At 66.3% G+C, this 52,878-nt stretch carries 43 protein-coding genes and 1 riboswitch (1 of these 44 running past the window's edge); of the genes, 12 read left to right on the top strand and 31 right to left on the bottom strand.

Annotated features, from left to right (window positions below):
* Window positions 1–329: 329 nt before the first annotated feature.
* Window positions 330–974 carry a DNA oxidative demethylase AlkB gene (gene alkB / locus V0R62_RS15700; protein ID WP_330104408.1) on the top strand — a complete coding sequence of 215 codons (645 nt, stop codon included), beginning with the start codon at window positions 330–332 and terminating at the stop codon, window positions 972–974.
* A gap of 9 nt (window positions 975–983) precedes the next feature.
* Here the strand turns inward: alkB and V0R62_RS15695 are convergent, their stop codons facing one another.
* The 13 genes from V0R62_RS15695 to V0R62_RS15635 form a co-directional block, all read right to left on the bottom strand.
* A complete protein-coding gene (locus V0R62_RS15695) occupies window positions 984–1,946 on the bottom strand; it encodes a LysR family transcriptional regulator (protein WP_330104407.1) in 963 nt (320 codons plus the stop codon).
* Window positions 1,947–2,003: 57 nt separating this feature from the next.
* Window positions 2,004–2,963, bottom strand: coding sequence for a peptidylprolyl isomerase (locus tag V0R62_RS15690; RefSeq protein WP_330104406.1), 960 nt, complete (start codon window positions 2,961–2,963; stop codon window positions 2,004–2,006).
* A complete protein-coding gene (locus V0R62_RS15685) occupies window positions 2,960–3,436 on the bottom strand; it encodes a YbjN domain-containing protein (protein ID WP_110739792.1) in 477 nt (158 codons plus the stop codon). The genes V0R62_RS15690 and V0R62_RS15685 overlap by 4 nt, the downstream gene beginning before the upstream one ends.
* Before the next feature lie 28 nt (window positions 3,437–3,464).
* Window positions 3,465–4,112: a DNA repair protein gene (locus tag V0R62_RS15680; protein ID WP_330104405.1), complete on the bottom strand. Its 648-nt coding sequence runs from the start codon at window positions 4,110–4,112 to the stop codon at window positions 3,465–3,467.
* A gap of 15 nt (window positions 4,113–4,127) precedes the next feature.
* Entirely contained in the window at window positions 4,128–5,828 is a 1,701-nt protein-coding gene (locus V0R62_RS15675; protein ID WP_330104404.1) for a putative porin, read from the bottom strand.
* 38 nt (window positions 5,829–5,866) lie between these two features.
* Window positions 5,867–6,541: an energy transducer TonB family protein gene (locus tag V0R62_RS15670; RefSeq protein WP_280081794.1), complete on the bottom strand. Its 675-nt coding sequence runs from the start codon at window positions 6,539–6,541 to the stop codon at window positions 5,867–5,869.
* Window positions 6,542–6,549: 8 nt separating this feature from the next.
* Window positions 6,550–6,975, bottom strand: coding sequence for an ExbD/TolR family protein (locus V0R62_RS15665; RefSeq protein WP_050707632.1), 426 nt, complete (start codon window positions 6,973–6,975; stop codon window positions 6,550–6,552).
* Between the two features lie 10 nt (window positions 6,976–6,985).
* Window positions 6,986–8,791 (bottom strand): DUF2341 domain-containing protein, encoded by a 1,806-nt coding sequence (locus V0R62_RS15660; protein ID WP_330104403.1) that lies wholly within the window; start codon window positions 8,789–8,791, stop codon window positions 6,986–6,988.
* A gap of 33 nt (window positions 8,792–8,824) precedes the next feature.
* Window positions 8,825–10,363, bottom strand: a complete 1,539-nt coding sequence (locus tag V0R62_RS15655) for a ShlB/FhaC/HecB family hemolysin secretion/activation protein (RefSeq protein WP_408005692.1) — start codon at window positions 10,361–10,363, stop codon at window positions 8,825–8,827.
* A gap of 77 nt (window positions 10,364–10,440) precedes the next feature.
* Window positions 10,441–11,049, bottom strand: a complete 609-nt coding sequence (locus tag V0R62_RS15650) for a transposase (RefSeq protein ID WP_028692171.1) — start codon at window positions 11,047–11,049, stop codon at window positions 10,441–10,443.
* Window positions 11,050–11,206: 157 nt separating this feature from the next.
* Entirely contained in the window at window positions 11,207–12,151 is a 945-nt protein-coding gene (locus tag V0R62_RS15645; protein WP_330104401.1) for an ABC transporter substrate-binding protein, read from the bottom strand.
* The gene (locus tag V0R62_RS15640) at window positions 12,144–12,872 is read right to left on the bottom strand and encodes a (2Fe-2S) ferredoxin domain-containing protein (protein ID WP_408005691.1); all 729 of its coding nucleotides are present in this window, start codon (window positions 12,870–12,872) and stop codon (window positions 12,144–12,146) included. Before V0R62_RS15640 ends, V0R62_RS15645 begins: the two co-directional genes overlap by 8 nt.
* An 11-nt stretch (window positions 12,873–12,883) precedes the next feature.
* Window positions 12,884–14,839 carry a TonB-dependent receptor plug domain-containing protein gene (locus V0R62_RS15635; protein WP_330104399.1) on the bottom strand — a complete coding sequence of 652 codons (1,956 nt, stop codon included), beginning with the start codon at window positions 14,837–14,839 and terminating at the stop codon, window positions 12,884–12,886.
* An 89-nt stretch (window positions 14,840–14,928) separates the two neighbouring features.
* Window positions 14,929–15,132: riboswitch (cobalamin riboswitch) on the bottom strand.
* 142 nt (window positions 15,133–15,274) lie between these two features.
* On the opposite strand from V0R62_RS15635, the gene V0R62_RS15630 reads away from it, so the two are divergent.
* From V0R62_RS15630 to V0R62_RS15620, 3 genes are all read left to right on the top strand, one after another.
* Window positions 15,275–15,664, top strand: a complete 390-nt coding sequence (locus V0R62_RS15630; protein ID WP_330104398.1) for a DUF2946 family protein — start codon at window positions 15,275–15,277, stop codon at window positions 15,662–15,664.
* Window positions 15,665–15,735: 71 nt separating this feature from the next.
* Window positions 15,736–17,889, top strand: a complete 2,154-nt coding sequence (locus V0R62_RS15625) for a TonB-dependent receptor (RefSeq protein WP_330104397.1) — start codon at window positions 15,736–15,738, stop codon at window positions 17,887–17,889.
* A 5-nt stretch (window positions 17,890–17,894) separates the two neighbouring features.
* Complete coding sequence (locus tag V0R62_RS15620; protein ID WP_330104409.1) at window positions 17,895–19,349, top strand: PepSY domain-containing protein; 1,455 nt, start codon at window positions 17,895–17,897, stop codon at window positions 19,347–19,349.
* Between the two features lie 42 nt (window positions 19,350–19,391).
* Here V0R62_RS15620 and ykgO read toward each other — a convergent pair whose 3' ends face one another.
* On the bottom strand, window positions 19,392–19,538 hold the full coding sequence (gene ykgO, locus V0R62_RS15615) for a type B 50S ribosomal protein L36 (RefSeq protein ID WP_023632134.1): 147 nt from the start codon (window positions 19,536–19,538) through the stop codon (window positions 19,392–19,394).
* 137 nt (window positions 19,539–19,675) lie between these two features.
* Here ykgO and V0R62_RS15610 point away from each other — a divergent pair, with 137 nt between their 5' ends.
* Window positions 19,676–21,766: a TonB-dependent siderophore receptor gene (locus V0R62_RS15610; RefSeq protein WP_330104396.1), complete on the top strand. Its 2,091-nt coding sequence runs from the start codon at window positions 19,676–19,678 to the stop codon at window positions 21,764–21,766.
* 7 nt (window positions 21,767–21,773) lie between these two features.
* Here the strand turns inward: V0R62_RS15610 and V0R62_RS15605 are convergent, their stop codons facing one another.
* From V0R62_RS15605 to V0R62_RS15560, 10 genes are all read right to left on the bottom strand, one after another.
* A complete protein-coding gene (locus tag V0R62_RS15605; protein WP_330104395.1) occupies window positions 21,774–22,616 on the bottom strand; it encodes a metal ABC transporter permease in 843 nt (280 codons plus the stop codon).
* Window positions 22,613–23,473 carry a metal ABC transporter permease gene (locus tag V0R62_RS15600; RefSeq protein ID WP_186732278.1) on the bottom strand — a complete coding sequence of 287 codons (861 nt, stop codon included), beginning with the start codon at window positions 23,471–23,473 and terminating at the stop codon, window positions 22,613–22,615. The genes V0R62_RS15605 and V0R62_RS15600 overlap by 4 nt, the downstream gene beginning before the upstream one ends.
* Window positions 23,470–24,351 carry a manganese/iron ABC transporter ATP-binding protein gene (locus V0R62_RS15595; RefSeq protein WP_330104394.1) on the bottom strand — a complete coding sequence of 294 codons (882 nt, stop codon included), beginning with the start codon at window positions 24,349–24,351 and terminating at the stop codon, window positions 23,470–23,472. Before V0R62_RS15595 ends, V0R62_RS15600 begins: the two co-directional genes overlap by 4 nt.
* Window positions 24,348–25,271: a metal ABC transporter substrate-binding protein gene (locus V0R62_RS15590; RefSeq protein WP_330104393.1), complete on the bottom strand. Its 924-nt coding sequence runs from the start codon at window positions 25,269–25,271 to the stop codon at window positions 24,348–24,350. The genes V0R62_RS15595 and V0R62_RS15590 overlap by 4 nt, the downstream gene beginning before the upstream one ends.
* Window positions 25,272–25,428: 157 nt before the next feature.
* The gene (locus tag V0R62_RS15585; RefSeq protein WP_330104392.1) at window positions 25,429–25,764 is read right to left on the bottom strand and encodes a DUF3325 domain-containing protein; all 336 of its coding nucleotides are present in this window, start codon (window positions 25,762–25,764) and stop codon (window positions 25,429–25,431) included.
* 1 nt (window position 25,765) lies between these two features.
* Entirely contained in the window at window positions 25,766–27,295 is a 1,530-nt protein-coding gene (locus V0R62_RS15580) for a PepSY-associated TM helix domain-containing protein (protein ID WP_330104391.1), read from the bottom strand.
* Window positions 27,292–27,579: an iron transporter gene (locus V0R62_RS15575; RefSeq protein ID WP_330104390.1), complete on the bottom strand. Its 288-nt coding sequence runs from the start codon at window positions 27,577–27,579 to the stop codon at window positions 27,292–27,294. Before V0R62_RS15575 ends, V0R62_RS15580 begins: the two co-directional genes overlap by 4 nt.
* Window positions 27,580–27,695: 116 nt before the next feature.
* A complete protein-coding gene (locus V0R62_RS15570) occupies window positions 27,696–29,915 on the bottom strand; it encodes a TonB-dependent siderophore receptor (protein WP_330104389.1) in 2,220 nt (739 codons plus the stop codon).
* A 137-nt stretch (window positions 29,916–30,052) separates the two neighbouring features.
* Window positions 30,053–31,390 carry a sensor histidine kinase gene (locus V0R62_RS15565; RefSeq protein ID WP_330104388.1) on the bottom strand — a complete coding sequence of 446 codons (1,338 nt, stop codon included), beginning with the start codon at window positions 31,388–31,390 and terminating at the stop codon, window positions 30,053–30,055.
* Entirely contained in the window at window positions 31,387–32,112 is a 726-nt protein-coding gene (locus tag V0R62_RS15560) for a response regulator transcription factor (RefSeq protein ID WP_330104387.1), read from the bottom strand. The genes V0R62_RS15565 and V0R62_RS15560 overlap by 4 nt, the downstream gene beginning before the upstream one ends.
* Window positions 32,113–32,356: 244 nt before the next feature.
* Between V0R62_RS15560 and mrdA the strand changes: the two genes are divergently transcribed.
* From mrdA to V0R62_RS15545, 3 genes are all read left to right on the top strand, one after another.
* A complete protein-coding gene (mrdA, locus tag V0R62_RS15555; RefSeq protein WP_330104386.1) occupies window positions 32,357–34,243 on the top strand; it encodes a penicillin-binding protein 2 in 1,887 nt (628 codons plus the stop codon).
* A gap of 146 nt (window positions 34,244–34,389) precedes the next feature.
* Window positions 34,390–36,717: a bifunctional diguanylate cyclase/phosphodiesterase gene (locus V0R62_RS15550; protein WP_330104385.1), complete on the top strand. Its 2,328-nt coding sequence runs from the start codon at window positions 34,390–34,392 to the stop codon at window positions 36,715–36,717.
* On the top strand, window positions 36,705–37,577 hold the full coding sequence (locus V0R62_RS15545) for a phosphate/phosphite/phosphonate ABC transporter substrate-binding protein (protein ID WP_330104384.1): 873 nt from the start codon (window positions 36,705–36,707) through the stop codon (window positions 37,575–37,577). Before V0R62_RS15550 ends, V0R62_RS15545 begins: the two co-directional genes overlap by 13 nt.
* Before the next feature lie 155 nt (window positions 37,578–37,732).
* Here the strand turns inward: V0R62_RS15545 and V0R62_RS15540 are convergent, their stop codons facing one another.
* From V0R62_RS15540 to V0R62_RS15530, 3 genes are all read right to left on the bottom strand, one after another.
* Window positions 37,733–38,872: a glycerate kinase gene (locus tag V0R62_RS15540; RefSeq protein ID WP_330104383.1), complete on the bottom strand. Its 1,140-nt coding sequence runs from the start codon at window positions 38,870–38,872 to the stop codon at window positions 37,733–37,735.
* Between the two features lie 313 nt (window positions 38,873–39,185).
* Window positions 39,186–40,049: an RHS repeat-associated core domain-containing protein gene (locus V0R62_RS15535; protein ID WP_330104382.1), complete on the bottom strand. Its 864-nt coding sequence runs from the start codon at window positions 40,047–40,049 to the stop codon at window positions 39,186–39,188.
* Window positions 40,050–40,142: 93 nt separating this feature from the next.
* Window positions 40,143–41,240: a sugar diacid recognition domain-containing protein gene (locus V0R62_RS15530; protein ID WP_330104381.1), complete on the bottom strand. Its 1,098-nt coding sequence runs from the start codon at window positions 41,238–41,240 to the stop codon at window positions 40,143–40,145.
* A gap of 154 nt (window positions 41,241–41,394) precedes the next feature.
* Between V0R62_RS15530 and V0R62_RS15525 the strand changes: the two genes are divergently transcribed.
* Window positions 41,395–42,726 carry an MFS transporter gene (locus tag V0R62_RS15525; protein ID WP_330104380.1) on the top strand — a complete coding sequence of 444 codons (1,332 nt, stop codon included), beginning with the start codon at window positions 41,395–41,397 and terminating at the stop codon, window positions 42,724–42,726.
* A 4-nt stretch (window positions 42,727–42,730) separates the two neighbouring features.
* On the opposite strand, the gene V0R62_RS15520 is transcribed toward V0R62_RS15525, so the two are convergent.
* Both V0R62_RS15520 and V0R62_RS15515 read right to left on the bottom strand, forming a co-directional pair.
* Window positions 42,731–43,546: a DNA-binding protein gene (locus V0R62_RS15520; RefSeq protein WP_330104379.1), complete on the bottom strand. Its 816-nt coding sequence runs from the start codon at window positions 43,544–43,546 to the stop codon at window positions 42,731–42,733.
* 95 nt (window positions 43,547–43,641) lie between these two features.
* A complete protein-coding gene (locus tag V0R62_RS15515) occupies window positions 43,642–44,580 on the bottom strand; it encodes a Dyp-type peroxidase (RefSeq protein WP_330104378.1) in 939 nt (312 codons plus the stop codon).
* Between the two features lie 265 nt (window positions 44,581–44,845).
* On the opposite strand from V0R62_RS15515, the gene V0R62_RS15510 reads away from it, so the two are divergent.
* Complete coding sequence (locus V0R62_RS15510; protein ID WP_330104377.1) at window positions 44,846–45,634, top strand: formate/nitrite transporter family protein; 789 nt, start codon at window positions 44,846–44,848, stop codon at window positions 45,632–45,634.
* Between the two features lie 6 nt (window positions 45,635–45,640).
* Here V0R62_RS15510 and pdxR read toward each other — a convergent pair whose 3' ends face one another.
* Window positions 45,641–47,131, bottom strand: a complete 1,491-nt coding sequence (pdxR, locus tag V0R62_RS15505) for a MocR-like pyridoxine biosynthesis transcription factor PdxR (protein WP_330104376.1) — start codon at window positions 47,129–47,131, stop codon at window positions 45,641–45,643.
* Here pdxR and V0R62_RS15500 point away from each other — a divergent pair, their 5' ends adjacent.
* Together V0R62_RS15500 and V0R62_RS15495 are read left to right on the top strand one after the other, a co-directional pair.
* Complete coding sequence (locus V0R62_RS15500; protein WP_330104375.1) at window positions 47,132–48,859, top strand: NAD(P)H dependent flavin oxidoreductase family protein; 1,728 nt, start codon at window positions 47,132–47,134, stop codon at window positions 48,857–48,859.
* Between the two features lie 123 nt (window positions 48,860–48,982).
* Window positions 48,983–51,229 carry a TonB-dependent receptor gene (locus tag V0R62_RS15495; RefSeq protein ID WP_330104374.1) on the top strand — a complete coding sequence of 749 codons (2,247 nt, stop codon included), beginning with the start codon at window positions 48,983–48,985 and terminating at the stop codon, window positions 51,227–51,229.
* A 2-nt stretch (window positions 51,230–51,231) separates the two neighbouring features.
* Here the strand turns inward: V0R62_RS15495 and V0R62_RS15490 are convergent, their stop codons facing one another.
* Window positions 51,232–52,878, bottom strand: partial view of a sulfatase-like hydrolase/transferase gene (locus tag V0R62_RS15490; protein ID WP_330104373.1) — the 3' portion only. It continues 63 nt past the right edge of the window; 1,647 of the gene's 1,710 nt are visible here — the last part of the coding sequence; its start codon lies beyond the right edge, outside the window; the stop codon is at window positions 51,232–51,234.

The following is a 52,878-nucleotide window of genomic DNA, read 5'->3' as shown; positions in this document are numbered from 1 at the left end:
GTGAGGGGACCCGGAGCGAAGCGGAGGGCCGGATGAATGGAGCGCAGCGGCTTTGGTTACTTTGGCCAAGACCAAAGTAACCCGCCGTAAGGGCGGAAAGGTGAATAAGCGTCGACATCGCAAATGAATGCGCATACAACTTCCAAACCCACCAAACCCACCAAACCCACCAAACAACAACAACAACAACAACAACAAAAACAACAACAACCCACACAACTCTAAACACAATACGCTACCAGAGTTAAAACACTCAAACCCATCCGAGATCCCCACACCCGCCAGCGCAAGCTACAATACCCCCACCCCAGGCCCCACCCAAGCCAACCATGATCCAGTCCAACCTCGACCTCTTCTCCCCCCACCCCCAGCGCCTGGCCCCCCAGACAACGCTGCTGCCCGGCTTCGCCCTGCCCGACCTCGAACCCCTGCTGGACGCCCTGCGCCCCGTGCTGCGCGCAGCACCCTTTCGCCATATGCGAACCCCCGGCGGCCTGCGCATGGCCGTGGCCCTGACCAACTGCGGCTCACTGGGCTGGGTCAGCGACGAAAACGGCTACCGCTACACCCCCACCGACCCCGTCAGCACAAAACCCTGGCCCGCCCTGCCCCAGATACTGAGTGACCTGGCCACCCGCGCCGCCGCGCAAGCAGGCTTCGACGGTTTCATGCCCGACGCCTGCCTGGTCAACCATTACCTGCCCGGTACCCGCCTGAGCCTGCACCAGGACCGCGACGAACAAGACTACGGACAACCGATCGTCTCGATCTCACTGGGTCTGCCAGCGGTATTCCTGTTCGGTGGCCTGCAGCGCTCGGACCGTCCCCAGCGCATCCCGCTGAATCACGGCGACGTGCTCGTATGGGGCGGCGAAGACCGCCTGCGCTTTCATGGCGTAATGCCGATCAAGCCAGGCGTGCACCCACGCATGGGCGATCGGCGCATCAACCTCACCCTGCGCAAGGCAGGATGAGTTCGGCACCTACAGGCTGGAGAACCACTCGCGCCGTTCGTCGAAGGCAGCCCGGATCGCCCCGACCATCACCTGCACCAGCGGGTCGGCCTCGGTCTGGCCGTTGACCGCCAGCCACACCCGCCGGCGCATCGGCTCGCGGAACAGCCCGGGCATCGCCAACAACCCACGATCCAGGTGCGTCGCATAGTGCGGCAGCAAGCCGACACTGGCACTGCACTTGATCAGCTGACAGTACATCTCGTAGTCCTGGATCTGCGTCACCCCGGTCGTACGGGTCCGCAGCAGCGCCTGCCAGGGCATCAGTGCCTGCACGCCCACTTCGCCCTGCCATTGCACCAGCATGTAGTCCTGCAGGTCCGCCAGGCTGGTCGGCCGGTTGGCCTCGCGGGCATAGCGTTTGGCGATATGCGGCAGGTACTCGAGGGTGGCCAGGGCCTCGGGGGCGGCACCGGCAAAGCTGCCAGCACGGGCGCCGTGGCTGGTATCGCCCAGCCACAGGGCGACATCGGCAACCTGCTCGGGCGCCTGGCGACCGTCGAGGGTGGCCACCTCCAGACGCATGCCGGCATGCTGGCGCACGAAGTTGATCAGGTTGCGGCCCAGCAGGTCCTGCAGCAGCGGCTCGGCCACGGCCAGGCGTACGCTGGCGCTTTGCTCCTGCGGTAACGGCACGACCGGCTCGCGCGCCTGGAGTATCTGCAGCAGACGCTCGCCCTGCTGGCTGAGCACCGGGTTGTTGTTACGGTTGACGAACAGGCTGTAGCCCAGGCGCGCCTCCAGCGCTGCCAGGCGTTTGCGCAGGGCCACCGGCTTGAGGTTGAGCCGCCGCGCCGCCTGCATGAAACAACCGCAGCGCGCGGTGACCAGAAAACAGTTCAGGGTCTGTTCGTCCAGGGCCAGCGGCACCTGGGGACGAACGACAGGCACGGCGGTATCCGGGGCTCGCCCCGGGGACAGATCGATCGGCATCCCTCGCCTCCCGCGGGCCCGCCTGGGCAGGCCCGGTTCTTCCATGGTTGTTGGCGACTAGCGGCTGCTGCTTTCCAGAACCTGGTTCAGCGCCGCGCCATCGATGCTCAGGGTGGCCGTGTCGAACATGCCCTCGACATAGGCCTTGGCCACCTGCTCCTGGCGCTGGGCACGTAGCAACTCGCGCAGACGTGGCGCCACCTCTTCGAAGGTCGCCGCCCGGGCGGGCTGCTGCTCGACCAGCTTGATGATGTGGTAGCCCGCCGCACTCTGCACCGGGTCGCTGACCGTACCCGCCTTGAGCTTGGGTACCACCCCGCGCACCTCCGGCAACAACTGCGCCAGGGCCTGCAAGCCAGTGTCGCCGCCATTGGCGGCCGTGCCGGCATCCTGGGAGTGTTCACGGGCCAGCGCGGCAAAGTCTGCATCCGCGGCCTGGGCCTGCTTGGCCAGTGCCTGGGCCTGCTTGCGCACGGCCTCGTCATCCCTGGGGTTCTCCACCCGCAGGAAAATCTGGCTCAGGCGGTAGCGCACCGGCAGTTGCAAGCCGGCCTTGCCCGCCTCGTACGCTTGCTTGAGCTCAGCCTCGCCGGGATAGTCGTCGGGCACCTTGCTCACCGAGTTCAGGTAGTCGCGCAGGACGATCTGCTCGGTGGCCGCGCGGGTCTGCACCTGGATTTCCGGGCGCTGCAACCAGCCCTGGGCCTCGGCCTGCTGGTACAGGGCCTTTTCCGCCAGGCGGGCGCGGATCCAGGCCTCCAGTGCCGGGCGGTCGCCGCGCAGGCTGGCCCGGGCTTCCTCGGGCAACTGGGCGAACAGCGCCTTGAGTTCGCCGCTGCCGACCTGCTGTTCACCCAGACGCGCCAACACCGGACCGTTGTCGGCGGCCACCAGGGCGGCAGGCGACGCCGGACGCGCCGCCGCCACCGGCTCGCCGCCCGGGCGCAAGGCCAGGGCGACCGCCACCGCGACAACGGCCAGCGCGCCAGCGCCGGCCCAAAGCGTACGCGCCGTCACGAGGCGCGCTCTTCGTCGCGGGCGACCTGGGCGTGCTGCTGGTCGGCCACATTACGGCTATAGTCGCGCAGATAGACGATCAGTTCCTGCAGCAGGCGGTCCCACAGCACCAGGCTGCCCAACAGGTGCTGCTGACTGACGCCATCGGCGACCACCACATCCTGCTCCATTACCAGGAACTCGCCCTGCACCGACAGGCGGGCGAAGCGGCGGCTGGCATTCCAGTGCTCGGCCAGGCCCGCCGGCAGCTCGCCCTGGATACGCAGGGCACAGCTGAAGGTGAAGTCGAGGAATTCGCCCTCCTTGCCCGCGGCCCGGTTGCCGAAACGAACGGCATAACCCACGCCCTGGCTGGCGCTGAGCAGCTGCACCACGGCATTCTGCTCGGTGCGGTTGACCCGGCAGCCGGCATCCTGCAGCAACTGGGTCAGGGAGTCGGCGCTAACGGTTTCGATCAGGGTGACTTCGGTCATGTGCTTACTTCCTTGCGTTGAGAAAACGTCACTGGGTGACGCCCTTGGGGGCGTCGAACTGGCTTTCGTAGAGCTTGTCGCCGTAAGCCTGGGCCAGTTCCTCGAACTTGACCCGGGCGCCACCCGCAAATGGTTGGCGCATCTTCATGACATCGGCGAGATCGACCTTCTCGTAGGCGGCCAGCATCTCCTTGGCCACCCCGTACATCTGCTGGTTGCGGGCCTGGCATTGCTGCACCTGGCCATCACGCTCGCCCAGCTGCGCCTGCAGGGTGACGCGCTCGCTGTCCTTGGCGCGCGCCATCGCCAGCAGCTCGTCATAGGCCTGCTTGTACTTGTGCAGTTGTTCGTTGCTGCTGGCCACCAGCGCCTGGGCTTGGCTGTGCACGGCCTGTTGCTGGCCGGCCAGTTGCTCGCTCTGGCCGCGGGCCTTGGCCAGTTGCGCGGTCAGTTCGCGGACCTGGCCCAAGGCCGCGTCGCGCTGCTGCTCGGCCGCCTGGCGGGCGGCGCTGGCCTGGGCCTGCTCGCTCTGCAGGGCCTGCAGCTGTTGCGTGGTGCTGCGCAGCTGGGCGCGCAGGCGTTCCTCGAGGGTTTCGGCCGACGCCGAGGCCGTCAGGCTTGCGCCCAGGGCCAGCATCAACCAGGCGCAGCGGTGGCGATAAGCTCCCTTGTTCATCCCCGTGCTCCTTCCCTAGAACCGCGTGTTGACTTCAAGTTGTAGCACATCGATGTCAAACGGCGCGCCGTAGACCGCCTCGCTGCTCAACCAACGGGCTGTAGCGTAGACGTTGTCGGCCAGACCGTAGTTGCCACCGAGGAAATAGCCCTTGGCGTTGGTACCGCCGAGGTGGAAGCTCGAGTCGTTGAAGCCGTCCGGCAACGCGTCGGGCTCGATGTGCTTGTAGCCGGCGAACAGGTTCCAATCGCCGGCCTTGCGCATGTCCAGGGCGTTGCCCAGGGTGAACTGGAACATCCAGGCGTCGCCGCCGCTCTTGAGGTTGCCGTTCTCGTCGACGTTATTGGCCAGTTGTCCGGCCGAACGCTTGCGTATGTCACCCTCGTCGTAAGCCAGGTTGTGGACGTAGTTGGCCTGGCTGCGCAGCTTGAAGTCATGGGGCAGGTCGGCGTCCCACACCAGGTTCAGGTCGAGCAGTTCGAACTCCGAGGCGATGCCGACAAACTGTGGCTGCGGCGTGGTCGCCGGATTGGCCGGGTTCGGTGTGATATCGCGCAGCAGGAACACGGTGTTGCCCTTCTGCATGAAGGTCGGCCGGCTTTCGTCGCTGTCGCAGGCCGGTTGGCCGTCCCACGGGGCGCAGGGGCTGGAGCGCTCGCCGGCGATGTCGTCGAAGCGGTAGTAGGCCATCGCGCCCTTGAGCCGGTTGTGGTCGTTGAGCGCCCATTTCGCGCCCAGCTGAGCGCCGTACAGCCACTTGTTGTCGCTGTCTTCCTTGTCCAGGCCGTTGCTGGTGGCGTTGTCATCGCTGTATTGCACAGGGAATGCACCGACAGTGCCGAACAGGCTGAGGTCGCGGCCCAGCGGATGGTCGAACAGTGCCGCCACGCCATCGAAGTTGAGGTCGTGGGAATACAGGATGTCGGTGGACATGAACGGGTTGGCGATCCGCCCGCCGGTCAGTGTCAGACGCTCGCTGGGGGTCCAGGTGACATAGCCCTGGTCGAGCCAGATGTCCTTCTTGCCAAAGCCGCCACCAAGGTTCTGAGTGGTCGAGACCGGATTGTTGTTGGAACCGGTGGCGACGCGGATGCCGGCCACCCAGTTTTCCGCCAGTTGCGCCTTGAGGCCGAAGCGCGCCCGCAGGCGCAGGAGGCTGTCGCGGTCCTCGCGGGTGTTGAGCAGTGGCGGCAGGCTCGAGCTGCTTCTGGGGTTGACGTCGTAGGGCCCCTTTTCATTGAGCCTGGCGAAATCGACGATCTCGTTGCTGTTGCTGTCGGCGTAGGAGCGCGACTCGTAGCGCAGGCGCAGGTCACCGTCGAAGCTGATGCGCGAGGCCCAGTCGGGGAAGGTGTTGGGCGCGGCCCAGTTTTCCTGCTTGGCGGTGTTCAGCACCTCGGCCTTGATCTCGTCGCGGATCTGCTGGCGAACGATGGCCGGCACGTACTGCACGCGCACCTCACCGTTGGCGGCCGGGGCCTGGGCGACGATCGGCGCGGCGCTGCTGGCGACCCGGGCCTGCTGGGCTTCGCGTTCGGCCTGGGCGATCAGCGCGTTGGCCTTGTCCTGCTTGAGCACGCCCTGCTCCACCAGCAGGCGGATCAGGTTGACGGTCGCGTTCTCCGACGGCGCGGCGTGGACGACGGTCGGACCGACCGCGGTGGCGGCGGCCAGCAGGCCGAGCGCCAGGGTCAATCGGTTGACTGGGCACTTCATGGGTTTGCAACTCCTGTGGGTCAGTCGTGCTTCGTTGTTCATGGCCGGCGCCCCTGCAGGGCGATCTTCACCGGCAAGGTCAGGTTGGCGGGCGGGCGCTGGTCGAGGGCACGGGCGCCGCGCAGGGCGGCGAGCACCTGGGCGTCCACCTCCGGCTCGCCGCTGCCGCGCAGCAGCTCGACACGAGTGATCTCGCCGGCGGCGCTGAGCCAGATCTCGGCCTGCAGGTTGAACACCAGGTTGCGCAGCTCGGGGTTGTCGCGCAGCAGGCGCTGGAAGGCGTAGGCCAGGTACTGGCTGTAGGTGCCGCTGCCCAGGCCCCCACCGCCGCCACCGGCCATGCCGCCACCCTTGCCGGCGCCGACGTTGAAGCTGTCGCCGCCCGCTTGCGCGTCGCCGTCCATCTGCATCGGATCGGCCAGGTCCTGGGCCGGGTCGGGTGCTTCCTCGGCGGGCTTGACCTCCTCGGCCTCGGGCACCGGCTGCGGCTCGACGATCTTCTCCTCGACCGGCGGCTCGGGCTCCTTGGGCGGCTCGGGCGGGGGCGGCGGCGGAGGTGGTGGCAGCGGGATGATCGCCGGCACCTTGGGCGCCTCGCGACGCACCCCGGCCATGTCGTTGGCCCACTGCCACAGCAGCCAGGCCAGGCCTGCGCCGGCAACGGCGAGCACGGCCCAGGTCAGCAGGCGGCGGGGGTTGGCTGTACGTTCCATGCCGGTGCTCATCCCTGGTTCGGCTTGCCGGTGACCAGCCCGACCTGGGCCAGTTCGAGACGGCGCAGCAGGTCAAGCACCTCGACCACCTTCTGGTACTGCACCCCCGCGTCACCGCGCACGATCAGCGGGAAGTCCGGGTTGCGCGCCTTTTCGCTGCGCAGGCGGTCCTCCAGCTCCTGCAATGTCACCGGGTAGGCATCGAGAAACACCTGGCCGGCGTCGTTGATCGAGATCGCCTTGGTCTTGGGCTGGGCCAGCGACACCGTGGCGCTGGCCTTGGGCAACTGCACCTGAATCCCGGAGACCTGCGCGGTGGCGGTGAGGATGAACATCACCAGCACCACCATCAGCACATCCACCAGCGGGGTGATGTTGATGCTGTCGACCGCGGCGTCGGCGTCGTCGTCATGGGCGTTGTTCACGGATGCCATGGCTGCGCCCTCACGCCGGAACCGATGGGTTGACGCCACGCCCAACCGGACGCTGCGCCGCCTCACCGGCCTGGCCCTCGCCGTGCAGCTCGGCCAGGCGGGTGATGAACTCGTCGACGAACACCCGCATGTCGGCGCTGACCTCGCGGTTGCGCGTGGTCAGGCGGTTGTAGCCGAACAACGCGGGGATGGCGACGAACAGGCCCATGGCGGTGGCCAGCAGCGCCGCGGCCATGCCCGGGGCGATGGCGTTGATGTTGACGTCGCCGGCCATGGCGGTGCCGAGGAACACCACCATGATCCCCAGCACCGTGCCCAGCAGGCCGATGTAGGGGCCGCCGGCGATGGCGTTGGACAGGGTCGACAGCTTCGACGACAACACCTGGTTCTCGCGGGTGCGCACGCCGTCCATGGAGCAGCGGATGGCCTCGATGGTGGCCGCGGACACTTCACGGGTGTCGGCGCCCTGGGCGCGGCGAGTGCGCAGCTCCTGCACGGCCACCAGGTACAGGCGCCACAGCGAGGAGTCGGTCAGCCGCGCATGCAAGTCCTGATCGTCGGCGAACTGCTCCAGGCGCGTGCCGACCGTGGCGAAGCGCTCGCGGAACCGGGTGTTGGCGGCAGTGACCCGATTGAGGCTGCGCTGCTTGCGCAGCATGATCACCCACGACTGCACCATCATCAGCACCAGGATGGCGATGATCACCCAGGCGTCCACCGGCACCGCCTTGAGCAGGAAGCCCAGACCGCCGAAGCCGAAGCCCGACTGTTCCTCATCGACGCCGTACGCCACCAGGCGCGACTCGGCGCCCTGGGCCAGCACGTCGGCCTGTAGGCCGGCCTGGCTGCGGGCCACGCGGGACAGGCGCAGTTCGTCCAGGGCGCCGACGAACGGCGCGAAGTGGCTGACCGCCTCGCCTTCGCCCGCCGGCAGGTCGCCGCCGATGCCCAGGGCACCGCTGAATGCCACCAGGCTGGCCGCCAGGCGCGCCACCGGCTGGCCTTCGAACAACAGGCTCAGGTTGCCGCCCTCGCCCACCAGGGCCAGGTGTTGCCACTGGCCGGCGCTCACGGCCTGGTTGGCGCTGGCGCGCTGGCCGTCGACCTCGATGAAAGGCACGCCCTGGGCCAGGCCCAGCAACAGGCTGTGGCCAGCCTCGCGACGGGCCAGCAGCAGTTGCTCGCCCACCGCCTGGTCCTGGCGCAGCCAGGTGCTGAAGGTGAACGCCGCGCCCGCCGGCAGTTGCAGCGAGGCGCTGGCCGGCAGTTGCAGAGGTTGGCCGCCAAGCTGAATGGCCCGGCCGATCACGCCATCGACGCTCACCGTCGGCCCTTGCAGCTGGTTGCCATAGGGACTGGCATCACGCGCCGTGGCACCGTCGAAGTGGTAGAGCGCGGTGTAGTCGGCGTCGAAGCTGGGCTGGCCGGCCGGTGCCTGGGCTTTCGGGTTGCCGTAGTACATCCACAGGTCCTGGCGCTGGCCCGCTTCTATGCGGGGTACGTCCACCCAGATCAGCGCCATGCCCATCAATGGATCGAACTGTTCGACATGGTGGTTGAGCACGGTCTTGTCATCGGCGCCGACGAAGCGGATGTCGGCACCGGTCTCGCTGACGCCGTCAAAGCTGAAGTTGCCGGTGTGCAGGCGCACCAGCAGCGCGGTGCGACCCAGCGCCTGGATCAGGCCGGCGCCCTGGGGCGTGGTGTCCACGGCAATCTGCTTGCGGTACATCCAGTCGTCCTGCCACCAGGCACTGGCGCTGCCCGGCAGGGCGAAGCCCAGGCACAGCAGCAAGGTCAATATCAGGCGTTGCATGAGAGGTCTCCAGGTCGATGCCGGTCAGTGAGTTCAGAAAGTCGCCTGCACGCTGAAGTGCACACGGGAAGCGTTCTTGTCGGTGTTGGGGCCATCCTTGAGCGGCACGGCCCAGTCGACGCTGCCGGACAGCCAGTCATTGAGCGTGGCGCGGGTGCCGATGCCGACACTGGCCAGGCTGTAGCTGTCGTCCTGCTCGGGCAGCGCGTCCTGCAGGCGCAGCTGGGCGCCTTCGGCGAACAGGTAGAAGCGCCAGTCGCTGATGTAGCTGCCGACGTAGCGCCCAATGGACGGGGTGCGCAGCTCCTGGGAGAACAACAGGCCGTCGTCCCCGGTGCGCTCGGCGGCCAGGTAACCGCGCACCGAGGTGGCGCCACCTGCGGCGAACTGCTCGTTCGACACCAGCGGCCCCGAGGCCAGCTGGAAGGCCAGCTTCGAGGCGCTCTGCCAGGAGCCTGCGAAGTCGAAGGTGTAGCTGCCGTCGCCCTTGAGCGCGGCAAAGCTGGAATCGGCGCGGTAGCGCTTGTAGTCGAACTCGGCGTCGTCGCTGCCGTAGCCCAGCAGGCTGCGGGTGCCGGCCACCAGGCTCAGGCCCAGGCTCAGCTGGGCCTGTTCGGTGAAGCGGTAGCCGGTGTAGCCCAGGGTGATCGGGGCGTACTTGAGCGGGACCTTGTCGCTGCTGCCGCCCAGGCCGACCTGCTCGTCGAAGTCCTTGAAGTCCACGCCGATCGACAGGGCGTTGGCCCAGGCGCCGACGCCGGGCAGGTTGTAGATCGCCGAAACACCGTAGGAATGGCCCTTGCCCAGGACGTTGGTGCCGCCCACCGTGGCAACGTTGCTGTCGGAGTGGTAGCCGGAGAACTGCACGGTCCAGCGCTCGCTCAGGGGCGCGGCGTAGGAGCCGGACCAGACCTCGGCGTTATCACGGTCCTGGGGCGCGGTGAACCAGGTCAGCGAAACGCTGTGGCCAGCCTGCCAGAGGTTGTTGTAGCCCAGGCTGACGACGCTGCGCAGCTTCTCGGTGTCGGCGCTGTGGTCGTTGTTCAGGCCCAGGCTCAGGTTCCAGGGCTGCTTGTCCTCGACCTGCAGGTCGACGTCCATGGTGCCCGGCCGCTGGCCTTCGCGCACCAGCGGCATGACCTGCCGGCCCGGGGTGCGGTTGAGCGTGGCCAGTTCGTCCTGCACCTGGGCGAAGTCGGGCACCTTGCCCTCCTCCAGCGCCGGGACCTGCTCACGAATCTCCAGCGGCGAGTAATGCTTGGCGCCCACCACCCGCACGCGGCCGACCTTGGTTTCGCTCACCTGCAGGTAGACCACGCCGCCCTCGACCTTCTGCTCGGGCAGCTCGACGAACACCGACTGGTAGCCACGAGCCTGGAAGCTTTTCTGCAGGGCCTCGCGGGCGCCTTCGAGGTCGGCCAGGGTCTTGTCCGGCCCCAGGTAGGGATAGACCGCCTCTTCGATGGCCTGGGCGTCGAGCACCGTATTGCCGCGCACCACGTATTCATTGATCTCGACCCGGCGCTGCGCCTCGTCCGCGACCACCTCGACCGCCAGCAGGCACGACAGCAGCCCTGCGCCGATGGCGCATCGCTTGAAGAAAAAATGCTCCACACCGCCCCCTTGAGCGCCAGGAATTCGTTGGGTTTCTAGTGGTTTGCGTCAGGCGCGGCCTGACCTTGGTGACGTGCCAGCCAGCTGTGCAGCAGGGCCAGGTTAAGGCTGAACTCGGGCATGGCCTGCAGGCTCGCGCCGAGCACCTCGTCGACCATGCGCTGCAGCAGCGACACGGCCATGGCGCTGCCCAGCAGCACGCCGAGGTCATGGCTGAACAGGCTGAAATTCCACACCCGCGATTTCAGTTCCAGGCCGGCGAACCAGCGGAACAGCAGGTTGTAGTTGAGTTGCTCGTAGAGCTGTTTCTCGCTGGGCACCGAATACAGCAGTTGCAGCAGCAGTACGTGCATCAGCGTGTGCGGGGCGATGATCATGCCCTGCTGCTCGGCCAGCAGCGCCAGCGCGGCCTGGTGCTCGTCCAGCAAGGCCTCGATGCGCGGCTTGAGCAGCGCCAGCGAATGCCCGGGCGGCACGCAGCTGGCCACCTCGCGCAGGGCGCCCTGCCAGTCTTCCTGGGAGACGATCCACACCCAGGGCGCGCCATAGCGGTAGACCGAGACCGGCTGCTTGCGCGCCGCCTCGACGATCTTCGCCAGGCGCTGGTCGAGCTCCTGCATTCCCACTTTCGTGTAGCGTTCCATAGTCCCCATCGCCCCGCTCCCAGGCCGTTCCCCAAGGCTCTACCGGCCTGATGGCCAGATGCCTTGTCGGTATCCATGGCTTTGACGGGGGGGGTGGTTTGCTACCGAAGTTTTGTCATGAAAGGTTCATCAGAGGGGCCAGATGTGCGCTGCAACGCTAACGTCGAACACCTTGAGTTTTCTGATCCGCCAGGCCGGCCAGTCGCTGCGCCAGCTCCAGGGCCACCCGTCCGCTGGCCGGCGTAGGTACCAGCTCGGTGAACGGGATATCGATCATGCGGTTTTCGCGCACCGCCCGTAGGGTCGAGAGCACCGGGTCGCGGGTCAGCAATCGACGCTTGCGACTGGCCGGCGACCACAGGGCGTCGGCTAGCAGGATCACATCGGGGTCGCTGCTCAGCAGCGCCTCGCGGCTGACCGTCACGCGGTATTGGTCGAGCCCGCCGAGCACATTGCGCGCCCCGGCGGCGGCCAGCAACGGCGTGACGAAACCTCGCCCGCCTTCGCTGTCCAATCCTCGGACCTCGCTGTCGAGGTAGAACACCGAGAGCGACCTGCCGGTCGGTGCGATCGCCCTGGCCCGCGCCAGATCCGCCTCCATTGCCTCGATCAATGCCTGCGCCCTCGCCTGCCTGCCCAGCAGCTCGCCAAGGAGAGTCAGGTCACGCCGGACATGGGCGTAGTAATCCAGCGAATGACCGGCACAGGCCGATTCGAGCAGGTAGGTGGCGATCCCGTTGCCGGCCAGCCGGGTTCGCGAGCTGACCCCGTCGCCAAAGGCTGTGGCGAATCCGCCGACCACCAGGTCCGGCCTTTGCGCATACAACACCTCGCTGGCCGGATACTCCCGGGCGATCACCGGCACATCCTGGTAGCGCCCCTGCTTGTACGCGGCGCCGTTGTCATCCAGGTAGGCCACCCCGACCATCGACGGCCCCGCGCCAAGGGCGAGCAGCAAGTCGGCCGCATGCTGATTGAGCGCCACGATGCGCGCAGGTACCGCAGCGGGCCGTTGCCAGTCCTGCCCGCAGTTACGATAGCTGTCGGCCACGGCCGGTGTACTACAGCCCAGGACCAGCGACAGCAACCAGGCTTTACGCATCGCACGCCCCTCCCTTGATCAGCAACTGTTCGGCGACCCTTCCGCCCTGCAGATGCGTCTCCACCAACTGCTCCACCTCCCGATTATCACGCACCCGGTACCAGCAGCCGTCCGGATGCACCGTCAGCACCGGCCCCAGGTTGCAGGGGAACTGACAACCGGTGCGGGTCAGCAGCACACCGCCCGGGGTCTCGATCAGGTCACGTTCCAGCAGCTGGCGGCGCAGGCGTTTCCACAACGGCAAGGCTCCGCGCCGCACGCAGCGCGGACCGGTACACAGGAACACCTGGCGGGCATGCTCGGGTACCCGCGACCAGTCCGGGTCGCTGGCCACCGCGTTGACCTGGTCGCATGGCAGGTGACGGGCATGCTCGCCGATGCTGGCACAAGCCGCCCGAGCATCCAGCCCCCGCCGGCCCAGGGCCTGGGCCGTGACCCAGATCCCGGCCCGGCCTTGTGCCAGGCGCCCCAGTTCATCACGCAGCCAGTCGAGGTAGGCGCTGTCCGAGGTGGGCTCCAGGTCCACCACCAGCAAGCGTTCAACCCCCTGGTCAAGGGCTTCGCGGATCACCGCCCACAGCCCGTCGAAGCCCTCCAGGGTATCGACGATATCCCGGCCTGAATCGTGGCCACGCAGGTCGCGAACCTCGGCGCCAAAGGCCTCCGCCGCCGAGCCGCCGCCCAGGCCAGGGCCGACGAACAACACGCGCTGGTAATACATGCTCACGCCCCTCAGAAGGTGTAGGTGTACCGCAGTTCGCTGGTGAACGGTCGCCCAAGGTTGTCGACGTTGCTCGCCCGGCTGGTGACATAGTCGCGGTCAAACAGGTTCTCCACCAGCAGGCTCAGGCGGTGCTGGCGGGCGCCGTCCAGGTAGCGGTAGGCATCGGCGTCGACCACCGAGTAATGGCCGTAGTCGACGCCCTTGGAGCTGACCACATCGCGAATGTAGCGAATCGCCCCTCCGGCACCCCACAGGCGGTCTGCCGATTCGTAGCCGAGCCGCGAGCGGGCGAAGAAACTCGGCACGTCGTTGATCGTCGCCCCGGTGCGCGACTCGGTGAGGTTACGGGTCATGTCGGCCTGCAGGCTCCACTGGTCGTTCAACTGCAAGCGTGCATCGGCCTCGAAACCACGCATCTGCACCTGGCCCTGTCCGTTCACCCACTGGCTGCCGTCCAGGGTAATCAGGTCGCTGATCTTGCGCCGGAACACGGTGACGCTGGCGCTGAATTCACGCTCCAGCAGCAGGCCGTGATAGTCCAGGCCAAGCTCGGCATTGCGGCTCTTCTCGGGCTTGAGGTCGCGGTTGCCGATCTCGTCGCCGGGCTCGTTGACGAACAACTGCTCGGCGTTGGGCAGCTTGTAGGCGCTGCCGTACTGACCACGCAGCTGCCAGTTGTCGTTCAGGTCGTACAGCGAGGTGAGCATGCCGACGGTGGCGCTGTCGCCGCCGCTCATGGCCTCGTGGCGCACGCCAAGGCTCGGGTGCCAGTTCGGCAGGGCCTCGATCCTGGGCCGCAGCTGGGCATACAGCGCATTGGCCTGGGCCTTGTTGTCGTCGATCACCAGCACGTCATCCTGGCCCTTGAACCACTGGTTGTCGGAACCGAACACCAGCACATGGCCGCCGTCGAGCTCGGCCTTGCCCTCGGCCTGCACGCCCCAGTCGGTGAAGCCCCAGTAGTCGTTGTGGTTGACCACGTTGCGGCTGCCATCGCCACGGTTGTTGATGCGGGTATAGCGGGTGTCCCAGTCGTTGACGTGGCCCTTGATGAAGTAGCTCAGGCGCTCGTTGAGGCGCTGCTCGAAGGTGGCGGTGGCGATCTGCTGCACGCGGTCGTTGGTGGTCTTGTAGTTGTTCACCGGCCGGGCGAAATCGAGGTTGGCGTCGGTGTACTGGTAGAACAGCTCCAGCCGCGCATCGTCACCGAAGGCCTGGATCGCCTTGCCGCCGAAGGTGGTCACCTCGTAGCCGCGCTGTTTGTCGCTGACGTTGCCGCTGTAGTCCCGGTTGCGAAACGGCTGGTAGCCGTCGGAAACATTGTGGCTGACATAAGCCAGCAGGCCCAGGTCGCCGAAGCCGTTGCTGAAGATCCGCTCGACGCGGGCGTCCTTGCTGCTGCCGGCGAAGCTGTCCAGGCCCAGGTTGACCTCGCCCGAAGCCTCGCGGCTCTTTGGGCTGCGGGTGACGATATTTATCACCCCCGCCACCGCCTGGGTGCCGAACAACAGGCTCTGGCCGCCCTTGAGCACCTCGATGCGCTCCACCGCGTTGGCCGGCAGGGTGTCCAGGTACAGGCCGCCGTACAGGCGGTTGTTCAGGCGCACGCCGTCGAGCAGGATCAGGGTGTCGTCGTTGCGCCCGCCCAGCAGCGAATAGGTGCCGTAGTCGAACGGGCCGTTCTTCGGCGCGACGTAGAAACCGGGGATGAACATCTGCATTACCCGGGTGATGTCGGCGCCGGGGCCGGCGCGCTCGATCTGCTCGCGGCTGACGATCTCGACCTTGCTGCCGTACTGGGCCATGGCGGCGACCGTGGTCGACTCCACCGACGGCGCGGCGACGATCTGCTGGTCGAGGATCAGGGGGGTGTTTTCGGCCAGTGCCAGGGGGCTGGCCAGACAGCCCAGGAGCAAGGTCCGGGCCGTGGGGAAACAACGTCGGGAGTGAATCACAGCAATCATGCTCTTCTCGAAAGTGACTTTCGCAGAAGCACGCAGGAGCAGGGATCGCGCACAGCCAATACCGGCCCATGCCCGCCCACCGCAGGAGTTTGCCTACAACATTCCAGGCCGGTCTCCGGGCTCGCAAGACAAGATACCTTCACCTTCCCATGGCGCGCGGGCCACAGTGGTCTGTCGAAGGCATCACTTGCATACCGTTGCGGGGGCAGCACCGGACTCGCTCCATGAGCTTACCGGTTTCCCGTTTCACCCCATGCGCGGCGGCATGGGACACCTGAAATCGGTCGGCATCTGAACACCTGGGGCCGAGAGGCGTCAAGCCAGCCAGGTGAATCGATTCGAATGTTTTTTATCGGCCAAGCACTCTAGGCAGATGTTTCAAACGCTGTAGAATCCGCACGCCGAACCTATTCTCATTCCCTTCGAGCTTTGCCGATGAAGCTGGCCCGCCACACACGATCGCAAGTCGCCTGGGTGCTGTATTTCAGCATCCTGTTCGGCTCGTTGCTGTGCGCCATGGGCCATGGACAGATGGCAGGCTTGCGCCTGGCCGGCCTGGATGACGCCGCCTGGTGCGCGGCCGACAGCAGCGGCGTGTTCAAGGGCGACCAGGACGTCACCGACCCGGTGCTGCCCGCTGGCGGCGACTGCGTGATCGCCAGCCTGTTCAGCGCCACCCTGCTGGCGGTGTTCTTCGGCCTGCTGGCCCTGCTCGCCGGGGAGTCGAGCAAACCCTTACCCAGACAACCCGCGCCGCCCCTGCCCAAGCAGCGCTGGCCGCTGGTCAATCCGCGCGCCTCCCCCGCCTCGCTTCTCGCGTTCTGACATCGCCACGCCCGAGTACTGCCTGATCGGCAGCGGGCGTGCGCTCACCGATTTCAGCCAGGAAGCCTTGCATGTTCCGCATGACCACTTTGGCGCTGCTCGTTGGCAGCGCAACCTGCGCCTGGGCGCAGGATGACACCCTGACCCTGCCCGCCAGCAACGTCACGGCCACCGCCGACCAACCCAAAGAAGCCACCACCCTGGACCTCGACCGGCCTATCGAAAGCGGCTCGCGACTGAACCTCAGCGCCCGCGAAAACCCGGCCTCGGTCAGCGTTGCCGACCGCAAGACCATGGAGCGCATCGGCGCGCGTAACTTCCAGGACGCCGCCAACGCCCTGCCCGGGGTCAACGCCTCGGCACCGCCCGGCTGGGGCGGCTATGTGTCGTATCGCGGCTTCAACGGCGCCCAGGTCAGCCAGTTGTTCAACGGCATCAACCTGCAATACGGCGCCACGGCGCGCCCGGTTGGCGCGTGGATCTACAACCGCGTCGAACTGCTCGGCGGCCCCTCGTCGTTCCTCAACGGCAGCGGCGCCGTCGGCGGCAGCCTGAACATGATCACCAAACTGGCGAGCCGCGACGAGGACACCTTCGAAGGCCGCGTCAGCTACGGCCGCTACGACACGATGGAAACCTCGGTCGGCTTCAACAAAGCGCTCAACAGCGGCGACGGTCCGCGCCACTACGCGCGGCTCGACTACAGCCGCACCAGTACCAATGGCTACATCGACCGCCAGGAGAACGGTGCCGGCAACCTGGCCTTCTCGCTGCTCAGCGACATCAACGAACAGCTGTCGCACACCCTGGCCATCGAGTACCTGGAAGAGAAGGAAGACAGCCCGTATTGGGGCACGCCGGTGCTGCAGCCGGCGGTCGGCACCCTGCACATCGACAAGCACAATCGCTTCAACAACTACAACGTCGAGGACGGCCGCTACGAGCAGCGCACCCGTTGGCTGCGCTCGATCACCGACTACCGCATCGACGACAGCAACCAGCTGCGCAACACCTTCTACCACTACAACGGCCAGCGCGATTACCGCAACCTCGAGGTGTACCGCTACAACGCCGGCAATACCGCCATCAACCGCTCCGGCGGCTACCGTCAGAGCCACGACCAGGAGGTCAACGGCAACCGCGTCGAACTGACCCACCAGGGCCAGCTGTTCGGCCTGGCCAGCGACTGGGCGTTCGGCGTGGACTACAGCCGCAACCAGCAGACCACCTATCCGCTGTCCAAAGGTGCCTTCGACACCATCAACCCGAACGGTTTCCAGCCCGGCCACTTCCTTGACATCCCCGGCATGGACGCGCCGCGCACCAAAGGCCGCACCACCACCACCGACACCACTGCGGGGTTCGTCGAGAACCGCACCCACCTGACCGACCAGCTAGCGTTGATCACCGCGCTGCGCTACGACCATATCGACTTCGACGTGGTCGACCACGTGACCCGGGCCAAGCTGGACCGGCGCTGGGACGCCTTCACCGGACGCCTGGGCCTGGTCTACGACCTGACGCCCAATGTCAGCCTGTACACCCAGTACAGCACCTCGGCCGAGCCGCCGGGAGGCTCGCTTACCGGCGCCTCGCTCAGCCAGGTCGGCGACTTCGACCTGAGCACCGGCCGCCAGGTGGAAGTGGGCAGCAAGTTCGACTTCCTCGACGGGCGCGGCTCGGCCACTGCGGCGGTCTATCGCATCGTGCGCAAGAACATCTCGGTGCCCTCCTCGACCGTGCCCAACACCACCGAGCAGGCGGGCCAGCAGACCTCCACCGGCATCGAGCTGGCGGCCTCGTTCAAGGTCACGCCCAAGCTGCTGGCCGCAGGTAACTTCAGCTGGGTCAACGCCGAGTACGACGAGTTCAACGAAACCATCGGCGGCGTGGTGTACTCGCGCAAGGGCAAGAACCCAGTGAACATCCCCGACCGGGTCGCCAACCTGTGGCTGACCTATGACCTGGCGCCGGGCTGGCAGATCGGCGCCGACGCCCGCTATGTGTCGGCGGTTTACGCCAACACCGCCAACACCGCCTGGGTGCCGTCGTACACCGTCTACGGGCTGTCGATGACCCACGACCTGGACCAGCACGTGCAGCTCAGCGCGCGGCTGCGCAACCTCACCGACGAGGTCTACGCGCGCTTCATCCACCAGACCAACACCCAGTACTACCTGGGTGAGCCGCGCAGCCTGGAAGTCGCTGTGCAGTGGCGCTACTGATGGGCCTGAAACGCCAGCTGTACCTGTGGCACCGCTGGCTGGGCATCGTCGCCTGCCTGTTCATGGCGCTGTGGTTCGTCTCCGGGGTGGTCATGCTGTATGTCGGCTACCCCAAGCTGACCCCGGCCGAGCGCCTGGCCCACCTGCCGGCATTGCCGGCGGGTTGCTGCGCCGAGTTGCCGGCGCAGTGGGCGCAGCAGCCGTTGAAAGCGCTGCGTCTGACCAGCCTGGGCGGGCGGGCGCACTACCTGTTGGAGCTGGCCGACGGCCGCCACGTCGCCCTCGATGCCACCAGCGGCGAGCTCCTGGCTCACGCCGATGCCGACTGGGCCCTGGCCAATGCCCGGCAGTACGCCGGTGACGCGGCGCTGGCCTACCAGGGCACGGTGGACGAGGACATGTGGACCCACTCCCGGGCCCTGGACGGCGACCGGCCCCTGCACCGGGTGCGAGTGGACGATGCCGCTGGCACCTGGCTGTACCTGTCCGGGCGCAGCGGTGAAGTGGTGCGCGATGCCACCGCGCAGGAGCGCACATGGAACTGGGTCGGTGCCTGGCTGCACTGGCTATATCCCTTGCGCGGTGGATTCGGCTTCGACAACGGCTGGCGCACGCTGGTGATCGGCCTGTCCGTGCTCGGCACGCTGATGGCGATCCTGGGCATGGCGGTGGGCATCCTGCGCCTGCGGCTGCGCACGCGCTACCGCAGCGGTTCGCGCAGCCCCTACCCCGGCGGCTGGCTGCGTTGGCACCACATCGGCGGGCTGCTGTTCGGCGGGGTGCTGGTGCTGTGGGTGTTCAGCGGTCTGATGTCGATGCGCCCCTGGGGCCTGACCGACAGTCATTCCCAGATCGCCCTGCAACCCGGCCCGCTGCGCGCCGCCGACCTCAAGCTGCCGGTCGCCACGGTGTTGGGACTGTTGCGCGACGAGGAGCAGTTCAACACCGTCGAGTTGCAGTGGCAGCGCCTGGCCGATGTCACCTACCTGGTGGCACGCAATGCCGACGGCGACAGCCGCATCCTCGAAGCCGACACGCCACCGGCCCGGGCGTTTGCCCGACAGCGGTTGCTGGCGGCCGCGCAGGCCATGGCCCCGGGCATTGCGGTGCAAGATGACTGGCAGACCGCCTACGACTTCCACTACTTCGCCCGCGACCCGCAGAGCATGTACGGTTTCCAGTCCCGTCCATTACCCGTGCTGCGCCTGCGCTTCGATGACCCGGCCGCTACCTGGGTCTACCTGGACCCGGCCAGCGGCATGCTGGTGGCCAGCCACGACCGGGCGCAACGCACCGGGCGCTGGTTGTTCAACCTGCTGCACAGCTGGGACTGGCAACCGCTGCTGGCGCGGCCGCTGTTGCGGGAAGGGCTGATCATCGTCCTGAGTAGCGGTGGACTGGTGATTGCCCTCAGTGGCGTGGTGCTGGGCTGGCGGCGTCTGCGCAGGACGCTCCGTTAGCTTCACTGGGCCGCTTTGCGGCCCCATTCGCTTATCTTGCGGCTACCCCCGCTTCTTCTTCACCCCGCCCTGCCTGGCCTTGAACCGCGGGTTGGACTTGCAGATCACATAGATCCGGCCACGACGCTTGACCACCTGGCAATCACGATGACGGCGCTTGGCCTGCTTGAGTGAGGACAGTACTTGCATGGGAACCTCTAGTTACGTAATAACATTACAATAACGCGAATCATTCCCATCTGACAACCGCTCTGAATACCTCATCTGACTGTGGCGCCAGCACAACGTTAAATGTTACGTTATTACGTATTCATTGGAGAACCCTCGTGAACCCTCGCGCACCGCTTCTGGCCGGCCTCACCCTGGGCCTGTTCGGCCAACCCCTCTCGGCAGCCCAACCCCTGCTGCTGGAGGAAACCTCGATCACCGACGCCTACCTCGAAGAGCGAGCCGACGGTCCCGTGCAAGGCTACCGCGCCACCCGCTCGGCCACCGCCACCCGCACCGACAGCGATATCCGCGACACCCCGCAGAGCATCCAGGTGGTGCCCGCCCAGGTGATCAAGGACCTCAACAGCACCCGCATCGACCGCGCCCTGGACTTTGCCGGTGGCGTGTCGCGGCAGAACAACTTTGGCGGCCTGACCTTCCTCAACTACAGCGTGCGCGGCTTCACCACCGGCGAGCTGTACAAGAACGGCTTTGCCATCAACCGCGGCAGCTACAGCTCCCCGGACACCTCCAGCATCGAGCGCATCGAAGTGCTCAAGGGCCCGGCCGCCAGCCTCTATGGCCGTGGCGACCCTGGCGGTCTGGTCAATATCGTCACCAAACGCCCCCAAGCCGAGACCTTCAGCACTCTCAGCCTGAGCGCGGGCAGCTGGGACCGCTACCGCACCGCCCTGGATGCCAACTCGCCCCTGGACAGCGAAGGCAATCTGCTGGGCCGGATCAACCTGGCGGTCGAGGACAATGGCAGTTTCCGCGATCACGTGGACAGTGAACGACGCATCGTCAGCCCGTCGCTGAGCTGGCAGCTGTCACCGGACACCCGCGTGATGCTCGATGCCGAGTTCTCGCGCACCGAATCGGTGTTCGACCGGGGCATTCCGGCGGTCAACGGCCAGTTGGGTTCGGTACCGCGCTCGGCCTTCATGGGCGAACCCAACGACGGTAGGATCCGCAACGACAACCAGACCCTCGACCTGGCGCTGGAGCACTTCCTCAACGACGACTGGAAGCTGCGCCTGGCCAACCACTACACCCAGGGCACGCTCAAGGGCAACAGCTCAGAGCCCCAGGCCCTGGTCGGCAACACCCTCACCCGCTTCTACCGCGAGCGCAACTTCGAGTGGAACGACAACATCACCCAGGTCGAGCTGCACGGCCAGTTCCAGCTGCTCGGCTGGCAGCACCAGAGCCTGATCGGGCTTGAATACGAAAACTACCGCAACAGCCAGAAATACCCGCAAAGCGCGACCTCGGCGGGCTATGGCCTGGACATCTACAACCCGGTGTACGGCAAGCCCAAGCCGACACTTACACGGGCCAACGACTTCTTCGAACGCACCGAAAGCCATGCTCTCAACCTGCAGGACCAGATCGCCTTCACCGAGCGCCTGCGCGGCCTGCTCGGTGTGCGCCTGGAGCGCATCGAACAGACTGCGCAGAACCGCTCCACCGGGGTCAGCAACAGCCAGGCGAAGGATGTCGCCACGCCGCGCATAGGGCTGCTGTATCAACTGACCCCGCAGGTGGGCGTGTTCGCCAACGCCTCGACCTCGTTCAAGCCCAATACCATTGGCACCCAGGGCCAGGTCTACAAGCCTGAAAAAGGCTTGGGCTACGAGACCGGACTAAAACTCGACCTGCTAGACAACCGCCTGGGCGCGACCATCGCGCTGTTCCATATCGACAAGGAAAACGTCATCACCACCGACGCGCTCGGCGAAAGCGTGGCGGCGGGCGAAGCGCGTAGCCAGGGGCTGGACTTGCAGTTCAGCGGCCAGCTGACCGATGCCGTGCGGGTGATCGGCGCCTACGCCTACATCGATGCCGAGGTCACCAAGGGCGACGCGGCCCTGCCCAAGGGCAGCGACCTGCTGGGCATTGCCCGCAACAGCGGCAGCGTGATGGGCGTTTACGAGTTCCAGGACGGCGCCCTGCGCGGCTCGGACATCGGCGCGGCGTTCAACTATGTCGGCGAACGCTCCGGCCAGGCCGGCAGCCACTTCACCCTGGATGCCTACAGCACGGTCGACCTGCTGGCGCACTACAAGGCCAGCGAACAGGTCACAGTGGGGCTGAACCTCAACAACCTGTTCGACCGCAAGTACTACGAACGCTCGTACAACAGTTCGTGGGTGCTGCCGGGCGAGCCACGCAACTTCAGCGTAAGCCTGACCCTCAGTCTCTGAGGGTCGTTCACGTCGCCATGGGCGACCCGAACCTGCGCCCAAGCGCCTGCCAGAGCAGCACCAGCACAAACACCCCGGCAAAGGCCATGACGATGGTCGGCGCCGGGGCGCTGTCGAGGTAGAACGAGCCGTACACGCCCACGAACGAACAGCCGATGGCGACCAGCAACGACAGCCACAACATGTGCCGGAACTGGCGCGTCAGCAGCGCGGCGATGGCCCCCGGGGCAATCAGCAAGGCGATCGCCAGGATCACCCCCGAGGCCTTCAGCGCCCCGACCACCGCCAACGAGATCAGGCACAGCAGGCCATAGTGCAGCCAGCCGCTGCGCAGGCCCACCGCGTGGGCTTGCACCGCATCAAAGGTGTGCAGCATCAGGTCCTTCCACTTGGTGGCGATGACCAGCGCCGTGAGCACGGCGATGCCCGCGCACAGCCACAGGTCCTGGGGGCCGGCGCCGAGGATGTCGCCGAACAGGATATGGTCCAGGTGCACATCGGACTGGATCTTCAGGTACAGCACCAGCCCCAGGCCGAACATCCCCGAGTAGACGATGCCCATCACCGTGTCCTGCTTGATGCGGCTGTTCTCCTTGAGGTAGCCCGTGGCCACCGCGCAGAACATGCCGGCCAGGAACGCCCCGATGGCGTAGGGAACCTGCACGATGTAGGCGATCACCACGCCGGGGAACACTGCGTGGGCGATGGCATCGCCCAGCAGCGCCCAGCCCTTGAGCACCAGGAAGCACGACAGCAGTGCCATGGGAATGGCGATCAGCACGGCGATGGCCATGGCGTTGACCATGAAGTCGAAGCGCAAGGGTTCCAGCAGCAGGTCGATCACGTTCATGGCTGCACCTCCAGCGCCTGGCGCCGACGACGGCGCGCGGCCAGCAGCCCGTGCTTGCGGGCGAAGACGAACACCAGCAGGAAGATCAGCGTCTGCAGCACGACGATCACGCCGCCGGTGGCGCCGTCGAGGTAGTAGCTTAGGTAGGTGCCGGTCAGGCTGGTCAGGGCGCCAATGGCGACGGCGATGACCAGCAACCGGGGAAAGCGGTCGCTGAGCAGGTAGGCCGTGGCGCCAGGGGTGATGACCATACAGATCACCAAGAACGCCCCCACCGTCTGCAACGCGGCCACGGTCGAGGCCGACAGCAAGGCGAAGAACAGCAGCTTGAGTGCATCCGGGCGAATGCCGACTGCGCGGGCCTGCTGCTCGTCGAAGAAGGTCAGCATCAGGTCGCGCCACTTGGCCAGCAGCACCGCCAGGGTGACCAGGCCGATGATCGCCAGTTGCAGGGTGTCGCCCGGGGTGATCGCCAGGATGTTGCCGAGGACGATGGTCTGGATGTTCACCGAGGTCGGAGATAGCGAGACCATGAACAGGCCCAGGCCGAAGAACGAGGTGAAGATCATGCCGATCACCACATCTTCCTTGAGCCGCGTGCGGCGCTGCAGGAACAGCAGCGCCGCCGAGGCCAGCCCGCCGGCGAAGAACGCGCCGAGGGAAAACGGCAGGCCGATCATGTAGGCGCCAGCCACCCCCGGCACGATGGCGTGGGACAGTGCATCGCCGATCAGCGACCAGCCCTTGAGCATCAGGTAGCAGGACAGGAACGCGCAGACCCCGCCGACCAGGGTCGAGACCCACAGGGCATTGCGCATGTAGCCGTAGGCAAACGGCTCGAGCAGCAGTTCGATCATGCGTCGGCCTCGCTGTCGCTGCCCGGCTCACGGCGCGCCGGCAGGCCGTTGCGCAGGATCAGCGGCCGCTCGTCGTCGCTGAACACGCTGACCGGTGGTTGCTGCGACGGATCGCCCGGCAGCAGGGCGAAGTGGCGCAGCACCCCGCCGAAGGCGCGTTCGAGATTGTCGCGGGTGTAGACCTCGTCAGTCGGCCCGTGGGCCAGCACGGTGCGCTTGATCAGCACCACCCGGTCGCAGAACTCCGGCACCGAACCGAGGTTGTGGGTCGACACCAGCATGATCCGCCCTTCAGCGCGCAGTTCGCGCAGCAGCTGGATGATCTGGTCTTCGGTCTTCACGTCGACCCCGGTGAACGGCTCGTCGAGCAGGATCACCCGGCTGTCCTGGGCCAGGGCGCGGGCGAGGAACACACGCTTGCGCTGACCACCGGACAGTTCGCCGATCTGCCGCTTGCGCAAGGCCTGCATGTCGACCCGGCACAGCGCCGCGTCCACCGCCTCGTGATCGACGCGTCGGGGGATGCGCAGCGGGCCCATGTGCCCGTAGCGCCCCATCATCACCACGTCCTCGACCAGCACCGGAAAGTCCCAGTCCACTTCCTCGGCCTGGGGCACGTAGGCCGTGCACTTGCGCCGCAGGGCGCGCTCGGCCGGCAGGCCCAGCACGCTGATGCGCCCGGCGGCCAAACGCACCAGGCCCATGATGGCCTTGAACAGGGTCGACTTGCCCGAGCCGTTGATGCCCACCAGCGCGGTGATCGAGCCCATCGGCAGTTCGAAGCTGGCGTCGTGCAACGCGGTATGGCCGTTGCGGTAGGTCACGGTGGCGCCCTGGACGACGATGCCGCTTTCCAGGGCCTGGTTGTGCTGGTTCATTGGCTGCCTGCCTGGCCCAGGCCCTGGACGATGGTGTCGGTGGTCACCCGCAGCAGGTCGAGGTAGGTCGGCACCGGCCCGTCCTGGGCGCTCAGGGAGTCGACGTAGAGCACGCCGCCATAGTGCGCGCCGGTTTCCCGGGCCACCTGGCGGGCCGGCTTGTCGGACACCGTGCTTTCACTGAACACCGCCGGGATGTGATGCGCCCTGACCGCGTCGATGACCGTGCGCACCTGGTTCGGCGTGCCCTGCTGGTCGGCGTTGATCGGCCACAGGTACAGCTCCTTCAGGCCGAAGTCGCGGGCCAGGTAGGAGAACGCGCCTTCGCTGCTGACCAGCCAGCGCCTGCCGGCGGGAATCTGCTCGAGACGGGCGCGCAGCGGCGCGATGGTCGCCTCGATACGCGCCTTGTAGGCCTCGGCGTTGCGCTGGTAGGCCTGGGCGTTGCCCGGGTCGTGGCGCACCAGGGCGTCGCGGATGTTGTCGACGTAGACCAGGGCATTGCGCGGCGACATCCACGCGTGCGGATTGGGCTTGCCGCTGTAGGGGCCGGCGACGATGCCCATCGGCTCGATGCCGTCGGACACCACCACCCCCGGCACCTGCTGCAGGCGCTGGAAGAACTTCTCGAACCACAGCTCCAGGTTCAGGCCATTCCACAGGATCAGCTGCGCCCCCTGGGCGCGGCGCAGGTCGCCGGGGGTCGGCGAGTAATTGTGGATCTCGGCGCCGGGCTTGGTGATCGACTCGACCACGGCGGCATCACCCGCCACGTTGCGGGCCATGTCGGCAATGATGGTGAAGGTGGTGACCACCTTGAACTTTTCCGCCGCGCCCACGGGCAGCGCCAGCAGCAAGGTGGCGAACAGTGCGCCTGCCAGGCGCCAGGGGCGGGATTGGGAACTGCTTCTATCGAACATCCGTCACTTCCACTTCGAGTCGGAGGAAACGGCTAAGGCACGGAACGGCGGCCGATCTTGTGCGCAGCCCCAGGTCGTGCGGCGTGGGTCATGCGGTCGGCTCTGCCTTGTCGAGTATGGAGAGCCGCCACACGGATGGCAAATGCGCCGACAGGCATTACCCTGCCAGTGTCGCCAGTGCCAGCACTGGCCACCCCGCCACAGCCGTTCCAATCGCCAGCCGCGGCTGGTAGGGCAGCACCAACACCAGCACCAACCCCGCCAGCGAGACCAGGCCAAGCCCGCCGATAGGCCCCATGGCCCAGCCCCAGGCCGCGACGCTGGCGGCGAAGCTGGCCGCCAACGCCAGCCAGCCCGATAGCCGCAGCGCCCGACGCAGCGACAACGATGGCGGCCGTCCCCAGACCTGTTTGTAGTGCCGCTCCAGCCCCAGGCACAGGGCGATCATGCCGCTGTACGCCAACCACAGTCCCGTGGCTATCGCCAGCCCCATTTCAGTTGACCTCCGTACGGACACGCAGCGCACGCTCCGGCGCTGGCTGCCCGATTTTCCAGGCACACGCGGCCAGCAGGCCGCCGACCACCAGGGTGGTGACTTCCAGAGGGATGTAGTCGCCGCGATTGACCGTGACCACGTTCAGCAACGGCAACCCCAGGCACAGCGCCGCCGCCAGCCCGAGCTGCTCCTGCCAGGCCCGTAACCAGGGGCGCAGGCAGGCGTGCAGCAAGGTCGCCAGCCAGATCAGGAAGAACACCCGCACCTCCCAGCCGTCACGCTGCGCCAGCTCGAGCGGCAACAGGCGGTTGGCCCACAACAGGCCGACGCAGGCCAGCGCCAGGCCGGCCACCACGCTGACGTTGATGCGCTCGGCGCCGACATACAGCGCGGCGCCCAGCGCCCCTTCGCCGTCATGCCGGCGTCGGCGCTTGACGGTGAACAGCACCAGCCCCGTGGCGATCATCGCGCAGCTGGCCAGGCCGCAGACGAAGTACAGCCAGCGCATCGGGTAGCCGCCGAACTGGGCGAAGTGCATGCCCGCCAGCACCCGTTGCATGAGCAGGCTCGGGCGGCTTTCGGCGGGCGCCCGCAGTACCTTGCCGGTCACACCATCGAAGACCATGCTCTGGCCCTTGGTCAGCTCGATGCGATTGCCCAGCAGCGGGCGCACCTCGATCCGCGCATCGCCGCGCCCCGGGTTGTGGATCGACAGGCTGGCCAACGGCCCCAGCACGCGCTCGGCCTCGGCCAGCAGCGGCGGCAACGCCGTCAACGGCGCCGGCCCGGCAACCTCCTGAGGTGGCTGGCGTCCCTGGCCGGCATGCTGCTCGGGCATGCCGCGCAGGGCGCGATTGAGTGCCTCGCGATCCCCGCCGAACAGCGCATCGGAGGCCGCCGGCATATAGATCAGGTAGAAGATCACCAGGCCCGTGTAGGTGATCATCAGGTGGAACGGCAGCACCAGCACGCCGGTGGCGTTGTGCGCGTCCAGCCAGGAGCGCTGGCCCTTGGCCGGGCGGAAGGTGAAGAACTCCTTGAAGAACTTTTTGTGGATGACGATGCCGCTGACCAACGCCGCCAGCATCGCCATCGCCGCCAGGCCCACCACCCAGATGCCGAGCAGGCGCGGCAGGTTGAGGGTGAAATGGAAACGGAAGAAGAAGCCGCCGCCGGCCGTTTCACGCACCTGCAGCAGCTCGCCGGTTTCCGGGTCCAGCGCCTGTCCGCCGCCGCGACGCTGCTCGCCGGTAGACACGCTGAGGGTGGGTGCGCGTTCGTTGGGCAGGCCGATGTTCCAGGTGCGGGCGTGCGGATGACGGGCCTGCAGGTAGTCCAGCGCGCTCTGCGCCGCCTCGCGGCTGTCCAGGCTGTGCGCCGGGATTTCCGGACGCAGCCAGTTGTCGATCTCCTTGTCGAATACCGCCAGGGTGCCGGTGAGGAAGATGGCGAACAGCACCCAGCCGAACAGCAGCCCGCTCCAGGTGTGCAGCCATGACAGGGATTGGGTGATGGTTTTCTGCTTCATCCCAGGCGCTCCAGCAGTTGCGGCCAGAAGCCGATCAGCGCCAACGGCACGCCGAGGGCGAGGCCGGCCCAGCCGCGGGTGGCGCTGCGGCAGGCGAAGGCCCAGAGGATCGCACCTGTGTAGACGGCGAACGACAGCACGGTGGCGACGATCAGGGCATCCGCTGGCTGCAGCGGCAACAGCCGCGCCAGCGCGGCGGTGAAGGCGTAAGTGAAGGCATAGCCGCCGAGCACGGCGGCGACGATGCGCGAGAGCATGGGCCAGGCGATATTCACGGTTTGCATTCCTTGGGGGCGCGTTGCGCCCCTTTCGCGGCACAAGGCCGCTCCTACAGAAAATCACATCCCTCTGTAGGAGCGGCCTTGTGCCGCGAAAGGGCTGCGCAGCAGCCCCGCTTTCATCAGAACGAGGTGGTCACCGACGCATAGAACGCGCGCCCCGGCTCGTTGTAGGTGGCGGCGCCGGCGCTGGTCCCCGCCCCTTCGCGGTACACGCGCTTGTCGAACAGGTTGCTGATGCCGGCGCCGAACGACAGGTTCTTGTTCAGCGCGTAAGTGCCACCGATGCCCCAGACATGGTACGGATCAAGGGTCTTCAGCTCGTTCTGCGCCGTGACGCTGACCTCGCGGGTCGGGTTGAACTGGCGCGGCTCCTGCTTGCCGTAGTAGGTGCCGGTCAGGCTCAGCGACAGGGCCTCGGTCACCTGCCAGTCGAGCATGGTGTTGACGGTGTACTCAGGCACCACCGACAGCGGGTTGCCGTCGCTGTCCTCGTTGGCGTCCATGTAGGTGAAGTTGGTGTTCCAGCTCAGCACCTCGCCGGCCTCGCCCAGCAGCGGCACGCCGATGCTGCCTTCCCAGCCCTTGACCACCGCGTCCTGGGCGTTGTCCCAGCGCAGGATCGCCTCGTTGGTGGCCGTGCGCCCGGTCACGTCGTTGGCCGAGACGATCTTGTTGTCGTAGTCGTTGCGGAAGTAGGTCAGGCTGGCACTCCAGCCATCGCGGGCGAAGCTCACCCCCAGTTCCTTGTTGACGCTGATCTCCGGGTCGAGGTCGGCGTTGCCCAGCACGTAGCAACCGTTCGAGCTGAGGCTCGGGGCACAGCCGTTGCCGTTGCTGCGGTACAGGTAGTTGGGGTTGGACTGGTACAGGTTCGGCGCCTTGAACGCCCGGGCGATGCCGGCCTTGAGGGTGACGTCCTCAGTGAGCTTGTACGAGGTGTTCAGGCTCGGGCTCCAGTTGGCGCCGAACTGGTCATGGTGGTCCAGACGCAGGCCCGGGGTGAGGAACCAGTTTGGTGTCAGCTCGATATTGTCCTCGGCGTAGACGGCCATGATGGTGGCGTCCATGTCGGTGGGCCGCGCCCCGGCAGCGGAGGTCGGCAGCGTGGTGCCCACGGCGCGGTTCAAGGTGCTGGGGTCGTCGAGTTCCTGGTAGTTCCACTCGGCGCCCAGAGTAAGGGTTTGTGGACGCAGCAGATCCAGCGGCAGGTCCAGCTGGCCCTGGACCAGGTAGCTGTCGTAGGTGCTGGTGGCTTTCTCGTTGCCGCTGATATCACCGTCGACGCTGCCGGTCATGCCTTCGAGCAGACGGTTGTTGCGGGTCTTCTCGTACTGCGCCAGCACACGGGAAGTGCCGAAGTCCCAGTCGCCGCGATGGGTAACGGAGAAGTCCTGGCGGTACATGGTATTGGTCTCGCGACCTAGCCAGCCGTTGATGGTGCTGCCCGGCACCAGCGAGTCGGTGCCGCCGGTGCCGACGTCGCCAGCGTAGATGTTGCCCTGGCGACTGAAGCCGGTCTCGAAATCGATCGTCTGCTGGTTGTCCAGCGCCCAGCTCACCAGGGCGTTGATGTCCTTGTTGCGCACGCCCTCGCGGCCGGCGGCCAGGGACGAGCCGCTGGCGGTGTCGGTATGGCCCTGGTTGATGTCGGCGTCGTCGGCGTCGGTCTTGTTCAGGTTGCCGTACACGCGGAAGGTCAGCGACTCGGTCAGCGGGCCGGCGAGGCTGAAGGTGGTGCGTTTGGTCATGCCCTCGGCATCGTCCTCGGGCAGGTTGGTGAAGGCGGTGATGCTGCCGGTCATTTCCTGGGTCGGGCGCTTGGTGATGATGTTCACCACCCCGCCCATGGAACCCGAGCCATAGCGGGCCGCCGCCGGGCCTCGGAGCACCTCGATGCTTTCGACCTGGTCGGCCGGCACCCAATTGCTGTCGCCGCGGGTGTCGCGCTCGCCGGCACGGGTGTAGCGCACCGCGTTGCGCGAGGTCACCGGCTTGCCGTCGATCAGGATCAGGGTGTTTTCCGGGCCCATGCCGCGCAGATCGATCTGCCGGTTGTTGCCCCGCGAGCCACTGGCGCCGTTGCCGGTCAGGTTGACCCCGGGCATCTTGCGAATGATCTCGGACAGGTCGTTGACCGGCGGACGCTTCTTGATGTCCTCGGCGCTGATGATCGAGACGCCCGATGCCTGCTTCAGCTCCTGCTCGGCGGTGGCCACCACGTGGGTGTCGCTCAGTTCAAGCACCTCGTTGCCCTGGCTGTCGGTGGCGGCCCACAGGGTCGCGGGCGACGCCGCCAGCAGGGCCAGGCAGAGATGGTTGAGCTTGAATCGGGGCTGCATCGGGACACTCCTTGCGCGTTGGAAACTGTCCGGGCAAGGAGCGAGCGGGAGCACGACGATCCGACTCGCCCCGGGGCCGGCACGGGACGAGCACGAATGCTATATATTCTCATTTGAGAGTAAATCTATTTTACAATCTATACATTTCTCAGCCGCAGGCTGACCCGCAGGCCCGGTGAGCGGTTCTGCGCCCAGACCTCGCCGCCCTGCAGCTGCGTGACGCTGCGGGCGATCGACAGTCCGAGGCCAAAGCCATCGCCACCCGGACGCGCGGCATTGAGCCGGGTAAAGGGCTGGAAGATGCTTTCCAGGTGCTGCGGTTCGACGCCGGGCCCCTGATCCTCGACCCACAGCAACCAGGTATCACCCTCGCAATGGCCGCCCAGGGTCACAACGCCGCCCGACGGCGAGTGGCGCACGGCATTGCGCAACAGGTTTTCCAGGGTCTGGGCCAGGCTGTTGAGGTGGCCGAGCACCGTGCAACTGGCAGGCAGCGCATTGCGCAGCTGTTCGACCGGCCAGCCGGTCTCGTAACAGACGTCGTCGCACAACACTTCCCACAGCCGCCCCACATCCACTGGCTCCAGTGGCAGGAGCGGCCGCTCGGTGTCCAGCCAGACCAGCTCCAGGGTATCGTTGATCAGCCGCTCCATGCCCTGCACTTCGCGCTCCAGGCGCTGACGCAAGGCCTGGTTGTCCTGCTCGCGCTCGCCGCTGACACGCAGCCGACTCAAGGGGGTGCGCAGCTCGTGGGACAGGTCGCGCAGCAAGCGGCGCTGGAATGCCACGGTATTTTCCAGGCGACCGGCCATGTGATCGAAGGCCCCCGCCAGTTCACCCAGTTCGTCGCGACGCCGGGTGAGTTGCCCGCCGACCCGCGCGGACAGGTCGCCGGCGCTCAGGGCGATGGCCTGGCGCCGCAGCACGGCCAGCGGCGCGATGACCCGGCGGTACAGCAGCACGCCCAGACCCAGCGCCAGAGCGGCCGGCAACACCCGCTCGAGCAAGGCTCGCCACAGGTGGTTGTACTTGCGTGGGTTGAGCCGCGCCGGCAGGTCCATCACCAGCTGGGCCTCGCCGCGACTGAACGGCACGTAGAACGTCGGCGTGCCGCCGGGCCGCCCCACTGACCAGTCCAACGAGCGCATGAAGCTGAGCTTTTTACGCTCTCGCCCACGCAAGGGCTGCGACGACAACGACACGCCATGCGGCCCGACCACCGCCGCCCACACGCCCTCCTGCGCCGTCAACGTGTCGAGAAAGGCATCCACGCCCGCCTCGCCGCCCTCCTCCCAGGCCTGCTCGGCCTGCCGCGCATAATCGGACAGCGTGTTGCGCGCCGTGCTACCGAGGGTCGAGGTGGCCATGTCCAGGCGTTGGCTGACATCTACGTGCAGGCTGATGATCAGCAGGCTGAGCAAGGCGATGCCGCCGAGCAGTGTCCAGAACAGCGAGTGCCGATCCGGCAGCCTCATGGGAGCACGCGCTTGAGCATGTAGCCGACGCCGCGCACGGTCTCCACCCTGGCCGCGGCGTAGCCGATCGACTGCAGCTTGCGGCGCAGGTGACTGACATGCATGTCCAGGCTGCGGTCATGGATCGAATAGGCGCGGTTCAGCGCCTGCTGGTAGAGGAAGGTCTTGCTCAGCGCTTCGTCCTGGGCATGCAGCAGGGTCTCGAGGATCCGGTACTCGCAGCCGGTCAGCCCGGCCCAGCACTGGTCGTGGCAGACATCGCCGCGCAGCGGGTCGAAGGTCAGGCCCAGGGCGCTGCCCAGATCCTGATGACTGACCGGGCCTTGCCGCTCGTAGGCGATCCGGCGCAGCAGGGCATCGATGCGCACATCCATCTCCGCCATGCTGAAGGGCTTGGCCAGGTAGTCGTCGGCACCCTGGCTGTAGCCGACGATACGATCCTGCTCGGCGCCCAGCGCCGACATCAGGATCACTGGCACGCGCTGGCGGCGGCGCAACTCGACGAGCATGTCCAGGCCATTGCTGTCCGGCAGCAGGATATCCAGCAGGATCAGGTCGAAGCCGCCCTCGCGCAGCAGTTGCGGCACATCGCCAGTGCCGTGGCGAACGGTCACCGCGAAGCCGCGCTCGCCCAGATGGCTGCCGATATGGGCGGACAGGACGGGATCGTCCTCGATGGCGAGGATGCGCACCGGGGCATGGGAAGCGAGAACCGACTGCATGGATTACCTTGCGAATGATAATGATTGCTTGTCGCGTATTCTGACAAATCCTATCCCTTCGCCACAAATCCGATCGTTCCCAGCGCCGTCCCAGCGTTCCATGAAGGAAACTTCATATTCGCCGCCAGCCCCCTGGACGCGGGGCCGACCGGTGCTGCGCGGGAATTGCGCGGCGGGGCTCGCCTTGAGCCCCCCTGCCCGCCCGCGTAGCATCGCGACCCCATTCCGTGACACCGCGACGCCCATGCCCCAGCCCATTCCCCTCAAGGACCACGAAAAGGAAAAGCACCTGGTCAACCGCCGGTTGCTGGCCTGCGCCCTGCTGGTGATGAGCCTGGTGGCGGTGCTGGTGGGCCGGCTCTATGTCCTGCAAGTGCTGCAGCATGACCAGCAGAGCGCGGTGTCGGAGAACAACCGCGTGCATGTGCTGCCGATTCCACCCGAACGCGGCCTGATCTATGACCGCAACGGCGTGGTGCTGGCCGACAACAAGCCCAGCTTCAACCTGACCATGACCCGCGAACGGGCCGGCGACCCGGCACGGGTGCTCGACAGCCTGGCGCAGATCCTCGGTCTGTCCGAGGACGACCGCCACCAGTTCGACAAGGACCTGCGCCGTGGACGCAAGCCGTTCGAGCCGGTGACCCTGCTGGTGGGTCTGAGCGAAGAGCAGATCGCCCTGATCGCGGTCAACCAGTTCCGCCTGCCGGGGCTGGAGGTCGAGCCGCAGTTCATCCGCGAATACCCGCTGGCCGAGCACTTCGCCCATTCGGTGGGCTACGTCGGGCGCATCAATGAAAAGGAAGCCAAGACCCTCGACAGCACCGCCTACCGCGGCACCCAGTCGATCGGCAAGACCGGCATCGAACGCTTCTACGAGAACGAACTGCACGGTCAGGTGGGCTACGAAGAAGTCGAGACCAACGCCCAGGGCCGGGTGATGCGGGTGCTCAACCACCACGACCCGGTGCCGGGCAAGGACATCGTGCTGAGCCTCGACGCCCACCTGCAGCAGGCCGCCGAGAAAGCACTGGGTGAACGGCGCGGCGCGGTGGTGGTGCTCGACCCGGCCAACGGTGATGTGCTGGCGATGGTCAGCAACCCGGCCTTCGACCCCAACCTGTTCGTCAAGGGCATCAGCTACAGGCAGTACGCCGCCCTGCGCGACTCCATCGACCGGCCACTGTTCAACCGCGTGCTGCGCGGGCTGTACGCCCCCGGCTCGACGGTCAAGCCCGAGGTGGCCATCGCCGGCCTCGACAGCGGCGTGATCAACCCCGCCAGCCGGGTCTTCGACCCCGGCTACTACGAGCTGCCCAACTACGACCACAAGTACCGCAACTGGAACCGCACGGGCGATGGCTGGGTGGACATGTACACGGCGATCATGCGTTCCAACGACACCTACTTCTACGACCTCGCGCACAAGCTGGGCATCGACCGCCTGCACGACTACATGGCCGAGTTCGGCCTGGGCCAGAAGGTCTCGCTGGACATGTTCGAGGAAGCGCCGGGGCTGATGCCTTCACAGACCTGGAAACGCGCCACCCGGCGCCAGGCCTGGTTCCCCGGCGAGACGCTGATCCTCGGCATCGGCCAGGGCTACATGCAGGTCACCCCGCTGCAACTGGCCCAGGCCACCAGCCTCTTGGCCAGCAAGGGCGCCTGGCACCGCCCGCACCTGGCACTGACCATCGGCGGCCAGGCGCCGGTGGACCCCAATCCGATGCCGGATATCGTGCTGCACGACCGGCACGCCTGGGACCAGGTCAGCCAGGGCATGCAGATGGTCATGCACGACCCGCGCGGCATCGCCCGCGCCGCCGCCGCCGGCGCGCAGTACCGCATCGCCGGCAAGAGCGGCACGGCGCAGGTGGTGGCGATCAAGCAGGGCGAGCGCTACAACCGCGACAAGACCCTCGAACGCCACCGCGACAACGCCCTGTTCGTCGGCTTCGCCCCGGCCGAGCACCCGGCAATGGTGGTGGCGGTGATGATCGAGAACGGCGAGGCCGGTGGTCGGGTCGCGGGACCCGTGGTGCGTGAGGTGATGGATGCGTATCTGCTGGATGAGCAGGGGCATCTGAAGGCGCAGTATGCGGGGGTGGTCAAGGCTGTTCCGCATAGCTAATTGCCTGGCACCCAGAACGCGATCGAGGTCCTCTTGCGCCAAAGACCTTGAAGGATAGCGAGTAAAGGCAAAACGCCACCAGTCATCACCCCGTCATGTTTCTGTCGTATTTTCCCCCCCATCACCCAGGGCCGGGGAAATCGTCTGTGATCCGCCGTTCACGCTCCTCCGCAGGGCTTCTCCCCCTGCTGCTGCTGACCCTGTGCGCCGCCACGCTGACCTTTCTCTGGGCCTCGCACATCGGCCAGAAGTCCGCCTCACGCCAGGACGCCCTGGCCGCCAAGGCCGCCGAGCACCTCAACCTGGCCAGCATCGTCGCCGAGAACCTGCGCCAGCTGGTGGATCGCGCCCAGGCCGTGGGCCGGGTCACCCAGGCCGACATGCTGACCCTGCGCCAGGGCAACCAGAACCTGGCGCGGATCCTCGCCGAAGACCCGGTGTTCAAGCGCATGAGTCTCTACGACCGACATGGCCGCCTGCTCTCCTCCAGCCACGCCGACGAACCGGCACAACTGCCCCAGGCCTGGCTCGAGCAGCTCAAGACCCATGTTTCCCGCCACGGTTTCAAGGCATTCATGCCCCGTGCCATCCCCAATACCAACCCGGCGGCACTGCCCACCTGGCGCCTGCCCTTCCTGCTGCCGCTGACCGACCTGCCCGGCCGCGAAATCGACAATGTCCTCGTGGTACAGCTGGACATCGGTTACCTCGCGGTACTGTTCCAGCACATCGACCTGGGTCGCACCGGCCTGATGCGCCTGCTCCAGGATGACGGCCAGGAGCGCCTGCGCATCGACAGCAGCGGCGTGGTGGTGGCCGGCCAGACCCTGGTGCCCGGGCTGCCGGGCAGTGGCGACGAAGTCGGGCAACTGACCCAGTACACCCTAGAGGGCCCCTACCAGAGCCTGTATCGTCGGGTCGTCGATCGCGGTTTCAGCGTGGTGGTCAGCCAGCGCCATGACGAGATCCTCACCCCCGCCGCGCTCGCCGCCAGCCGCCAGTTGTGGCTGAACCTCTGCATGACCCTGATGATCCTCGCCAGCCTGGCCTGGGGGCTGCGCCTGCTGCACAAGCGTCAGGAAGCCTTTCGCGAGCTGGAACATGCCCAACAGGTCAACCAGCGGCTGATCGGCCGCCTGGAGGAAGAACACCGGCGCAGCAGCCATGCCGCCGCCACCGATCACCTCAGCGGCCTGCACAACCGTCGCCAGTTCGTCGAGGTGGCCACCCAGACGCTCACCCGCCAGCGCGGCAAGCGCCGGCTGACGGCGATCCTGTTCATCGACATGGATCGTTTCAAGTCGATCAACGACTCGCTCGGGCACAAGGTCGGCGACCTCCTGCTGCAGGCCGTCGCCGGGCGCATCCGTCGCCTGCTCGAGCCTGGCGACGAGGCCTCGCGCTTCGGCGGCGACGAATTCGTGGTGCTGCTGGCCGGCGAGCGCAGCGAAGAGCAGATCGACGCCTGGGTCCGCGCCCTGGTGGACAAGCTCTCAGCCACCTATGCCCTCGACGGCCAGGAGGTCAATACCAGCCCGAGCGTCGGTGTGAGCATCTGCCCACGCGATGGCCAGGCCATCGACCAGCTGATCCGCAGCGCCGATGCCGCCATGTACTCGGCCAAGCAGGCCGGGCGTGCCCAGTACCGCTTCTTCGACCCGTCGCTGAACCTCTCCGACATCCAGGCCTTCACCCTGGAACAGGCCTTTGGCAGTGCCCTGGCCGAACACCAGTTCATCCTGCACTTCCAGCCGCAGATACGCCTGGACACCCTGCAGGTGCTCGGTTACGAAGCGCTGGTGCGCTGGGATCATCCGGAATTCGGCCTGCTCTATCCCGACCGTTTCATCGGCGTGGCCGAGCGCAGCGGCTTCATCGTCGAGCTGGGCTGGGAGGTACTGCGCCTGGCCTGCGAGGAGCTGGCGCGCTGGAGCGCCCGCGAGCATGTCGCCCGGCTGGCGGTGAACGTATCGGCCCTGCAACTGCGCCAGGCCGATTTCAGCGAACGCCTGCTGGGCGAACTCGACTACTACGGCATCGCCGCGCAACGCCTGGAGCTGGAGATCACCGAAACCGCCGTGCTCGATCCGCACGGCTGCGCGGTGGCACACCTGCATCGCCTACGTGCCGCCGGGCTCGGTATCAGCCTCGACGACTTCGGCCGCGGCTATGCCGGTTTTGCCCATCTGCAGGCGCTGCCGCTGTCCAAGCTGAAGATCGACCGGGCGCTGATCGCACCGCTGTCCAACAGCCATGACGACAGCCCGATCGTGTCCTCGACCATCATCCTGGCCAAACGCCTGGGCCTGGAGGTGGTCGCCGAGGGCGTCGAGACCCGCGAGCAGGTGGTGTGCCTGAAGCTCGCCGGCTGCGACATCGCTCAGGGCTACCACTTCAGCCGGCCACTGTCGCCGGCCCAGTTGCTCGAATACCCGCCCTACAACGGCAGTGAGGAAAAGGCATGCGTGTACTGAAGACGCTGATCGGCCTGGCGCTGGCGCAACTGCTGGCCAATCCCGCGACGGCCACCTGCACGCCCCACAGCCTGCGGCTGGCGATGATCCCGATCAAGGACGTCGAGGCGATGCGCCGCGAACACCAGCCATTGCTCGAACGCCTGGGCGCAGCCGCCGGGGTGCCGGTGGAACTGGTGATCAGTCCTTCCTACGAAAGCGTGGTGGATGCCATCGTCTCCGGCGGCGCTGATATCGGTCGGCTGGGCCCTGCCTCTTACATACTCGCCCATCGCCGTGACCGGCGCATCGAAGCGTTCGCTTCGTTCACCCTCAGCGGTGGGACCTACACGCCGCCGGGCAACCACTACCAGGCGCTGCTGCTGAGCCGTGTCGACGGCCCCGCCAGCGTCACGGCCGTGCGTGGCACCCGGGTGGCCCTGAGCGATCCGGCCAGCACGTCCGGCGGCCTGGTGCCCAGTGTCGAGTTCGCCGCGCAGGTCGACAGCCCGTTGCCTGGCTATTTCGGCGCGCTGGTGTATGCCGGCAACCATGACAAGGCACTGGAGGCGCTGCTCGAAGGGCGGGTCGAGGCGGCCTTCGTCGCCAGCGAGCGGGCCGATGCCTACCTGGCCAGCCACGCCATCGACCCGGCCCGGTTGCGGGTATTGTGGCGCTCGGCACCGATTCATTACGACCCCTATGTATTCAGTGCCGGGCTGTGTCCAGCGCTCAGGCAGCGGTTGCGCAAGGTCATGCTGGAGTCACCCGAGACGCTGGCGGCCTTCGCCGCCTCACAAGGCGCCACCGGGCTGGTGCCGGTGACGCACGCAGACTATGCGGGGTTGGAGAGGATGATGCAGGAAACGGGGCAGCCATGATGTTGCTCAGGGTTACGCGGTCCCTGTAGGAGCGGCCTTGTGTCGCGAACGGGGCGCGTAGCGGCCCCAGGGTATCTGCGTTGATGCATCAACCGCCGGGGCTGCTGCGCAGCCCTTTCGCGACACAAGGCCGCTCCTACAGGGACCGCGCAGCATCAGCGCTGGCGCGCCACCTGCCACAGCCGCGCCACATCCCCGGCCCGCGCCTTCAACAACGTACCGGCCTCGGCGCAGGCCTGTTCCAGGCTCATCGGCCCACTGGCCAGGGCAAAGGCGGCATCGATGCCCTGGGCATACAACTGCTCGTAACCGGCCCCCAGGGTCCCCGCCAGCACCACCACCGGCACGCCGTGGCGCTTGGCCACCCGTGCCACGCCGAGCGGCGTCTTGCCACGCAGGGTCTGGGCATCGAAACGGCCTTCGCCGGTGATCACCAGGTCCGCGCCGCGCACCAGCTCATCCAACCCGGCCAGCTCGGCAACCACCTCGACGCCCGGGCGGAACTGCGCGCCCATGAACGCTTTGGCGGCGAAACCCATGCCCCCGGCCGCGCCGCTGCCCGGCTGCTCACGCACATCCTTGCCCAGCAGCGCCGCGCAATGATCGGCGAAATGCGCCAGGGCCTGGTCCAGGGCCTGCACCTGCTCGGGGCTGGCGCCCTTCTGCGGGCCGAAGATCGCCGAAGCGCCGTTGGCGCCGCACAGCGGGTTGTCGACATCAGCGGCGACGTCCACCCGTACCTGCACCAGGCGCGGATCCAGATCGCTGGCATCGATTCGAGCCAACTGCGCCAGGGCCAGTCCACCCTCGGCCAAGGGCGCGCCCTGTGCATCCAGCAGGCGCAGGCCCAGCGCACGCAGCATGCCACTGCCGCCATCGTTGGTGGCGCTGCCGCCGATGGCCAGGACGATGCGCGAGGCACCGGCCGCCAGCGCTGCGGCCACCAGTTCACCGGTGCCCCAGGTGCTGCTGCGGCAGGCATCGCGCTGGCCGTTGGGCACCAGCTGGATGCCGCTGGCCTGGGCCATCTCAATCACCGCCGTGCGGCTCTCGGCCAGCCAGCCCCAGCCCGCCTCGACCGGCTCGCCCAACGGGCCGCGCACCACCTGGCGGCGCAGTTCGCCCTGGCTGGCGGCGACAATCGCCTCCATGGTGCCTTCGCCGCCATCGGCCATCGGGCATTCGATGCGCTCGGACGCTGGCCAGACCTCGGCCAGGCCGGCGGCGATGGCGCGGGCGACGCCAGGGGCGTCAAGGCTGTCCTTGAACGAGTCGGGGGCGATGACGATCTTCATGGGGATTCTCCTGTCCTGTTGCCGTGCATGCTGACAGGTGTGCGCCAGAGCGGCCTCGGTCGGATGCACAAAAATCGCAGGAGGTTGTTTGGGCGGATGACGGTTCTGGCTACTGCCCTGAATCTTTCGGCTTCAATGCCTGCGAGCCGGCAAGGCGTGATCCAGTGGCTGGCTCTTATAGGCAGCGCAAACACCGAAAAACATGTTTATTCGAGTAGGGTGTTGACTTCAGCGCCGCTGGAAAACAGACAGAGCCATGAAAGATGCCCATGGCATTAAAAACTTTCCCAAAATGCCTGTGGAGAAACATTAATTACTCCTCCCTTATCCGCATAAACTGAGCATTAATATCCATTGATTTAAATATTTTCCTGACCAGACCCACCCTATCTCTAGGTGGTAGATAGTGCCCGCTCCAATCGTCGAAGTACACCTTCCCTTTCTTGATCTTTATTTCTCCTGCCGCTACGACATGAGGCTCGACTGAGTAAAGTTTAGCAGCATGCTTGGCTAGAGCCGCATGAGTCAGCTTTGGTCCTGGGACCGTGTAGGTGCCCATGAAGATACGGCCACCCATCAGTACCCAGCTCGAATGTCTGGTGAGGTCTGCCTCGTCAAGGTCCTTTTTGCTTCTGACTTCTTTCACCTCTGCCGGCCGCCACTCAGAAACACCGTAAGATAACTTCTTCGACTCATCACTCACTCCTCCGCCGAGTGCATCATTGAGCGCTACCATTTCACTCAACAGAGAACTTTCAAGCGTGTTCCTCAGCACATCACCGGCGAAAGGACTGTCTGATTTAGAAGATGACTTTCTAGACCACGGCCAATTTCCAGTAGGGTCAAAATTATTAATCGGATCTCCTAGGCAATAGGCGTATGTGTTTAGCCCTCCCTGCTCGAACGGGCTATAGGGATCAATACTATGAAAACGCATCAGAACCGGGTTGTAGGTCCGATTGCCATTACCCAGCAGGTAGCTGCCTGTCTGCGACTCAGCACACTCGCCATTGAACGCCAGCAGTAGAGAAGGCTGATCGTAGGGTCGATGGTAGCCATAGACGCAATAAGCGCGCCCACTACCAAACGTAGGAACCTGCAATACGGACTGATGAGCGTCGCTCATCAACAAAGCGCAGCCCGTCGAACGAGGGCTTTGACTGGATACTGACCTCATGGCGCAAAGCTCCGGAACCTGATGGACCGGCACACTATCCTTCAGATTACTCAACGCCGCAGCTGGCAGAAATACCAGGCGCGTAACCGCCGATCACTCAGCCGGCAACAACTGCAACCCCAGATACAAGCTCAACATCCCCTCCATCCGCAACGGATCCACCTCCCCCAGTTCGGCGATCCTCTCCAGTCGATAGCGCAGGCTGTTGCGATGGATTCCCAAGGCTTCGGCACAGGCCTGACTCTGCCCGTCATGGGCGCACCAGGCGCGCAAGGTGAGCAGCAACTGGCCGCTGGCATCCTTGGCGCGGATGCGTTGCAACGGCTCGAGCAGTTCGTCCAGCGCATCGTCGTTGCGATGCCGCCAGAGCAATGCCGGCAGGCGATAGCGGGCCAGGCTCAGCAAGCGCTCGTCGGGCAGCACTTCCCAGCCGTAGGCCAGCAGGTCGCGAACCCGCCGATAGCCACGACGCAATTGCTCCAGGCTCTGCGCCGGGCTGCCCAGCGCCAGGCGTTCGACGTCCCAGCCATGGCGCTGCAGGCGCTCGAACAGGCGCGGCTCGTCCAGCACCACACCCGCCGGGCGGCACCACAGCAACGACTGGCGTGCGGGGCTGACGCACCAGCTGTCCGGGTAGCGGCTCATCAGCCAGGCCGACAGGGCCTCGGCCGGCGGCCCGGCGCGCAGCTCGAACAGGCAGGGAATCCGTGGCAGGTTGGGCTTGAGCCCCAGCTGCTGGGCCTCGTCGACCAGGCGCGGTGACTCGCCGCTGCCGCCCAGCAACAAGGCCAGCAGGTCGTCGCAGCGCTGGCGACGCCATTGCTGCTCCACCTGCAGGTGACGCTGGGCCAGCAGCATCTCGGCGGTCATGCGCACCAGCTCGCCGTAGGTGCGCAATTGTTGCGGATCACCGGTCAGCCCCAGCACGCCGATCAGCCGGCCATCGAGCATCAGCGGCAGGTTGACGCCGGGCAGCACGCCCTTGAGGCACTTGGCCGCTTCCGTATCCAGTTCGACGATGCGACCGTTGGCCAGTACCAGTTGCGCGCCTTCGTGGCGGGTGTTGATGCGCTCGGGCTCGCCGCTGCCGAGGATCAGGCCCTGGCTGTCCATCACATTGACGTTGCACGGCAGGATGGCCATCGCCCGGTTGACGATGTCCTGGGCCAGTTCGTGGTCCAGTTCGAACATGAAAGGATCCTTCGGCTTTGGTCGGCGGCACAGCAGCCCGCGCCTGAGGCTGTGCAAAAGCACAAAGACAGCCGCGCTACACTCCCCGAGACTGCTCAAGGCGAGCGCCGGCACAGGCGACGCGGTGACAACCATAACAACAGAGAACCCGATCATGGCACACAGCCCCGCCCCTGACCAAGGCATCGAGAGCACCCGCAACGCGCTGTACCGGCGCATCACCCTGCGGCTGATCCCGTTCATTTTCATCTGCTACCTGTTCAACTACCTGGACCGCGTCAACGTCGGCTTCGCCAAGCTGCAGATGCTCGACGCGCTGAAATTCAGCGAAACCGTGTACGGCCTCGGCGCCGGCATCTTCTTCATCGGCTACGTGCTCTGCGGCCTGCCCAGCAACCTGGCGCTCAACCGCTTCGGCCCGCGGCGCTGGATCGCGCTGATGATGATCGCCTGGGGCAGCCTGTCTACCTGCCTGCTGTTCGTCACCACCCCCACCGAGTTCTATGCCCTGCGCCTGCTTACCGGCGCCGCCGAGGCGGGCTTCTTCCCCGGCGTGGTGCTGTACCTCTCGCGCTGGTTCCCGGCGGACCGTCGCGGTCGCATCATGGCCCTGTTCATGTCGGCGATCCCGGTGTCCGGCCTGCTCGGCGGGCCGTTCTCCGGCTGGATCCTCGACCATTTCGCCGCCGGCCAGCATGGCCTGGCCGGCTGGCAGTGGATGTTCCTGATCCAGGGGCTGCCCACCGTGGTGCTCGGCGCGCTGGCCATCGTGCTGCTCAGCGATGGCTACCAGAGCGCCCGCTGGCTCAGCCCGGCCGAGCGCCAGCTGATCGAGGCAGACCTGAAGGCCGACGCCGCCAGCAAGCCGGCTACCCGCGGCGACAGCGTGCTGTCGGTGCTGACCAACCCGCTGATCTGGACCTTCGGTTTCGTCTATTTCTGCATCCAGAGCGGCGTCTACGCCATCAACTTCTGGCTGCCGTCGATCATCAAGAACATGGGCTTTGACAGCCCACTGCTGATCGGCTGGCTGAGCGCCATCCCGTACCTGCTGGCCGGGGTGTTCATGATCCTGGTCGGGCGTTCGGCGGACCTGCGCAACGAGCGTCGCTGGCACCTTGTGATACCAATGCTGATGGGCGCCCTGGGCCTGCTGATCGCGGTGAACTTCGCCGGCAACCCGCCCATCGCCATCCTTGGCCTGTCGATCGCCACCATGGGCGCGCTGACCGGCCTGCCGATGTTCTGGCCGATGCCGACCGCGCTGCTGACCGCCGGCACCGCCGTGGCGGGCCTGGCGATCATCAACTCGGTGGGGCAGATGGCCGGTTTCCTCAGTCCTTACCTGGTGGGATTCATCAAAGACCAGACCGGTTCGACCGACGCGGCGCTGTATGCGCTGGCGGGGTTGATCGTGGTTGGCAGCCTGGTGGCCTTGCGGGTCTCGAGGAGCGGTAACGCTGCCTTGGCAGGCGCCCGCCTGTAGGGCATCAAGCGTCCAGGTTCTGGCGCGTCGCCAACTGGCGACGCATCTCGTCGTTGGCGCCCTGGGCCTGGGCCAGTATCGCCCGCAAACCTTGCACCTGGGCGTCGCGCTGCTGCAACTGCTCATCCAGCAAGCGACTCTGCGCCGTCGCCTGGCGCTGCTCGACGAGCAGGCGTTCGTTGTCGCGGTGCAGCCGGGTCAGTTCATCCTGGCGGGCGATGGCACCCTGTTGCAGGGTCTGCAACTGCCCCTGCAACTGGCGCACCTGGGTCTCGCTCCGGCGTTGCTCTTGCTGGCGCTGCTCGAGGCTGGTGCGCAATTGCTCCTCTTTGTCGGCCAGACGTGCCTGCAGTTCGCCCTGAGACTGATTGAGGCTGGCACTGCGCAGCTGTTCGGCCTGCAGGCTGGCCTGGCTGGCGGCCAGGCGTTCGGACTCGACGTGCAACGCCTCGCTCAAGGTCTCGACTTGGCGCAGCGCACTGGCCAGGTCGCGCTCGGCCAGTAGCAACTGCGCCTGCAACGCCGCGCAACGGGCCTGTGCGGCGGCCTCGGCGGCATCGATGCGCGCCTGCCCTTCCTCCTGCAACTGCACAGCCAGTCGCTCGACCAGGCGACTCAGAGGTTCGCTCAATGCCACGGTGCTGCCCAGCATCGGCTCCGATTGGCGTTCGAGCTCCTTCAAGTAGCGATGGATGGTGGTCTTCGAGCCGGTATTGCCCAGTTCGATACGTACCGCATCGATACTGGGATGTTCACCCCGGGCCATCAGCGCCTGACGCGCCTGCTGAACAGATGCCTTGTCGATGCCTATGCGGGCCATTGCTCACTCCACCGTTACGTACCATGGCATGTACCATGTAATTTCGGCGAATACTGCACGTCCCGCGCCGCGTTTTCAAGCGCACCGGTGACAGCTCACCCAGCGGCCTGCTCGAGGAAGTCCACCGCCGGCACGAAGAACAACCCACCGGTGATGGCACGGCTGTAGTCCAGCAGGCGATCGTAGTTGCCCGGCGGCTTGCCGACGAACATGTTCTCGAGCATCTGCTCGATCGGTGCCGGCGAACGGGCATAGCCGATGAAATAGGTGCCGAACTCCCCGGCCCCGGGGCGGCCGAAAGGCATGTTGTCGCGCAGGATCTTTATCTCCTCGCCGCCCTCCTCCAGGGTGGTCAGCGCGCTGTGCGAGCAACTGGGCTTGCTGGCGGCATCCAGTTCGATATCGGACAGTTTGGTCCGCCCGATGATGCGTTCCTGCTCTTCGGTGGACAGCGTCTCCCAACCGGTCATGTCGTGCAGGTATTTCTGTACCAGCACATAGCTGCCGCCGGTAAACGCCGGATCCTCGTCGCCCACCAGGGTGAAACGCGCGACATCCCGCGGGCCGGGATTCTCGGTGCCGTCGACGAAGCCGATGATGCTGCGCATGTCGAAGTAGCGGAAGCCCTGCACCTCATCGACCACCGTCACGGCCTGGCCCAGGCGCTTGACCAGCAGCGCGGCCAGCTCGAAACACAGGTCCATGTGCTCGGCGCGAATATGCAGGAGGATGTCGCCCGGCGTGGCCACCGCCTTGCGCTCACCACTGCCGAACTCGCGAAAGGCATGCAGGCCGGCCGGCTGTGGGCTGCCGAACAGACGCACCCAGGCCGACGCCGAAAAACCGATGACGCACGACAGGTTGCCGGCCGGCACGCGCTTGCCCACCGAGCGCACCAGCCCGGCAAGGTCACCGCACAGTTCGCGTACACGGTCAGCGCTGCCCTCGTCCTCGGTGAGCGTCGCCACCAGGAACATCGCACTACGGGTGATCGGGCTGTCGACAGCCTGCGGTTCGATTTCGACAGTGTTCATAGGTATCTTCCCTCCTCGAATAGATCGAACAGGCCAGTACGTTGCCAGCCAGCTCGATGCACGACTACCATCACGGTCGCTTTGGTATAGCACAGCCCGCTTGAACACCCTCCCCTCATAGATGAGATCTATCACCTCATCCAGCCTATCGATTTGACCGCGTCAAATTGCCTCAGCTAACGTGCCGCCCGCTTCGAAGCCGTCCCGCCGCTGTCAAACCCCGATCCACGGCCTGAGCCGTCGTCCTTGCGTTCGAGTTGTTGAAATGTCTGTGAATACCCCCTCCCGGATCACCGAGCTGGTCATAGAAGCCGGCACCCGCAAAGCCCACCTGCCCACCCGCGCCACCCTGATCCTCGGCTTTCTGGCCGGGGCGTTCATCTCCCTCGGTTTCCTGCTGGCGATCCACGTCAGCACCATGATCCCTGCACAGTGGGCCTCATTCGGCACCCTGCTGGGCGCCGCGGTGTTTCCCATCGGCCTGATCCTGGTGATCCTGGCCGGGGGCGAACTTCTCACCGGCAACATGATGAGCCTGCCCCTGGCGATGTTCGCCGGACGTATCCGCCTGTGGGCGGTGGCGCGCAACTGGGCCCTGGTGACCCTGGCCAACCTGCTGGGCGCGCTGTTCGTCGCCTACTGCTTCGGCCATCTGCTCGGACTGACCGAGGGACCGTACCTGGGCAAGACCCTGGCGGGCGCCACCAGCAAGGTCAGCGCCGATTTCCTGCATGCCTTCGTCTCCGGCATCGGCTGCAACTGGCTGGTGTGCCTGGCGGTGTGGCTGTCCTACGCCAGCCGTGAGATGAGCGGCAAGATCCTCGGCATCTGGTTCCCGATCATGGCCTTCGTCGCCATCGGCTTCCAGCACGTGGTCGCCAACATGTTCCTGATCCCGGCGGCGATCTTTGCCGGCTACCTGAGCTGGGGGCAGTTGCTGGAAAACCTGGCGGCGGTGTTCCTGGGCAATGCCGTGGGCGGGGCGATCTTCGTCGGCCTGGCCTACTACGTCTCGTTCGGCGCCCCGGCGCAGGAACAGGGCGCGCTGCAGTAGCAGGCTTCAGTCAGCCACGGTCTTCGCGGCCTGGGCCAGACGCTGCACGGCCTGGCGGATCTCGTCCGGATCCAGCGAGGCGAACCCCAGGCGCAGGGCATTCTCGGGTTGGCCGGCGGGTGAAAACTGCCGGCCAGCACGCACCACCAGGTCCAGTCGCAGCGCCTCGACCACCAGCCGATCCACATTGATCGACGGGACAAACCTCACCCACAGCGCCAATCCGCCCTCCGGCACCTGCACCGCGATGCGCTCGCCAAAGGCTTCGCGCAGACAGCCCAGCAGCATATCCCGGCGGCGCCGGTACTCCCTGGACACCCGCCGCAGGTGTTTCCTGAGCTCACCGGCTTCGATCAGGTCGGCGAGCATCCGCTGCATTACCGCATCGCCCTGCCCCAGGATCAACGCCGCAGTGCGGCTCAGCGTCTCGGTCACCGCCGGCGGCGCGACGATGAAGCTGCAACGGAAGGTGCTGCCCAACGACTTGGACAGCGAGCCGACATAGATCACATGGCGCTGCAGGGGATCACTGGCCAGCGGCAGGTAGGGCCGCCCGGCAAAGTGGTACTCGTGGTCGTAGTCCTCCTCGATCACGCAGAAGTCATGACGTCGCGCCAGTTCCAGCAACTGCCGCCGGCGACCGGCGCGCAAACTGACGGTGGTGGGAAACTGGTGGTGGGGCGTGACGTACAGAAAACGCACCGGATGCAGCCGGCACAGCGCCTCGATCTGCTCGACCCGACAACCCTCCTCATCCAGGTCCACGGGCTCCAGCCGGGCACCCAGCTGGCGGAAGATTTCCCAGGCTGGCGGATAGCTCAGCCGCTCCACCAGCACCACGTCACCGGGCCTGAGCAACACGCTGGCGGCCAGGTACAGCGACATCTGCGTACCCTGGGTGAGGCAGATGTGCTCGGCCCCCACGTTCAGCCCACGCTCCTGGCGCAGCATGTCCGCCAGCACGCGGCGCAGGTGATGGCCGCTGCCGTCACTGCCATGGCGCACGGTATTGGTGGCGAAGCTGTGACGCAGGGCCTTGCGGTAGTAACGGTGCAAGACCGCCTGGGGCAACAGGCGATGATCACAGGCGCCGTTGTCAAAGAACAGCGCCCCGGGGCGCTGATGCCATGCCGTCGCCTGTTCGCTCGCCGCGAAATACGCAGTGGCAGGCGCATCGCGCAATTTCGGAGCGAATGGCTGCGCCACCTTGCGCGCCGGCGTCGCCTGCGCGGCGAACTGCTGGCTGACGAAGGTGCCACGACGCGGCACGCTGTACAGCCAGCCCTTGGTCGCCGCTTCTTCGTAGGCAAGGATCACCGTCTTGCGATTGACGTCGAGCAGTTGCGCCATGTCCCGAGTACCCGGCAAGGGCGTTCCGGGCAGCAGGCGACCGTCGCTGATCGCGCTGACCAGTCCCTCGACGATCTTTCGATAGGAAGCCTGCGGCTCGCCCCCTTCCAGGTTGAGCAACGGCCGCCATTTGCGTAACTGGACCATGTGAATTATCCAAAACTGGAGGTTCTCCTGGTCCAAGTCTACCGCAACAATCACCGCTCCCACTGCCGCGAGGTCGCCATGCCCAGCCACCATGTCATTGAATTGTCGCCCTCGGGCAGAACCTTCGAGGCCGGCGACGAGCTGCTGCTCGACGCCATGCTCGCCAGCGGCCTGGCCGTGCCCTTCTCGTGCCGTCGCGGCGCCTGTGGCTCGTGCAAGGTCAAGGTGGTCGCCGGTCAATATCGCGACAAGCAGCGCGACGCGGACACGCCTGCGCCCTCCTACCCCCTGGCCGCCGACGAACTGCTGCTGTGCCAGAGCCACGCCTGCGGCGATATGCGCCTGGCGATTCCCGGCTGGTCACTGGATACGCCGACGCTGACCTTCAGCGCGCGGGTGCTGGGCAAACGCCCCCTGAGCCCTGATATCACCGAGCTGGTGCTGCAACCCGAACAACCCGTCGAGGTACGTGCCGGCCAGTACGTCAGGTTCCGCCTCGCTAACGGTGACAGCCGCTGCTTCTCCATCGCCAACCTTCCGGCCCTGGACCAGGGGCGGATGGCGTTTCAAATACGCAGTGTCGCTGGCGGCCTGTTCTCCGAACGCCTGCTGCCGTCACTCGACATAGGCGATGCGCTGATGCTCGAAGGCCCGGTGGGGGCCTGTACCTGGCAGCATGACGATGAACGGCCCGTGGTGCTGTTCGCCACCGGGACTGGCTACGCCGGCATCAAGCCCCTGCTGCTGACGGCACTGGCGCGCAATGCCGAGGTCACGCTGTACTGGGGCGGCGCTTCGCCGGCCGACTTCTACGACCGCGTGTTCCTCGACCAAAGCAGCCAGGCGCACCCTCGTTTTCGCTGGTACCCGGTCCTGGCGGCACAGGCCCGCGTGCAGCAAGTGGCACTGGCCCAGGCACATTACTGGGCCAATTCACAGGTCTACGCCTGTGGCAACGGCACGATGATCCAGCAGGTCCGCGAACAATGCCTTGACGCAGGCGTGCAGGCCCATCGCTTCATCGCCGAGGCCTTCGTGCCCAGCGGCGCAGCGCTGCCGTCGACGGCGCTGGACCCGCAACTGGAGAAAGTCGGCCCGCGCTACTCGCTGGACGGCATGCTCGCCGCCCGCGAACAGACCGTGCGGGCCCTGGCCGCCATCGCCAGCCAGCTGAAGGTCGGCATGACCACCGCCCAGGCCCTGGCCATGGCCGAGCGCACCTTGCGGGCCATGGGCGCCTCGCACACCTGGCACCCGACCTATATCCGCTTCGGCGACGACACCGTGCGCACGCCGCGCCAGGGCATCGACCCGCAGCGCAGGCTGCGCGCCAACGATATCGCCGTGGTCGACCTCGGCCCGGTCTGGGACGGCTACGAAGGCGACTATGGCGACACCTTCGTGTTCGGCGACCACCCCCTGCACCAGGCCTGTGTCGAAGCGCTGCACGCCGTGTTCGCCGAGACGCGCCAAGCCTGGCGCGGCGGGCTGACCGGGCGCGAACTGTATGACGTTGCCGAGCGCAGCGCCCGGGCCAGGGGCTGGCGCCTGGAGCGCAACCTGGCCGGTCATCGCATCGCCGACTTCCCCCATGTTCTCTATGGGCAGGAAAAACTGGCCAACCTGCAGATCGTGCCGGGGGAGATGGTCTGGGTGCTGGAGATCCAGCTGTGCCATCCCAGTGAACCGGTCGGGGCGTTCTTCGAGGATATCCTCATCGCCAGTTGACCCTGCCGGGCTGATCGCTACTCGCACACATGGATGTTAATGATTTGCATTGAGGTTTTCCCGCCGTGGTTCGGAAAGCCTAGTGAATGCCTTCACTCACTTGCGAATCGAAAGGAATCCAGCATGTCGCAACAGCGTGTCAGCCCGGCGCAGCAGCCGGCTGTGCCCCACTTCGACCTCAATCGCACCTTCACCGCCGTGCACATGGCCTTGTTGCTCGGCCTGGGCGGCGCGTCCATGAGCGTGACCGCGGCGCAGACCGTGGAACGCGCCGAGGAAGTGGAAAAATCCCGCCAAGGCCAGCCCAGCGGCAGCCTCGAGCTGACCGAAACCCGGGTTGAAGGCGACCTCGACGCCCCGAGTGCCTTGCCCCCCGCCTACGCTGGCGGCCAGGTGGCCTCGGGCGGCCGGGTCGGCTTGCTGGGCAACAAGGACTTCATGGAGACGCCGTTCAGCACCATCAGCTACACCGACCAGTACATCCAGGACACCCAGGCGCAAACCGTCACCGACGTGATCGCCGCGACCGACCCCGCAGTCTTCAGCAACGGCCTGAAGGGTACCTACAGCGAGAACTACTCGATCCGCGGTTTCAACTCCAACATCAGCGATGTGAGCTTTGCTGGCCTGTACGGCATGGCGCCCTACTACCGGATCTCGCCCGAGATGTACGAGCGCATCGAAGTGCTCAAGGGCCCATCGGCACTGCTCAACGGCATGCCGCCGGGCGGCTCGGTGGCCGGCAGCATCAACCTGGTGCCCAAGCGTGCGGGCGCCGAACCTTTGACGCGGATCACCACCACCTACATGTCCGACGCACAGTTCGGCGGGCACCTCGACGTCGGCCGTCGCTTCGGCGAGCAGCAGCAGTTCGGCGTGCGCTTCAACAGTGTCTATCGCGACGGCGACACCGCGACCGACTATCAGCGCATGAAGGCCGAGCTCAATGCCCTGGGCCTCGACTGGCGCGGCGAGCGAGCGCGCCTGTCCGCCGACCTGTACGAAAGCGAGGACCGGGTAAGAGGCCAGAACCGCGGCATCGGCCTGGCCGAAGGCGTGCCCGTACCCAGGCCGCCGAAGTCCGAGACCTTGCTCAACCCGGACTGGGGCTTCGTCCAGACCCGCGACAAGGGCGTGATCGTGCGCGGCGAGTATGACCTCAACGACAACCTCATGGCCTATGCCACGGCCGGCACCAGCAAGACCGACTATGCCTACAGTGGCACCATGCTCGCCGAGGTGCTCAACACCGCCGGGGACCTGGAGACGCGCATGGGCCAGTTGAAGATCGACCTGGAGAAGACCTCGGGTGAAGCCGGCCTGCGCGGCCATTTCGACACCTTCGGCGTGGGCCATCAGTGGTCGCTCAATGCCACGCACTATTCGGACAAGCAGCGTGACTACGGTCGACGCAACGTTCCGGGGGCCGAGTGGATCAACAACATCTACCACCCGGTCTGGGGGCCGGAGGCCGCCAGGAGCTACCCGGCCATCTCACATACCGAGTCGCGCCTGAGCAGCTACGGCCTGGCCGACACCCTGTCGTTCCTCGACGAGCGCCTGCAACTCACCTTGGGCGTACGTCGTCAGCAGGTGCTGACTGACAGTTTCAACGTCAGCACCGGCGCCCACATCACGCGCTACAACGAAAGCGCCACGACCCCGGCCGTGGCCGTGCTGGTCAAGCTCACCGACGAAGTGTCGCTGTACGCCAACTACATCGAAGGCCTGAGCAAGGGCGCCATTGCCCCTATTACCGCGCCCAACGCCGGCGAAGTGTTCGCCCCCTACAAGTCCAAGCAGAAGGAAGTCGGCATCAAGCTCGACCTGGGTGACTTCGCCCACACCCTGAGCCTGTACCAGATCAAACGCCCCAGCAGCTTCACTGACCCGGTAACCGAGGCGTTCTCCTTCGGCGGCGAACAACGCAACCGCGGGCTCGAGTGGAGCTTCTTCGGCACCCCGCTGACCGATGTGCGCCTGATGGGCGGCGTGGCCCGCCTCGATCCCAAGGTGACCAAGGCCGAGAATCCCGCCGACGAAGGCAAGACCGCCACCGGGCAGCCGAAACTGCAGGGCAAGCTGGGCGTGGAATGGGACACCCCGCTGCTCGATGGCCTGACCCTGACCGCCAACGCCACCGCCGTGTCGAAGCAGTACATCAGCGACGACAACAGCCAGTCGATTCCGGGCTACACGATCTACGATGTCGGCGCCCGCTACCGCCTGCAGGTGGCCAACCACCCGGTGACCTTGCGCGGCACGGTCGAGAACGTGACCAACAAGGCTTATTGGGGCATGCCTCTGCTCACCAGCCTGGGGCTGGGTGCGCCGCGTACCGTGCAGGTGTCCGCCAGCATCGATTTCTGACCTCAGTCCGCCTTGCCCACCGGCATCGGTTGCCCCGCCAGGACACTGGCGGGCGTGACCACCTGCCCCAGGTCGATATGGCGGAAGTCCGGCTTGGCCCCCAGCCGCGCATTGAAGCGCACGTTGAAGGTGAACGGGTCGTCGGTCGGCATGTCCAGCGAACGGCCGTAGAGCGCGCTCACGGCCGTGCCGTCATAGCCCATCAGCTTGAGCAGCGTGGGGAACAGGTTGTAATGGCTGGAGGCGTTGCGGTTGGCCTGCAGATGGGCCTGCCAGTCCAGCGTGCGCAGGCCCTCGCCCTGGATCACCACCAATGGCACCAGGCCTTCTTCGGGCACCGGATCGCTGTCGCAATGGGTGTTCAGGCCAGGGTTGCCGCGCTCATGCAGGTCCTGGCCATGGTCGGAGGTATAGAGCACCACGGCCTGGCTGAGATCACCCTCGGCGAACAGCCGGCGGAAGAATTCGCCGACATTCCACAGCACGGTGTTCTGGTAGGCATTGCGGTACAGCACCCAGTCCTGGAGCCGGCCATCGAAGCCGTCGCGGGTTCCGGTGTCGGCGATATCGACGTAACGCCCCCGTGGCAAGGCCGGCTGGTACTTGAGGAAGTCGTCCGGGTACTTGTCGTGCACCGGGAAGTGGGCGCCGACCTTGTTCACCACGATCAGCTGGGGCCTGCCATCCTTGAGCAACGCTACCAGCCGCTCCAGCGCCGCCATGTCGCGCTGCACCACGGGAGTGTCGTCGAACTGGATGAACTGGTCGATATCGCGCTTCTCGGTCTCGGTCATCAGGTTCTGCAGGTTGCCACCCGTGCGCTGGCCATCGATATACACCGTTCCCAGGCCCGCGCGCTTGGCGTACTGCCAGATCGACGGCTGGGTCGAGTTGATCCGTAAGTAATCGCTGCGGGTGCCGCCATAACGCAGGGTGACATTGGTGTCGGCGCTGCAGTTGGCGATGGACGCGGCATAGCCGAAGTTGACGATGGACACGCCGGACTGGGCCTGCGCCAGGTGGCTGGTGACCCCGGCCGGGGTGTTCAGGTCCAGGTAGTTGCCCGAGATGCTCTCGTCGATCAGCAGCACGATATCCCGCGCCATCGCCGGCCCCGACTGGGCCAGGGTCACCGGCTGGCGCGGCCCCACATGGTCGTGCAGGGTCTCGTAGCCGAACAGGCTCAGGTAGGCCAGCGGCGTGTACATCACCGGCAGCCCACGGGCGCCCTCGCCGGCGCGCACGAACAGGATGGCGATCAGCACCAGCAGCCCCAGCACCGGCGCCACGGGCGGCAACAACCTTGGCAGCCATGGGGTCGGCCCCGGTCGCAGGCCAAGGCCCAGCAGCAATAGCAGCGCCCGCGCTGCGGCCAGGGTAATGGCGTAGTGATATTGCTGCAGGGCCTCCTGGACAAAGCCGCCGGCATAGACCATGGACACGAATGCGCTATAGGTCAGATAGGAGTCGGTGATGCGGTTATAAGCGTCGAGGAAGACCGCGCTGACCGTGAATGCCAGCGCCAGCAACCAGCGCAGCCATCCCGGGCGGGTCAAGGCGGTCAGCAGCAGGGCCACAACCAATACCGCGAACACGCCCAGGTACAGCACCAGTGGCAGGCCAATACCCAGCGCTTCTATGCGCTCGCG

This window comes from Pseudomonas carassii, assembly GCF_036324045.1.
Lineage (GTDB): Bacteria > Pseudomonadota > Gammaproteobacteria > Pseudomonadales > Pseudomonadaceae > Aquipseudomonas > Aquipseudomonas peradeniyensis.
This window is presented reverse-complemented; position numbering and strand designations above follow the sequence as displayed.

Bases quoted from the DNA above. Each gene is read 5' to 3' on its own strand.
- V0R62_RS15660 (WP_330104403.1), bottom strand. From the start codon at position 8,791: ATGCAACGCCTGATATTGACCTTGCTGCTGTGCCTGGGCTTCGCCCTG.
- V0R62_RS15565 (WP_330104388.1), bottom strand. From the start codon at position 31,390: ATGAGGCTGCCGGATCGGCACTCGCTGTTCTGGACACTGCTCGGCGGC.
- V0R62_RS15670 (WP_280081794.1), bottom strand. From the start codon at position 6,541: ATGGAACGTACAGCCAACCCCCGCCGCCTGCTGACCTGGGCCGTGCTC.
- V0R62_RS15630 (WP_330104398.1), top strand. From the start codon at position 15,275: ATGAAGCTGGCCCGCCACACACGATCGCAAGTCGCCTGGGTGCTGTAT.
- mrdA (WP_330104386.1), top strand. From the start codon at position 32,357: ATGCCCCAGCCCATTCCCCTCAAGGACCACGAAAAGGAAAAGCACCTG.
- V0R62_RS15535 (WP_330104382.1), bottom strand. From the start codon at position 40,049: ATGAGGTCAGTATCCAGTCAAAGCCCTCGTTCGACGGGCTGCGCTTTG.
- V0R62_RS15570 (WP_330104389.1), bottom strand. From the start codon at position 29,915: ATGCAGCCCCGATTCAAGCTCAACCATCTCTGCCTGGCCCTGCTGGCG.
- alkB (WP_330104408.1), top strand. From the start codon at position 330: ATGATCCAGTCCAACCTCGACCTCTTCTCCCCCCACCCCCAGCGCCTG.
- pdxR (WP_330104376.1), bottom strand. From the start codon at position 47,131: ATGGTCCAGTTACGCAAATGGCGGCCGTTGCTCAACCTGGAAGGGGGC.
- V0R62_RS15495 (WP_330104374.1), top strand. From the start codon at position 48,983: ATGTCGCAACAGCGTGTCAGCCCGGCGCAGCAGCCGGCTGTGCCCCAC.
- V0R62_RS15540 (WP_330104383.1), bottom strand. From the start codon at position 38,872: ATGAAGATCGTCATCGCCCCCGACTCGTTCAAGGACAGCCTTGACGCC.
- V0R62_RS15530 (WP_330104381.1), bottom strand. From the start codon at position 41,240: ATGTTCGAACTGGACCACGAACTGGCCCAGGACATCGTCAACCGGGCG.
- V0R62_RS15560 (WP_330104387.1), bottom strand. From the start codon at position 32,112: ATGCAGTCGGTTCTCGCTTCCCATGCCCCGGTGCGCATCCTCGCCATC.
- V0R62_RS15545 (WP_330104384.1), top strand. From the start codon at position 36,705: ATGCGTGTACTGAAGACGCTGATCGGCCTGGCGCTGGCGCAACTGCTG.
- V0R62_RS15520 (WP_330104379.1), bottom strand. From the start codon at position 43,546: ATGGCCCGCATAGGCATCGACAAGGCATCTGTTCAGCAGGCGCGTCAG.
- V0R62_RS15645 (WP_330104401.1), bottom strand. From the start codon at position 12,151: ATGCGTAAAGCCTGGTTGCTGTCGCTGGTCCTGGGCTGTAGTACACCG.
- V0R62_RS15595 (WP_330104394.1), bottom strand. From the start codon at position 24,351: ATGAACCAGCACAACCAGGCCCTGGAAAGCGGCATCGTCGTCCAGGGC.
- V0R62_RS15675 (WP_330104404.1), bottom strand. From the start codon at position 5,828: ATGAAGTGCCCAGTCAACCGATTGACCCTGGCGCTCGGCCTGCTGGCC.
- V0R62_RS15515 (WP_330104378.1), bottom strand. From the start codon at position 44,580: ATGAACACTGTCGAAATCGAACCGCAGGCTGTCGACAGCCCGATCACC.
- V0R62_RS15525 (WP_330104380.1), top strand. From the start codon at position 41,395: ATGGCACACAGCCCCGCCCCTGACCAAGGCATCGAGAGCACCCGCAAC.
- V0R62_RS15680 (WP_330104405.1), bottom strand. From the start codon at position 4,112: ATGAACAAGGGAGCTTATCGCCACCGCTGCGCCTGGTTGATGCTGGCC.
- V0R62_RS15650 (WP_028692171.1), bottom strand. From the start codon at position 11,049: ATGGAACGCTACACGAAAGTGGGAATGCAGGAGCTCGACCAGCGCCTG.
- V0R62_RS15665 (WP_050707632.1), bottom strand. From the start codon at position 6,975: ATGGCATCCGTGAACAACGCCCATGACGACGACGCCGACGCCGCGGTC.
- V0R62_RS15625 (WP_330104397.1), top strand. From the start codon at position 15,736: ATGTTCCGCATGACCACTTTGGCGCTGCTCGTTGGCAGCGCAACCTGC.
- V0R62_RS15575 (WP_330104390.1), bottom strand. From the start codon at position 27,579: ATGCAAACCGTGAATATCGCCTGGCCCATGCTCTCGCGCATCGTCGCC.
- ykgO (WP_023632134.1), bottom strand. From the start codon at position 19,538: ATGCAAGTACTGTCCTCACTCAAGCAGGCCAAGCGCCGTCATCGTGAT.
- V0R62_RS15600 (WP_186732278.1), bottom strand. From the start codon at position 23,473: ATGATCGAACTGCTGCTCGAGCCGTTTGCCTACGGCTACATGCGCAAT.
- V0R62_RS15510 (WP_330104377.1), top strand. From the start codon at position 44,846: ATGTCTGTGAATACCCCCTCCCGGATCACCGAGCTGGTCATAGAAGCC.
- V0R62_RS15590 (WP_330104393.1), bottom strand. From the start codon at position 25,271: ATGTTCGATAGAAGCAGTTCCCAATCCCGCCCCTGGCGCCTGGCAGGC.
- V0R62_RS15635 (WP_330104399.1), bottom strand. From the start codon at position 14,839: ATGATTGCTGTGATTCACTCCCGACGTTGTTTCCCCACGGCCCGGACC.
- V0R62_RS15685 (WP_110739792.1), bottom strand. From the start codon at position 3,436: ATGACCGAAGTCACCCTGATCGAAACCGTTAGCGCCGACTCCCTGACC.
- V0R62_RS15605 (WP_330104395.1), bottom strand. From the start codon at position 22,616: ATGAACGTGATCGACCTGCTGCTGGAACCCTTGCGCTTCGACTTCATG.
- V0R62_RS15695 (WP_330104407.1), bottom strand. From the start codon at position 1,946: ATGCCGATCGATCTGTCCCCGGGGCGAGCCCCGGATACCGCCGTGCCT.
- V0R62_RS15585 (WP_330104392.1), bottom strand. From the start codon at position 25,764: ATGGGGCTGGCGATAGCCACGGGACTGTGGTTGGCGTACAGCGGCATG.
- V0R62_RS15580 (WP_330104391.1), bottom strand. From the start codon at position 27,295: ATGAAGCAGAAAACCATCACCCAATCCCTGTCATGGCTGCACACCTGG.
- V0R62_RS15640 (WP_408005691.1), bottom strand. From the start codon at position 12,872: ATGTATTACCAGCGCGTGTTGTTCGTCGGCCCTGGCCTGGGCGGCGGC.